The following is a 54,798-nucleotide window of genomic DNA, read 5'->3' as shown; positions in this document are numbered from 1 at the left end:
CACGTCCAGGACGACCACGTCCTCGCCGCGCTCGCGGACAGCGGCGAGGTCGGCGAAGCGGGCGCGGGGGAAGGAGACGAGCCGTTCGCCCTCACGGACCCAGCCGGCCGGGTCGCCGGTGGCGGCGGCGGCCGGGCGGTCGATGCCCACCCGCGCCAGCTCCCGCTGCGCAGCGCTGATCTGCTCCGGGGTGTCGGCGAGCAGGGTGACGGGCCTGCCCCACGGGATCAGCCAGGCCAGGTAGGTGGCGAGCTTGCCCTCGCCCTCGAAGTTGAACGACCCGGCCACGTGCCCCTCGGCGAACGCCACACGGTTGCGCAGGTCCACCACCCACTCGCCCGCGGCCAGCCGGGAGGCGATCTCTTCGGCGTCCGCGCGCTGGGGCGGGGTGAGGTCGACCGGGGCGGGACCGGCGGCGTTGGCCGGGCCCATGTGCGTGTAGTAGGCGGGCACGTCGTCCAGCCCGGCGAGCATCTGCGCGACGAAGGTGTCCACGTCCAGGGTCAGCGCGTCGTTCGTCTTGCGCTCCTGGCCGATCGTGGTCGTATCCCCTTCGGCCTGGGAGGAGGAGCAGAAGCTGCCGAAGCCGTGGGTGGGTAGCACCGGGACTTCGTCGTCCAGCTCGTCGGCGAGCCGGTTGGCGGAGGCGTGCTGGGCCCGGGCGAGCTGCTCGGTCAGCCGCGGCTCGACCAGGTCGGGGCGGCCCACGGTGCCGATCAGCAGCGACCCGCCGGTGAACGCCGCCACGCCGCGTCCGCCCTCGGCGAGAGCGTAGGAGGTGTGGTGCGGGGTGTGCCCGGGGGTGGCGATGGCGCGCAGCACCAGATCCCCGTCGACCGTCACGGCGTCACCGTCGGCGACCGGAGTGTGAGGGAAGGACACGTGCGCCCCGGCCGGTACGAGGTACTGGGCGCCGGTGGTGCGGGCGAGCTCCAGGCCGCCGGTGACGTAGTCGTTGTGCACATGGGTCTCGGCCACGAAAGCGATGCGCACCCCGCGGCGGGCCGCTGCGGCGATGATCTGGTCGATGTCGCGCGGCGGGTCGATGACCACCGCCGTGTCGGGTCCGCCGACCAGGTAGCTGCGGTTGCCCAGACCCTCGAACTCCAGGGTGTCGACGAAGAACACGGCTCTCCACTCCTCTCGAACGGTGTACCCAGGGGGGTATCTGTCACTCACACTAACACCTATACCTGGGGGGGTATTCCATCGATCGGAGCCCACTTCTGGCAGCCGTCGGGCAGGCCGCTTCTCTGCAGCACTCACGGCCTGATGGTCAGCGGGCCTGCCTTTGGGTGGCGGCCGCCTGGTGACTGCCGCGTGCGACGGGAAAGGGCGGGGCATGCCTGACGCACGGCCCGCCGGGGTGAGAGCGCCACGGCCTCGTCCTGGTGCGAGGCACTCTCACCCTGTGCAGCGTGGAGTGCCGTCAGTGAGCGGCCAGACCCTGCGTGGCCGAGGTGACGAGGTCGCTCTTGGGGAGGGGGTTTTCGTCGGTGACGGCCGCTGCCCAGGCGTCGGTGGTGGTGACCGCGGCCCAGTTCGAGTGCAGCAGCGTCATCAGGGTCTCGTGCACCTGTCGCGCGGAGGCGGTGCCTGCCTCGTTGGCGATGTGGATGGCGCCGGTCGCGTCGGAGAGGACCTCGATCGTGAAACCGAGGGGCTCGGCCGCGGCGGAGGTGGACAGGACGCAGTTGTTCGTCATGTAGCCGACCAGGGTCAGCGTGTCGATCTCGTTCTCCCGGAACCATTCGGCAAGTCCGGTGGCGGTGAAGATGTCGGAGTAGTTCTTGACCACTCGCTTGGTCATGGAGCCGATGCGGCGCTCCACCTCCGGGTGGTTCTCCCAGCCGGGCGAACCGGCCGTGAAGACCGGGGTCCCTTCCGGGTACTCGTGCTGGACGGCGACGACGGGCAGGTCCGCCTGAGCGGCGATGTCCAGGGCGCGCAGGATGTTCTTCAGCGATTCGTCACGGGGCGGGTACTGGATGTTCAGCGGTCCGTCGAAGTACTCCTGCTGCACGTCGATGAGGACAAGGGCGCGGCGTGGGGCGGTCAACGTTCTCTCCTGTTTCTGGTGGGCACGGCGCGGACGGCGCCGTGGACTCCATCCTCATCGGGCCGCAGCCGCTACAGTGAGTGGCAGAAAAGCAGATAATCGATGAGATTAGGACAGCATGCGTATCGCCGTTCACGCCTTCGACGGAATCACCGCGTTCCACCTGGCCGCGCCCCTGCTCGTGTTCGGCGAAGTGGCCCGGCAGGGTCTGGCCCCGGGGTGGACCACCACGGTGTGGAGCACGGACGCGCGCCTGATCCGCACCTCGGAGGGGATCGTGATCGACGACCTCGCTGGGCCCGCCGCGGCGGAATCGGCTGATCTGCTCGTCTTCCCCTCCTGGCCCGCCGACTTCCCGGAACCGGACGGCGGGCTCGTCTCCCTGATCCGGGACACGCACGCGCGCGGAGCAGGAATCGTCGGGCTGTGCCTCGGCGCGTTCCCCGTGGCGGGCAGCGGCGTGCTCGACGGACGTACCGTGGCCACCCACTGGGCCTCGGCGGCGGAACTGGCCGAACGGTACCCCGCCGTGGACGTGCACGCGGATGCCCTTTATCTGGACCACGGTGACGTGCTCACCTCGGCCGGCACGGCCTCCGGGCTCGACGCCTGCCTCCATCTCGTCCGCAGTCGGCTGGGATCGGCGGCGGCCGCCACCGTCGCGCGTCATCTCGTCATCGCGCCTCACCGGGAGGGTGACCAGGCCCAGTACATCGACCGGCCCGTGCCCGACGACGCCGCGGGACCCATCGGCGACACGATCACCTGGGCTCTGGCCAACCTCGATCAGCGGTTGTCCGTCACCGAACTCGCCGCCCACGCACACATGAGCGCCCGCAACTTCTCCCGCCGCTTCTACGAGACGACCGGCATGAGCCCGGCCAAGTGGGTCCTCACCCGCAGGCTCGACGAAGCCCGCAGACTGCTGGAGACGACCACCTGGAGCATCACCCGCATCGCTGCGGCATGCGGGTTCGCCAGCGCCGTGACCTTCCGACAGAACTTCACCGCGCACTACGCGACCACACCGACGTCCTACCGCCACCGCTTTACCGACCGCACCCGGATGAACGGCTCTGCCCCAGGAGCTTCCGAGCCCGCCCTGGGTGGATATGCAGAATGCGCCACCTCCGTCGTGGAGGCATAAGACTCGAAGCCGCTTCGCGGCGTCCCCGTGCGCCCCGGTGCTGCGATGGCACGCGCGGCGGTCTTCCGAGACCTGGCGAGGCCGCGTTGGCGGCCAGTAGATCGTGCACGATGTCGGCTCGATACGAGCTCCGTCGTGATCGTTTCCACTGCCCGCACCACGGTTTTCGACATCGACGGCACGCTCTGCTTCGACGGCCGGACGATCGACCGCCGGATTTTGACCGCCCTCGAGACTTGTGAGCGCGCTGGTCATCAGCTGGTCTTCGCCTCCGCCTGACCTGTCCGCGACCTCCTGCCCGTCCTCGGCGGGGCCTTCCCCAGCGCCACGCTGATCGGCGGGAACGGCAGCATCGTCTCCGTCGACGGCCGCGTCCGGGCGCGGGCCGCGTTCGAGGCGGGCGACCTCGCCGACGGCCCGTGGGACTACACCTACACCGGGCCGGCCGAGCATCCGGTCCTCAACCGTGTCGACCAGGGCCGTCTCGCCCGCCAGGTCGCCCTCGCGGACCTCCCCGCCGTCGTGAAGTTCCTCGTGGTCGACGCGACCGACATGGCAGCCCTCGCCGAGGTCGGTCGCATGCTCGGGATGACCGTCAACCACCACCTGGACGAGGCGATCATCGACTTCGCCCCCGGGCGTCACAAACAAGTGGGAGGCACTCACCTCGCTCGGCATCGACCAGTACGACGCCTTCGGCAACGACATCAACGATCTTGACCTGCTGCGTCACGCACGGCACGCAGTCCGCGGCGGTGCCGATTCCGGCCTGGATGATGTCGCCCACGTCAGCGTCGCCGCCGCCCCGGAGGCTGTCGCTGACGAAATATCCAGGCTTGCCCTGGTAGCTCCTGCGGTCTGAAGGCAGCCCCAGTCAGTTCCGGACCCAGATGAGGATGTCTGACAGGCGAAGCACGGCGGGGAAGGCGATGGCGAACCTGCCGGTGCCAACGATGCCCGGCTTGTCGGTGACGTCGCAGACCGGAGCGAGGACCCGGTCGCCTGTTGTCAGTGAGTTCCCTTGCGGCCCTCGCGCGCACAACTTGTCGAACTCCTCGGCGTCGTCGACAGATGCTTCCAGCGCGAAGGGATGGCGCAGGATGTTCACCCTGACGTCTTCGATGCGGCGTCATCATCTGCGGTGAGCGCGCCCTTCATGGCCGTGGCGACCGCCGGAGTCGCCACGGCGTCCATCAGCCGATCGCCCAGGCATTCTCGCTGACGGGCGGAGAGCTGTTCGGTCCGGTCTGCCTCGCCGTCTGCTGGACCGTGCTCGCGGTCCCGCGGGTGTGCGTAGTCCGTTGGTCTGCGGCCCGACTGAGCGAATAACATCGCTGTATGGCGATACAGCAGAACTCGGGTCCCTCCGCCCCGCAGGACATCGAGGCCGACGCGCTGACCGCGGCCGCCTGCCTGTTCCACAGCTTCAGCGACCCGTCCCGCCTGGCGATCCTGCATCACCTGCAGTTCGGCGAGCATCGCGTCGTCGACCTCATCGACCACCTCGGACTGTCGCAGAGCACCGTCTCCAAGCATCTGGCGTGCCTCAAGGACACCGGCCTGCTCGTCTCCCGCCCTGTCGGCCGGGCATCGCTGTACTCGCTGAAGCACCCCGACGCGCTGATCGACCTGCTTGCTGCCGCGGAGAAGCTACTGGCCCTGACCGGCGACGCCGTCACCCTGTGCCCTCTGTACGGCGTCGACGCGGTCAGCAACTGCCACTGAGGCCGCGGCCCTCCCCGCGGCGGCACCCACACTCGCCCGCGCCTTTAACGGGTAGCGATTTGGTGCCATCGCTGCATATCGATAGCATCGCCATTGAGCGATGAAAGCGTCGATCGGTGCTCTCGCGTGTCCGCACCTGGCAGCGCCGGTCTTCCGCCTCCTGCTTACCCCATGCTTGCCCACAGCTGCGGTCCGAGCGAATCAGCTCGACCGCCTCGCTGGTCGGCTGCTGTGGCGAGCCGGTGCTGCCGCACCGCACGATTGGAGCCCCCGTGAGCCAGGAGACGGACGGCCGGGAGTCGACCGCAGTCCCCTTCGACCCCGTACGCCGCGCCATCGCCAACCGGGTCACCGCCAGCTATGCGATCCCGACGTTCACCGCTACGGCCGCCGCCGATGTCGAGGACCTGTTCGCCCTGCGGACGCAGCTCAACCAGCCCCTCTCCTGCTCTGGGCAGAAGCTCTCGGTCAACGACTTCGTCGTACGCGCTGTTGCGCTGGCCCTGCGGCGGCACCCGCAGGTCAATGCCTCCTACTCCGCCGAGCGGCGCGGCGAGACCCTGCTGCACGGCCGCGTCCACGTCGGCTTGGCCATCGCCGCACCCGCCGGCCTCATGGTCCCCGTCCTGCGGGACACGGACCGTTCCTCGCTGGCCCAGATCTCCTCTCAGACCCGCGACCTCGTCGACCGCGCCGGCAAGCGCCAGCTGGAAATGGCGGACATGGCCGACGGCACGTTCACGATCAGCAACCTCGGCATGCACGGTGTCGAGCACTTCACCGCGCTGGTCATCCCGCCACAAGGGGCGATTCTCGCGGTCGGCGCCGCGACGCAGCACCTGCGGCTTACCGAAGATGGTGTTGTGGCACGCAGGCGGATGCAGTACACGATCACCGCCGACCACCGCATCATCGACGGCGCCCTGGCCGCCCAGTTCCTCGCCACCGTCACCCATCTGCTGGAGAACCCCGCCGAACTGACGGCGGAGGACCACGTATGAACCACCCTGCCCGGCCGGCCGGACGCCACCTGCTGAGGATCGAGGCCCGCAACGCTCAGACCCCCATCGGGAAGAAACCGGAATGGATCACCACCCGTGCCCGCATGGGTCCCGAATTCCGTGAATTGGCCGCCCTCGTCAAGAGCGAGGGTCTGCACACCGTCTGCCAGGAAGCCGGCTGCCCCAACATCTACGAGTGCTGGGAGGACCGCGAGGCAACCTTCCTGATCGGCGGCTCCATCCGCACCCGTCGCTGCGACTTCTGCCAGATCACGTCCGGCAAGCCACTCCCACTGGACCGCGACGAGCCCCGGCGCGTGGCGGAGTCGGTCCGCACCATGGGCCTGCGCTACGCCACCATCACCGGCGTCACACGCGACGACCTGCCCGACACGGGCGCCTGGCTCTATGCCGAAACCATCCGTCAGATCCACGCCCTGAACCCCGGCTCGGGAGCCGAAGTCCTCGCCGACGACCTCGGCGGCCGCCCGGACGACCTCGCCACCGTCTTCGAGGCACGTCCCGAGGTCTTCGCCCACAACCTGGAGACCGTCCCCCGCATCTTCCGCGAAATCCGCCCCGGCTTCCGCTTCGAGCGCTCCCTCGACGTCCTGCGCCAGGCCCACCGAGCAGGCATGATCACCAAGTCCAACCTGATCCTCGGCATGGGCGAGACCACCCAGGAAGTCATCGCCACGATGCACGCCCTGCGCGAGACCGGCTGCGACATCCTCACCCTCACCCAGTACCTGCGCCCCTCGCCCCTCTACCGCCCGGTCGACCGCTGGGTGCGCCCGCAAGAGTTCGCCGAACTCAAGGCCGAGGCGGACCAGATGGGGTTCGCGGGCGTGCTGGCCGGCCCGCTGGTGCGCTCGTCCTACCGAGCCGGACGACTGTGGGCCCAGGCCATGACGGCACAGGGACGCGACGTGCCGCCCGCACTGCGACACCTCGCGACCGCCGCGGCCGAAGAAGCGTTCCCTCGGGCGATCTGAAGGCCCAGGAACCACACCGGGCCGCCCGGCCGGCGAAGGACCAGGGTCCGACGCCGACGGTGGCGTGTCCTCGGCGATCCGCGCGACGAGCAACATCGCGGACGATTCACAACGACTACCGCTCAAGGAAGGGCGGAGGCGCAGCAGCGCTCGTAGCAGCCGAGCGCCCATTCCCAGAGCTGCGGCCCCGACGGGCAGCGAGGCGGCCGGCGCCTTCCGCCCAGACCGCATTCACACACGCCTTGGGCGCGGCGGTGCTGCTCGACGACCGGCCTGCCGGCCATCACATCCCATCCCACCCCCGCTCAATACCCCAGGAGAATTTCCATGCCCAAGCCTGCGGCCTATTCGGAGCCAGCCTCGCCGCATACCGGTAACCGCCCGCCGGAGACGGGTCTGCGCCGTTCCGTCCCGGAGACACAGAAGCGCATCCTGACCGTCCTGCTGATCTCCCAGATCCTCAGCGGCGCCGGACTCGCGGCAGGCATCACCGTCGGCGCACTGCTGTACCAGGACATGCTCGGATCGACCACCCTGGCCGGCCTGCCCAGCGCTCTGCTCACCGGCGGGTCCGCGCTCGCCGCTGTCGCCATCGGCCGCATCTCACAGGCGCGCGGTCGGCGCCCCGGACTCGCCGCAGGTTACGTCGTCGGGGCGCTGGGCAGCGCAGGCGTCGTCGCTGCCGCCACACTGGACAGCCCCGTCCTGCTCTTCGTCTCCCTCGTGCTGTACGGCGCCGGAACCGCCGCCAACCTCCAGGCGCGCTATGCCGGAGCCGACCTCGCAGCCCTCGCCTACCGGGCCCGCGCTGTGTCCACCGCGCTGGTCGCCACCACCCTCGGCGGCATCCTCGGCCCGAACCTGGCAACCCCGGCCGGACGTGTCGCCGAAACCCTCGAGCTGCCCAGCCTCACGGGCCTCTTCCTGCTGTCGGGCCTCGCCTACGCCCTGGCCGCCCTCGTCCTGACCGTCTGGCTCCGCCCCGACCCGCTGTTGCTTGCCCGTGCTCTCTCCGAGGTGCGAGAGCCGTCAGACGGAGCGGAACGGCCGGAGGCACACTGCGCACACCGGGGCCCCGGACTTCTGGTGGGCATACTGGTCATGGGCCTCTCCCAGCTGGTGATGGTCGCGGTCATGACGATGACGCCGGTCCACCTGCACGACCACGGTCACGGCACGGCAGCCTCCGGACTCGTCATCGGTCTGCACGTCGGCGCCATGTACCTGCCATCCCCGCTGACCGGTTTCCTGGTCGACCGCTACGGCAGCACGACGGTCGCCACCGCTTCCGCGCTCACCCTCCTCACGTCCGGCATCCTCGCCGCAGGCGCACCCGGCGACTCCGTCGCGCTCTCGGCCGCGGCACTCGTACTCCTCGGGCTGGGCTGGAACTTCGGCCTGGTCAGCGGGACCGCCATCGTCACCCAAGCCGCGCCGACAGCCACTCGCGCCAGGACACAGGGCCTGGCCGATGTGGCTATCGCCATCGCGGGCGCGGCCGGTGGACTCCTTTCCGGCCTGGTCGTCGCCACGGCGGGCTATTCCGTGCTTGCCATCACGGGTGGTGCGCTCGCTCTTGCGATCCTGCCCGCCGTCATGGTGGCGGCCTTGCGAATACGGCAGGGACAGGGCGGCAACGGCATGCAACGTGAGGTGAAGTAGGGGCGACGCTCAGGCCCGGCCCAGGAAAACTTCCTGGGCTCGGGTGCGCCCTGCGTGCCCGTGGGGCCCGAGGACGTCCCGGTCACCGGTTGCCGTCCAGGTCCGCTCAGCAGCCGATCTCATCCGGCCCCTCACGAGTGGTGCGCGGGGTGCCGGGCGGAGCGCTCAGGGTTGATCTCCCGGTGAGGGGTCCCCAGGTATGCCTGGTACGCAGCGGCGATGTCGGCGGCGGGCCCTCGCCGATGTGCGGCCCGGTCTCAAGCGAAGGCTCGGCCTTGCTGTTTGCGAGCGTAGGCGCGGGCTGCTCGGACACGGTCCCCGCAACGGGTGGAACACCACTGTCGGCGCCCATGGGTGCGCAGGAGGAAGCGGTCGCAGGGGGGCGCTTCGCAGCGCGCGATCCGAGAGGCCTCGTCGCCGGTGAGCAGAGCGGCGGCGTCCTCAGCGATCTGAGCCATCGCGTGCTCGACGAGTTGCGTCACGGGGTGCACCGGGGTCCGACGGAACCCTTCGTCCGGTTCGTGATGCAGCAATGGCGCGCTGGGGACCTTGGTGAGGGCCCGGTTGATGCCGTCCAGGGCTCGCGGTGGGGGAGCTTTGCCCTCCACCTGCGCCGCGAAGAGAGCGCGCAGGTCGTCCCGAAGTCCCGTGAGCTGGTTCTGGCAGTACGCCAGCAGTGTCGTCCGGGCGGGTACGAGGCCATGATCGACGAGCCAGCCGGTGGCCTCCTCGGGGGTGCCCAGTTCGTCTGCCCGATGTCCACCGGGAAGGGGCACCGTGCTGTTGACCAGCGCGAGGCTGACGTGCTCGTCAGCTCCGGGGGCGGGCGGGAGCGGGATCTTCGACATCGCCCTCATGGTATCAGCGCCAACCTTCCGTGATACTCCTGCTACCGTGGATATCACGATGAAGAACACCTTTTCCCGTGAGAATCGAGGAGTGGCGTGATCCCCGCACCGTCTTCGGGCACCGCACCGTTCGCCCTGTCGGTGCTCGACAACGCCCACACCGCTGTCGGGCAGACCGTCGAGGAAGCCTTCAGCGAGGTCATCGCACTGGCCCAACTGGCCGAGCGGCGGGGGTACCACCGGTTCTGGATGTCCGAACACCACGCAATGCCGGCCGCGGCGACCTCCTCGCCGCAGCTGATGCTGGCGCGCCTGACCGGCGAGACGAACCGCATCCGGCTCGGCGCGGGCGGGATCATGCTGCCCAACCACGCCCCGCTGGTGATCGCCGAGCAGTTCGGCATGCTGGAAGCCCTCGCCCCGGGACGGATCGACCTCGGACTGGGACGCGCGCCCGGCACAGACCTGCCGACCGCCGCGGCGCTGCGCCGCCACCACGACGCCAACGACGGCTTCCCGCAGCAGGTGCTGGAACTGCTCGGGTTCCTCGGCGACGACTTCCCCGACGGCCACCCCTACCGGAACGTCCACGCGGTCCCGGGCCCGTGGCAGGCGGACGAGAACCGGGTGCCCCGCCCCGAGACTGCGCCGGAAACGTGGGTCCTGGGCTCTTCGCCCTACTCGGCGCGCCTCGCGGCCCAGCTCGGCCGCCCCTACGCCTTCGCGCTGCAGTTCGGCGACGCCGACGTGGCCACGGCCATGCGGCTGTACCGGGACAACTTCCGCCCTTCGGAGATTCTGGCCGAGCCGTACACGCTCGTCAGCGTCGGCGTGGTCGCGCACGACGATCCCGCCGAGGCCCGCCGCCAGGCGGCCTCGTCGGCTATGGCCATGCTGCGGATGTTCCAGCGCAAGCCCTACAGCCTGCTCCCCCCGGAGGAGGTCGAGACCTACCCCGCCAGCCTCCAGGAGCAGCAGATCCTCGAGACCTACACCCACCGGTTCCTCAACGGCACCGGCCCGGAGGTGGCCGCAGCCCTCGAACGACTCCACGCCCGCACCGACGTCGACGAAGTGATGCTCGTGGTCATGGGCCACTCACGCCAGGCCCAGGCACGCACGGTCGAACTCATCGCCGACCACTACGCGCTCCCCACACGGTGAGTTCCGGACTCGAGCGGCACCGGCGGCGTCACCGCTCCCCGACGCGGGGGCTGGAGGAAGGATGACGGAGACGACGACCAGTGCCAGGAAGCAGCTGGCCGGTCTCGTCGGAAAGAGTGGGCGGCGCCCGTGGGGGAGGGCGGAACTCCCGCGGGCCACACCGCGGCACCGGCACACGATGCGCCCGAGCGCCGTGCTGGTAGTGACCAGACCGGTAGCCGACGACGTCGCCTTCCTGCTCGTGCGGCGTTCCTGGGCCCTGCGCCACCACCCGGGCGAGTTCGCGTTCCCCGGTGGCGGCATCGACCCGAACGAGACCCCCGTCACGGCCGCGCTCCGGGAGTGCCACGAGGAGACCGGCGTGACCCTCGGCCGGCGGCACGTACTCGGCACCTTGCCCGCCCTGGCGCTGGAGGCGAGCGCGAACGTGGTCACGCCGGTACTGGCCTGGGCCGGAGACGATGTCCAGGACGGCCCGGCACAGCACTGGCACGCCCGCGAGACCCAGTCGACACACTGGGTACCTCGCAGTCACCTCGTGGATCCGAAGAATCGCACCACCGTGACGTACGGGGAGCACTGGACAGGGCCGGGGTTCCTGCTCGACGGCACCCATGTCTGGGGCTTCACCGCCCATATCCTGGACTGGCTGCTCGACGAACTCGCATGGAGCCGCCCCTGGGACACGTCCTGCCAGTACACCATCACCGAGAACTGATCTGATGCACACCTCGCGCCGCAGGCGTCCGTTCATGTCTCGCCGGAGGTGAGGAGGCCCTCCGCAATCAGCACGGCCTCCTTGGTCTTGTCGGTCGTTCCCGGGCCGGAGCGCGTTCTGCGGGTATTCGGAGGCGACTGGGCGGTCCACTCCTCCTTGGCCGGTCGCCGCAGCGTGAGGTCACGCAGAGCCTGCGGGACCTCATGACCCTGCGCCGTCACGGCCTGCGCCCACAGGCCGTGACGGCACGTCAGGACGAACGCGCCAGCGGGCCGGCCAGGACGCCCGTGCATCCCCTTCGGGCAGCCCTCGTCACCAGGGCGGTTGAGGCGAGGGAATCCGGCAGCAGTGCACCGGGCCGTGGCGGGTGCCTGCGGTCACGCCAGAGGCGGGTCAGACCGGCTCGGCGGCGGGCTGCTGGGCGGCGATCTTGAGGGACTCGCCCATGGTGAGGAAGGGCGACCAGGCACGAGCCAGCCGTGCCACGGTGAAGCCGGCTTCCAGGGCGTAGCCGGCGGCGACGATGATCTCGCCGGCCTCGTCGCCGACGATGTGGACGCCCAGCAGGCGGCCTGTCTCACCGTCGGAGACCAGCTTGACCATGCCGTGCGGACGGCGGCTGACCATCGTCCGTCCGATGTGCGCCAGGGGCAGGACGCGGACCTCGTAGGGCCGGCCGCTCTCGCGCGCCTGCTCCTCGGTCAGGCCGACGCCTGCGGCGGCGGGCGAGGTGAAGGTGACGTGCGGCAGGTACCGGTAGTCCAGGGTGCCGGTCCCGTCGCCGTCGAAGGCGTTGGCGACGGCGAGTTCCGCCTGGGCGACGGCCACGTATTCGAACTGTCGGGCGCGTCCGGTCACGTCGCCGGCGGCCCAGATCCGCGGGTGGGCGGTGCGCTGGTGCTCGTCGACGACGACCTCTCCGGCGGGGCCGGTCTCCAGTCCGGCGGCTTTGAGGTCGAGCGGGGCCGTGACGGGCCGGCGGCCGGTGGCGACGAGGAGGCGCTCGGCGGACAGGGCGCTGGTGCCCGTGCCGTCGTCGACGGTGAGGACGATCTGGTCGCCGGAGGGTGCGACGCGCACCGGCGTGACACCGGTACGGAAGGAGATGCCCTCGTCCGTGAGTGCCTTCTCCAAGGCGGCGGAGACGGCGGCATCCTCACGCGGGGTGATGCGCGGCGCGATGTCGACGACGGTCACCGTGGCGCCGAGCCGCGACAGGATCTGCGCCTGTTCCAGTCCGACGGCGTTGGCGCCGATGACGAGGAGGGTCTCGGGGGCGCGGTCCAGTTCCATGGCGGTGGTGGAGGTCAGATAGTCCACATCCGGCAGGCCGTCGATCGCCGGGATCAACGGTTCGGCGCCGGTCGCGATCAGAACGTGCTCGGCGGTGATCTCGGTGTGAGTGCCGTCCGCGTGCGCCACGGACAGCACGGGCAGTTCGCCGCCGGCGCCGCCGCTGAAGGAGGCGGTTCCCTGGAACATCTCGATGCCCCGGGCCTTGGCGAGGTCCGCGTCGGCGCCCGGCAGTCGGGCGATCATGCTGCGCTTGTCCTCGATCAGGGTGCGCATGTCCACGGGGCCCGCCGTGGTGGTGATGCCGGGAAAGCGCCCGGCTCCGGCGTCCGCGCGGGTCGCGGCGGCGGAGATCAGGAGCTTGGACGGCACGCAGCCGGTGTTGGGGCAGACACCGCCGTACGCGCCGCGCTCGACGAGGGCGACCGACTTGCCGCGTCCCCGGGCGGCCATGGCAGCGGTGACCGCGGCCGGGCCGCTGCCTATGACGGCCAGATCGTAGCGGGGCGCGGAGGCGTGGGGGCTGGTGTCGTGCAGCGTGCTCATGAGGTGGTTCACTCACTCCTGGATCAGTACAGACAGACCTGTCTGTTCGCTTGAGTCTCGAAGGTAGACAGACCCGTCTGCTAACGTCAAATCCATGCCTTCCGCATCGCTCCGCCGCCCCGCCCGTGACCGCATCCTGGACACTGCGGAGCAGCTCTTCTACACACACGGAATCCGGGCCGTCGGCGTCGACAGGGTGATCGCCGAAGCAAAAGTCGCCAAGGCGACGCTGTACACGCACTTCCGCTCCAAGGACGAGCTCGTCGCAGAGTGCCTGCGCCGTGACGCCGCGCGTATCCGTGCCGGTCTGGCCGAGGCCGCCCGCGCGACAGAGTCCGGCCCCGACCGCATCGGCGCACTGTTCGACAGTGCGGCCGCGAGCGCGGCAGAGCCGGGCTACCAGGGGTGCGGCTTCATCAACGCCGCAGCCGAACGCCTGTCTGGCCCCGTCGGCGACATCATCGCCACACACCGTGCCGACCTGCTGGCCTTCCTCACGGAGAACATCGACCGGGAGACCGAGGGCGAGCGCGCCGCGGTCGCCCGCGTCATTCTGGCCCTCCTCGACGGAGCCAAAGTCGCCTCGATGTCCACCGGGCCCGCCGCCTTCACCGACGTCCGGCCGACAGCCGTCGCTCTGGCCTCCCATCCCTTGCCGACCACCCGGACGAAGTGATTTTTCCGGCCCGGCGGAAGGCGAACGCGGCACGTTCTCAGCGGCGCCGCACCGACTGGCTCACCCGCTCAGCGCCAGAAGCGGGTCAGATGGGTGGCACCGGTGAGCGTCGCGCACAGTTCAGGGGAAAGCTGCTGAAAGCGCCTGAGGCGCTGTAGTGGTGATAACGCCGCTCAGCCCTCCGCCCTGGCCACCAGCCCGGAGTCGGTCCCCTGCCGCGCAGCGCGGCTCACGGCCGGCGGTCCGGAAGTGGCTTCATCGACGGGCTCGCGACGGCAGTTGTTCACGACTGGGGGAGGCCTCCGAAGTGCCTCCCGAAGCGCTGCGAAAGCGTTGCTGTTCGACATGCGCAGAGCCACGCGGCGAAGGCGCGAACGCTCCCGGTGGGCAATGGCAGCCCACCGGTCACGGAAATGATGAGGGCGGTAGGGCCACGGGAAGGTGCTCTACGGGTGTCCCCTGGTCGGGGCGGAAGCGCCTCAGGAGAGGGAGAGGAAGAGCTTCTCCATCTTCTGGGTGTCGAGGCTGTCGGCGCCGCCCTCCTGGGTCAGGCACTGCTTGAGGCCGCTGGCGACGATGGCGAAGCCGGCCCGGTCCAGTGCGCGGTTGACCGCGGCGAGCTGGGTGACGACGTCCTCGCAGTCGCGTCCTTCTTCCAGCATGCGCACGACGCCGGCGAGCTGGCCCTGCGCGCGCTTGAGCCGGTTGGCGGCCGACCGCACCTGGTCGGCGGGGAGCTGGACCATGGGTTCTTCCTTTCACAGGGCCGGTCCGGGGCCGACCGCGGTCACTGGCCGGGGCTCTGGGTGGCGAGGGAGGCGCGGACCTCGTTCATGTCGAGCTCGCGGACGGCGGTGATCAACTGGTCCAGCGCCTGCGGCGGCAGGGCACCGGGCTGGGAGAAGACCAGGATGCCTTCGCGGAAGGCCATCAGGGTGGGGATCGAGGTGATGTCCGCGGCGGCGGCGAGAGCCTGCTCGGCCTCAGTGTCAACCTTGCCGAAGACGATGTCGGAGTGGGCCTCGGAGGCCTTCTCGTAGACGGGGGCGAACATCCGGCACGGCCCGCACCAGGAAGCCCAGAAGTCGACGAGGACGATGTCGTTGCCGGTAACGGTGTTCTCGAAGTCCGCGGCGGTCAGTGCGACAGTGCTCATGGGACGGTTCCTTCCGTTTCTCCGGAGTAGTAGTTTTTGATACCCCCTGGGGTAATGAACATCAGAGTGGGACGGGCCATTCCCCGGACGGCACGACATGCCGCTGCCCCGGCACGCCGAAGGGCGTGCGCCGGGGCGGCGGGGGTCCGGTGACCGCCAAGTCTGGTGGACGACGCGTCGCAGCGAACAGCGGGCGACGAAGCCGTAGCAGACGCCCGCTCCGACGCCCAGCGAGGCGACGGCCGCGAGGACCAGGACCACGATGCGGGCAGGGGCCTGCCGGATCAAGACGAAGGTGCCCATGGCCAGCACGAACCAGGCGAAAAGCCGGGAGAGGACATGGGCGGGGACGCGCTCGGCCAGCCGGGCCCCGCCGAGGCTGCCGACGACCGCGAAGCTGGTGACAGCCAGGGTCAGGAACCAGTCGATCCGGACGCTCGACAGTAGCCAGCGAAGTCCGCAACCGACTTCATCACGATGACCAGCAGGGAAGTGCCGACAGCCACCGGCATGGGCAGACCGCCCGGCAGGGCCAGGGCGGGGACGACGAGGAAGCCGCCGCCCGCGCCGACCAGACCGGTGGCCAAACCGACGGCCGCGCCGTCCAGCAGGACCCGCCCCACCGGAAGCTGCTGGTGGGCCCGGCCGGCACCAGCGTTCCGGCGGCCGCGGAGCATGGCGGCGGCGGTGACGATCACCATGACAGCTCGGCCGGATCCGCCACAGACGGCGCGGACAGGTCCGGCTTACCGGGCTTGCCGGAGTTGGCCACGCCCATGCGGGAGTAGTAGGCCGGGTAGGTGTCCAGGCCCGCCAGGAGCTGCTCGACGTACGCCTCCTCGTCGGCGGTCAGCACGGTGTTGGTCCGCTTCTCCTGGCCGAGGCGCTGGCCAAGCCGGTGGCCTGGGTCGCGGAGCAGAACGAGCCGAACCCGTGGGTGGGGTAGACGGCCGCCTCGTTCGGCAGCTCCTCGGCCAGCCGGTGCACCGAGTGCCACTGGGCCCGAGCCAGGGCGTCGGTGTAGTCCGGTTCCAGCAGGTCGGGACGCCTGGTGGTGCGGTACAGCAGGGAGCCGCCGGTGAACACCGCGACCTGCTCCCCGCCGACCTCCAGCGCGAAGGCAACCGCTGGCGTGACCTCCGCAACGTCCCAGCCGCCCGGCTGGACCCGAGTCGCGCCGACGTGCAGCACAGTTCGGGGTGGTCCCGGCGGCCTCGCCATCGATCCCGCGGCCTTGTCGGGAGGTCGAGGCGGAGCGCGGCCGGGGCGCGGCTCGGCATCCGCCGGGCGCCGCCTCGGAGCACCACCATTCCCCTCATGGGTGGCACCCGTGACGGCCTGGGCGCGGTGCGAGTGACGTCTTCGCAACCCGTGGGTGTATACCCTCACCGGTATGCCCTGTCGAGGCTCCCGCATGCGGTATCGCCTTATGGAGCCCTCACGATGACAGCGTCTTTTTCGCACCACGGAGCGGGTTCTGTGCTGCGTCGCGTTGCGTTCTGGTATTGGTCGCCGTGCTGATCTCGTCCCTGTACGCGGCCGGGCAGTCCGCGGCGGAATCTGGCCTTCAGGCCTCGGTGACCTCGAAACGAGGTCATAGACGTCCTGTTGGGGGATCGCCGCGTCGGCGCCGAGCCAGCACAGTAGTGGCCGGAGCGTATGGGTCGTCGCATGTTGGGTGTTCGCGCTCCGGTGCTGTTGGTCACGCCACCGGCTGAAGAACTTCTTCATCGCCTGTCGCGACGGCGGGATCCGCAGACCGAAGTCGCCGCGGTGACGCGGGCAGTTGAACGGGTCGATCGGCGACTCCACCGTCGCGTCGAACCGGCGCATGATCTCGCCGACATAGCGCTGTTCCAAGAAACTCAGCGGCCGTAGCCGCGGATGTCCGGCAGGACGGTGAAGCAGGCGGCGAGATGGCGGGCCAGAGGCGGCAGGCTGTAGCGATCCGGGCCACCGCCGTGCAGCAAGACCAGCCCCGGCCCTTGCCCCGGGGTCGTGCCGTGCAGCCGGCAGCCGTCGCTGCTGCGGTGGACGAAGTCGCGCATGCGGCCTCCCTCGTGTGCCATGAACGGTGCCCTCCCCGGAGACGGGAGGAGTAACAGAAAAACGGGGGGCGGGCCTGTTGGCCCGCCCTCCGTCCGTGCGGCGGGGTCGAGGTGTCAGTCGGCGGCCTTGAAGCCGCGCAGGCGCAGGCTGTTGCCGACGACGAAGACCGAGGAGAACGCCATCGCGGCTCCTGCGATCATCGGGTTGAGGAGTCCGGTGGCGGCGAGCGGCAGGGCGGCGACGTTGTAGGCGAAGGCCCAGAACAGGTTGGACTTGATGGTGCCGAGCGTCCTTCGGGCGAGGCGGATGGCGTCGGCGGCGGCGCGCAGGTCGCCGCGGACCAGGGTGAGGTCGCCGGCCTCGATGGCGGCGTCGGTGCCGGTGCCCATGGCCAGTCCGAGGTCGGCCTGGGCGAGGGCTGCGGCGTCGTTGACGCCGTCGCCGACCATCGCCACGCTGCGGCCCTCGTCCTGGAGGCGCTTGACGACGTCGACCTTGTCCTCAGGCATGACCTCAGCGATCACCTCGTCGATGCCGACCTCCGCGGCCACCGCCTCGGCGACGGCCTTGTTGTCCCCGGTCAGCAGGATGGGGGGTGAGGCCGAGGGCGCGCAGCCGGGTGATGGCTTCGGCGCTGGTGTCCTTGACCGCGTCGGCGACCTCGAGGACCGCCCTGGCCTCGCCGTCCCAGGCGACCGCGATCGCGGTGCGGCCCGCCGCCTCGGCCTCGGTCCTGGCGCGCGCCAGGCCGGCGGGCAGGCCCATGGCCCACTCGGCGAGCAGCTTGGTCCGGCCCACCAGGACCGCGTGGCCCTCGACGACGCCCTGGACGCCCAGCCCGGGCACGTTGGCGAAGTCCTCCGGCACGGGCAGTGTGCCGACCCGTTCTGCGGCGCCTGCGGCGACGGCTTGGGCGATGGGGTGTTCGGAGGCGTGCTCCAGGGCTCCCGCCAGGCGCAGCACCTCGTCCTCGTCGGTGCCCTCGGCGGTGTGGACGGCGAGCAGGGTCATGCGGCCGGTGGTCACCGTGCCGGTCTTGTCCAGGACGATGGTGTCGACCTTGCGGGTGGACTCCAGGACCTCGGGGCCCTTGATGAGGATGCCGAGCTGGGCGCCGCGTCCGGTGCCGACCATCAGCGCGGTGGGGGTGGCGAGCCCGAGGGCGCAGGGGCAGGCGATGATCAGGACGGCAACGGCGGCGGTGAACGCGGCTGTCAGTCCGGCGCCGTTGCCGAGCCAGAAGCCGAGGGTGCCCAGCGCCAGGGCGATGACGACGGGGACGAAGACGCCGGAGATCCTGTCGGCGAGCCGCTGGGCGGCGGCCTTGCCGTTCTGCGCGTCCTCCACCAGCCTGGCCATCCGGGCGAGCTGGGTGTCGGCACCCACCCGGGTGGCCTTGACGACCAGGCGGCCGCCGGCGTTCACGGTCGCTCCCGTGACCGCATCCCCGGCGCCGACCTCGACGGGCACGGACTCGCCGGTGAGCATCGAGGCGTCGACGGCGGAGGTGCCCTCGACGACCGTGCCGTCGGTGGCGATCTTCTCGCCCGGCCGAACCAGGAACAGGTCCCCGACCTTCAGGTCGCCGACCGGGATCTGTTCCTCCCGGTCGCCGCGCAGGGCGGTGACGTCTTTCGCGCCCAGCTGCAGCAGGGCCCGCAGGGCAGCGCCGGCCTTGCGCTTGGAGCGGGCCTCGAAGTAGCGGCCGGCCAGGATGAAGGCGGTGACGCCGGCGGCGGCCTCGAGGTAGATGTTGCCCGCCCCGTCCGTGCGGGCGATGGTCAGCTCGAAGGGGTGGGTCATGCCGGGGGTGCCGGCGGTGCCGAGGAACAGCGCCCACAGTGACCACAGGAATGCCGCCGACGTGCCGACCGAGATCAGCGTGTCCATGGTGGCCGCGCCGTGCCGGGCGTTGGTGAACGCGGCCTTATGGAAGGGCCAGGCGGCATAGGTGACGACCGGGGCGGCCAGGGTGAGCGAGAGCCACTGCCAGTACTCGAACTGCAGCGCCGGCACCATCGCCATCGCGATCACCGGGACGGCGAGCACCACGGCCGTGACCAGCCGCTGCCTGAGTGGAAGCAGTTCATCGCCTTCCGTCTCCCGCTCCGGCCCGACGTCCCCGGAATCGGCCATACCGGGCTCCGGCTCCGGCTTGCGGGCGGTGTAGCCGGTAGCTTCCACCGTGGCGATCAGGTCCGCGACGTCGAGGTCCTGGCGGAAGGTGACCTTGGCCTTCTCGGTGGCGTAGTTGACGGTGGCCTCGACTCCGTCCATCCGGTTCAGTTTCTTCTCGATCCGGGCGGCGCACGAGGCGCAGGTCATGCCGCCGATCGCGAGTTCGACCTCGGCTGTGTCGGGGACCGTGGTAGCCACCATTGCTCCTCGGACTGGGTGGGTGGAAGAGGGAAGAAAGGACCGGGCCCGCCCGCGGGCCCGGCAGACGGGCGAAGCTTTCAGGCCGCGCGGCCGGTGAGCTCGTAGCCGGCGTCGTCGACGACCTTCGCCAGCAGCGCCTCGTCCGGTTCGCCGGAGCTGGTGACGGCGACCTGTCCGGTCTCCAGGTCGACGTCGACGGCCAGGACGCCGTCCAAGGCGCCTATCTCCTTGGTGAGCGTGGCCTTGCAGTGCCCGCACGTCATCCCGGAGACGTTGTAGACGGTGGTGGTGCCCTCGGCAGCCTCAGCCGCGGCGGTGTTGGTGGAGCAGCTGCCGTCAGGGGTGCAGCAGGACATGGTTCCTCCCGGAGGATGCGATCATTGGAGTACCCCAGGGGGGTACCGCTGACGTCGTCAGGTATACCCCCTCCCCGTATGTTTAGCAAACTACTCCGGATCTCTTATGTATACCCCCAGGGAGTATATGGTCAGGGTGTTCGCCGGGGAAGGCGGTTACACCGCAGAGAAAGGGCCCGCCATGAACACTGGCGCAAAGATCACTGCTTTCACCGCCGCCATCGCGGCGACCTTCGCGGCCGCCTACGGGATCGGCGCGGCCATCGGACCCCTCACCTCCGACCCGGAGCCGGCAGCCCACGCCGAGCACAGCAGGCTGGCATCCCCCGACCACAGCGCCGGCGGACACAGCGTGTAGGACTCGTAAAGTCGTCGCTGCCGGTGGGGGCTCGCGTGCAAGTTCTCTCAACGGTGGCTGGAATGCCGAACCAGTGATCATCCCATTGCTGTACCGGGCCACCCGGCGTTGCTGTCTGTGCCTGCGGTCCTGCTGCGTCGAGACACGGCCAAGGACGCCGAACTTCTGGTGTCACGGCACGAGAACGCGGTGCTGCGACGGCAACTCGCCGGCTCGGTCCGCTACGAGCTGGCGGACCGGTTCTGGCTGGTCGCGCTGTTGTCGCTGATACCGCGCCGGCGCTGGAGCCATATCCTCCCGGTCGCGCCGTGAACGCTGCCGACCCGGCACCGCAGGCTGATCGCCAGGAAATGGGACCACGCCGGCCGACGCCGCACGGGCCGCCCTCCTACGGCCGCCACGCTCAAGAAGCTGGTTCTGCGCCTGGCAAGGGAGAACCCGCGGTGTGAAGTTCCCCCCTCTGAGGTGGACAGCCTGATAGTGGGACGACAGGTCCCGGAGGAAGGCGGAGCGACCAGGCATCACCCGGCTGGACGTTCCCGCAACAGGCGTGCCATGACGCTGGAAGCGAGTGCGAACGCCGTCACGCCGGTGCCGGCCTGGGCGGGGACGACATGCAGGACGGCCCGACCTGGAACATTTTCCGCCGACACACGATCACAGAAGCCTGACCCACGCCATCACTTCCGCAACAGCGGCACCCAACGTCGGCCACAGGCCAGACGACCGCCTCGCCTTTCTGCTGCCAGGCCAAATCTGCTCCTGAGGCCGCCTCCGACCAAGAGGCCAGCATCGCCGCTCACGAAGAGGGCCGGCGGGCCGACCTGTCACGGAATGATCGTGATCTTGCCTACATGCGTACCGTCCCGAAACACCTCCTGAGCGGCGTGGATGTCACTCAGGGGGAAACTGGCCGCGATGCGGGGGCGCACGCTTCCGGCGCGGGCCAGCTCGGCCAGGGCCGCGAAGTGGGCGCGGGTGTGCATGGAGGAGCCGATGAGGCGGAGATTGTGCAGGTAGAGGCGCCGCAGGTCGAAGGTGATGACGGGGCCCGCGACGGCACCGGCGACGACCCAGCGCCCGTTCTCCCGCAGGGCAGGCAGGAGCCGCTCGAGCCACGGTCCTCCCGCCACGTCCGCGACGGCGTCCAGGCCCCCGGGCGCCACCGCGGCCAGCCGACGTTCCAGCTCGGCCAGGTCCGCGTCTCTGGGCAGCGTCGCCGCCGCGCCGGCCTCCTCCAGCGCGGCGGCCTTGGACCCACTGGTCAGCGCCACCACCCGCGCCCCGCAAGCCGCCACGAGCTGCACCAGGGCCAAGCCCACCCCGCCGGACGCTCCGGTGACGAGCACCGTCTCACCGCTGCGGATCTCCGCACGCTCCAGCATGCCCATCGCCGTGCCGTAGGCGACCGGAAGGGCGGCCAGCTCCTGATCGGAGAGCGGGGAGACGCTCATGTCGTGCAGGCGGTCGGCGTCCACCACGACGTACTCGGCGAAACCGCCGTCCCTCTCACTGCCCAGCAGACCGACGGGCGGAGCGTCCTCACGGCCGTCGGCGTAGAAGGCGGGATCGACCAGCACTCGGCGGCCCACCCACTTCGCCGGTACACCGGCACCGACCTCACTGACGGTCCCCGCGATGTCGCCACCCTGGACCAGCGGGAACTCCAGCGGCCCACGCCATCCCGCCTTCGCCTCCGGATTCCCGGGCAGCCCGTACGCCCCTTCGCGCGTCCACACATCCGTGTTGTTCACCGCCGCCGCGGACACCCGGACCAGCACCTGGCCCGGGCCGGGCTCGGGCAGCGGCCAGTCGGTCCGCAGCCCCAATGCTTCCAGGCCCCCATGGCCGTAGAGGACAGCGGCGCTCATGACACGTTTCACCACAGCTTGACCATCCCTCACAGTGTCTGGCTGAGGCGGCTACCCACCTCGTCTACACCGACGCCTTCCTCTGCGCATCCCGCCCTCCCGGACCGCTCCAGAAACAGCGGACCCGCTCCTGCCGACCCGCCGGTGCGGAAAGCGCAGGTATACGGCCGGATTCCGCTCTTCACCGTGTCCCGCGTACTGGGCGACACCACCTGCCGGGCGATGGCCGGGACATGAACTGAGGGGGACTGTGCTCCCTGGACTGGACGGTCTCCGAGCGGTGGGCCGATCAGCACAGGCAACTGCCTGTGGGGCAGATGAAGGACCCTGCCTTCATCCAGCGGTACCGGCCCGTCGCGGAGCTCTGTACATGGCGCTGGACGCCCGCCCCGCCGGCAGGAACTGACCGCGAGGGCTGGCTCGCTCCGCGACCCGCGGGCCGGCCCTCCGATGTGCACGGTCCTCTTGACCGGCCTTCCGTGCTGCGGGACGGTCGTGGCGCGCAACTATGCGCAACCATGTCGCAGGGGAGAGTGTCATGACGTTACGGTTCGTCGGGATCGACCCGAACACCGGAGGCGAGGGATCGCCCATGGTGTGGGTGGAAGAGGAGAGCGCGGACCTGGTCCTCCAGGACGAGGAAGCCGATGAACTTCTCAAGGCCCAGGTCGGCTCCACCGAGTGGGTGGCCGGCCACAGGGCCGGGATTCCCTCGCATGAGCGGGTGATCCGGATTCCGGCCCACATGGTGTCGATCGTGAGGGAGGCATGCGATGCGGCGGAACGAGCTGCTGGACAGCGCGACGTTCGCTGACCTCCTCGCTGACACCCACCGCACAGCGGTCCATCTGGAGATGCGCGACGTCTACGCGGTGGGCGACGAACGGGACGACTTCGAGTCCTTCCTGCGCACCGGCGTTCCGAACCTCGATCCGGCCCGCTCGTTCTGGCCGCAGTGGATGCCGCTCGTTCAGGACGCGGTGGCCCGCGGTGTGGTGATGCGCCGGGCGCGGATTGTCTCCGAGCCGGTCACCGACTACATCCGCTACGAGCATGCCATCACTCCGCTCAACCTCCAGGCCGGCGAGGACGTGCGCTGGCTGCCCCGCCGCCGCGCCTCCGACATCGCGCTGCCCGGCAACGACTTCTGGCTCCTGGACGGCCGCGTCGTGCAGTTCCACCACTTCACCGGCACCGGTGACTGGGCGAGTGACGGCAAGGAACGCACCACCGATCCGGCCGCCGTCGCGCTGTGTTCCGCCGCGTTCGAGGCGGTGTGGGAGCGTGGCATCCCGCACGAGAAGTACACCGTCCAGGCTCCCTGAGCAGACCTGTGCCCGCCTCCCCATCGTCCAGCGCCCAAGCGGCCCGCGAGGCGCTCGCCGTGCGCCTCACGCACCTGCGCAAGGACGCGGGCCTCACCGGGAAGGAACTCTCCGCCCGGTGCGGCTGGCACCCTGCGAAGACCACCCGTATTCAGAAGGGCGACGCCCCGCCCTCGGACGCCGACATCCGTATCTGGTGTTCGGCGTGCGGCGCCGACGACCAGGCCGACGACCTCATCGCCACCGCCCGCGCCGTCGACTCCATGTACCTGGAGTGGCGCCGCCTGCACCGCACCGGCATGCGCAAGGTCCAGCAGGACTTCAACACCCTGCACGAGCGGACCCGCGTCTGCCGGGTCTACGTCTCCAACGTGCCGCCGGGCTTCTTCCAGACGCCGGCCTTCGCGACCGCCCTCATGGAGCAGATCACCGCCTTCCAGGGCACTCCCAACGACGTCGCCGACGCGGTCGCCGCCCGCATCGCCCGCTCCCGCTTCCTTTACGAGGGCGGCCACCGCTACGTCGTCCTCATGGAGGAGTCCGTCCTGCGCTACCGCACCGCTGGCCCCGACGCGATGCGCGGGCAGTTGCGTCACCTCCTGGCGGTGATGCCGCTGGCGTCGGTCTCGCTGGGGATCATCCCGTTCACCGCGCAGCGCACCGTCTGGCCGCTGGAGGCGTTCTACCTCCACGATGACACCACGGCCGTGGTGGAGACCCTGACGGCGGAAATCAAGGTGACGCAGCCACGCGAGCTCGCCGACTACGCCAAGGCGTTCACCGGCCTCGCTCAGATGGCCGTGTACGGCGACGCCGCCCGCGCCCTCATCCATGCCGCGATCGACGCCCTGGAGTGAACTTCCGCAATTTCCCGCAATCTCGTTGAGGACGAAGCGGACCCCTCCCTAGCGTCGAACGAGACCGACGCGACGCACTCAGCACACGGAGGCGGTGCCCCATGAGCGCACCCACACCCACCGGCCCCGAGCCGGAAGAGCACGGTCTCCAGGCGCCCGCATTCGGCCGGCCCTCCCCGGCACTGATGGCCCGCGCCGGCCGCGGCTACGCCCGCTTCCTCGCCAGCCAGGCCCCGGCCGCCGACACCGGCGATCACGACCAGGACGACGCGGCGGCGGGCGCCCGATGAGCGACACCCACGCCGTGCTCCACGACCCCGACAGCCTGATCGAGGCCGAACTCCCCCTGGACCGCGCCCCGCACGAGGCACTCACCACCGCCGTCCTCGCGTGGAAGGACCCGGACCTCGCACCCCGCGACTACGAGCAGATCGCCCTCCAGCTCACCGGGCACGCCCGCGCGGTCGCCGCCGACGTCCGGCGTCTCGCCGCCGCCCTGCCCAAGAGCGACGGCCGCGGCGCCCTCGCCGAAGTCGTCCTCCGCGAAGCCGACGGACGCCTGTCCGCCCCACTCAAGGGCACCTCCCGCACAGCGGGGGAAGCTCATACGGGCCCTCTACACGCGGCTGGACCGCCTCACCGAACCTCTCCCAGCCACCCCGTAACCCATAGGGAAGCAACTTTGGAGACGACGCCGCCAATTCCGGACTGCGGAAGCCCCGGGCTGCCCAATGCGCCAGGGAGGATCGTAGGCGGCGGGCAGCCTGAGTGTGTGGAACCGCATCTACTGCGGAGCAGCGCGATGCGTGCCGAGCAGCCTGGCAAAGAAGTCCGCGACGATCGGACGAGCGGTCTCAAGATCCTTTAGTTCTTCATGGCCGAAGCGGTAGACGTGGTAGCCGAGGAACTTTAGGTCGCGGTCCGCGGCCATTGTGGCGGCGTACCTGCGAGGGCTGGGCGTTCTTCCTCGGTTGTCGGTGTAGTGCTGTGATCCGTCGACTTCGATGACGATGCGCTGCCGTCCGGGAAGGAGCATGAGGAAGTCCATGCGTATGCTGTGCTGGGCACGGCCGCGGCGTTGGCTGATGGTCTGGTGATCCCAGTGGAGCCACACTTCGGGCAGCAGAGCGGACCGGTCGCCCAGGCCGTGCCCGTAGAGGTCGTAGTACAGGTTCCCGAGGTTGTCTTGTCCAGTCGCCTCTCCGGGCACGCTGGCGCTCATGCGCTGCAGCAGGGCCTGCTTGGCCAGGACGGCGTCGTTGATGCCGCGTTTGGCTTGCCACCAGTCCATGAGATCGCGCCAGCGCAACCCCTCATTGCCTACGACATGGTCGTAGACCAGAACGTCATCGTCGCGTTCCGCCTGGTCCAGCACCTCCAAGTCGCCATCCAGAACGCTGCTGATGCGGATATCCGGCTTCCTTCGGGTCGCAAAGACCACCTGCCGTGGCCGACGGGAACCCGCCTGACCTGCCGCCACCAGCTCGAACAGCGGATATCCCTCTTCCTCGCCCACTTCTTCGAGCTGCGCTCCGATAAGCCGCAGGTGCTCGTTGGCCATAGCCACAAAGCGCCGTTGGGCCGGCTCGTCGGGAAGAGTGGTGGGCGATGCCAGCCCCTCAAGGAACCGGCCGAAACGGTAGTGCGGTGCGGTGAAGCAACCGAGCTCGTCGAAGAGGCGCTCCGCGTCCCAATCTTGGAATCTGATCACATGGCGAGCTATCTCCGCTGCAAGGATGCGATCGGGCCCGTCCAGCCTCCCTCAGGCCCGTGATCGTCCAGGACCCACAGGGAGGCGAGCAGACTCAGGAAGGAGTCGGGATGGCGCGCATGATCCTCCAGAGAGTATGCGGCCGCTAGCTCCCGTCGGGTACGACCGGGTATTACCGCGCACGCAGCGTTCTGCTACAAGATGTCCTGCAGGCGATTCCGCTGGCTCGCACTGAGGGACTGAGTCGCCAGGACGGTTCGTCCCACTGACGGTAACTCCTCGTCGCACAGGGCCTGCAGACTAACCTCGATCTTTCGTGACGGTCTGCCGACGGAGTTGGCAGACCGCTTCGCGTTCTGTGTCTGATGTTGGGCAGGGCAAGTGCCCGTCTGTCGCGTCGGGTGTGCGCCGGGTTCCACGGCTCCGGTCGGGTTGGTGCTGTTCGCAGGGACGGGAAAGGTGCTGTCAGCCGGGGTTCGAAAGAGCGTGGAGCCGGTCCAGGGCGTCGGTGATGATGTCGGTCCAGGGCCAGTGCTCGGCAAGGCGGAGGTAGCGGCGGCGGCCGGTGGTGACGAGTTGAGCGGCGGTGGAGAACAGCCGCAGCCGCAGGCGGCGGGGCTCCCAGAGCCGGGCTTTGCCGGTCAGCGCGAGCATCGGCATCCAGGCGAGCAGGTCCAGGGCGATCTCCCGCCAGACCCGATTCTGCGCGGTGTGGTGGAGGGGGAGGTTGCGCAGGCCGGTGGCGCGGGCGGCGCGGATGCGGTCCTCGGCCCGGGCCCGCTGCCGATGGCGCAGTTCCAGGGCTGCGATCGCCTCGCCGGCGGTGTTGGTGGCGAAGCAGGTCAACCGCATGCCGTCGGCGTCGGTGAAACGCAACTGGGCACCGGGGTGCGGCCGCTCCTTCCGCACGATCAGCCGCATCCCTTCCGGCCAGCCGTCCAGCACGTCGCCGGCGAGTTCGGCGACCCAGGCGCCGTCACGGACGTCACCACGGGGTTCGACGGCCGGCGTCCAGGCCGATGCCGGGACCTTGAGCGCGGCCTGGTGGACGACATCGGTGATGGTCATGCCGACCGAGTACGACAGCCACCGTCCGCGCTGGGCGAGCCAGGCGACGAAGGCGTGGGTGCCGCCGCCGGAGTCGGTGCGAATCAGCGTCTGCCGTCCCCGCCGGTACCGTTTTGGCAGTTGGGCCAGCGCCAGCCGGGTGGCCTCGATGTGGTCCACGGCGGTGTTGGAGCCCGCGTTGCCGGGCCGCAGCAGGCCCGCGACCGGCTCGCCGGACCCGCCGTGGCCGTGGTCGACGAAGCCCATCAGCGGATGGTGCCCGAACGTCTTCTTCCAGGTCGCCGCCGCATCCTGCTTTTCGGAATGGGCGAGGACGAGGACACCGTCCAGGTCCACGACCACCTGGCCGTCGGCATCCGGCGCCGTGTCACCGGCCAGCGTCCAGACCCGTTCACGCACGTCGGCCCGGGCGGCGCGAATGGCGGTCAGGGCCCGCTGTCCGCCAGCGGCGAGGGTGTCGATGAGCCGGGAGACGGTGGGGTCGGAAGCGACCGGCCCGAACACGGCTGGCTCGGCCCGCAGCATGCCCACATCGGCCAGGCAGTCCCCGCCCAGTGCCACCACGAGCGCCACATCCAGCAGCACCTTGCCCGAATCATGCACCGCCCGGGCCTTGCGCCACGGCCTCAGGGCCGCGGATATCGCCTGGTCCAGGCCGGTTCTGCGGACCGTCTCCAGCAGCAGTACGGTCCCGGCCTGGGAGACCACGACCGGCCGCCGCCCTCGACGCGGACAGGCGGGTAGGACCCGATACGCTTCTTCACCTGGGAAGTGCATCCGGCGGTGGCGGGAACAAGGACCTCAACAATCCTCATTCTCGCTGGTCAGAGGCGCTTTCCGCTTTTCTGATCACCAGCCGGACAGTCCACTTCGTGAAGGCGCGAGGCTAGACAAGCCCTGTCGCCCCAGTTCAGAGGCACTCTCCGTTTGGTTGATCAAGACCCGGACAAGCCCACGCGGGACCATCTGACCGTCCGAAACGGCCGCGCATGCCAGTGTCGCGCTCGAGGACGGCCAGGCCGCTCAGGCGTGAGGTGGCGTGGTCACAGCGCGATGCGGACGGTCTTGACCTGGGTGTAGGTGTCGAGTCCTTCCAGGCCGCCTTCGCGGCCCAGGCCGGACTGCTTGTAACCGCCGAAGGGGAGGTTGCCGGTGCTCATCTCGGCCCAGGTGTTGATCCAGACGGTGCCGGCCTCGATGGCTGCGGCCATGCGGTGTGCGGTGGTGAGGTCGGTGGTCCACACGGAGGCGGCCAGTCCGTAGTCGGTGTCGTTGGCCTGGGCGATGGCGTCATCGATGTCGGTGAAGGTGGTGATCACGCCGACGGGACCGAAGATCTCCTCGCGGACGACGCGCATGTCGGGGCGGACGTCGTCGAGGAGGGTGGGGGCGAAGAAGTATCCGTGGTCCCCGACGCGCCCGCCGCCGGTCACCACATTCGCGCCCTCCTCGCGGGCGATGTCGAGGTAGGAGCTGACGCGGTCGAACTGCGCCTTGGTGGAGAGCGGTCCCACCAGCGTGCCCTGGGCCAGCGGGTCTCCCGGGGTGAATGCCTCCATCGTCTTCAGCAACTTCTCGACGAACTCCTCGCGGATGCTCTCCTCGACGAACACCCGTGATGCGGCGACGCAGACCTGTCCCGCGTTACCCAGGAAGCCGGCCGCCACGCCGCGGACCGCGACGTCAAGGTCGGCGTCGGCGAAGACGACGGACGGCGACTTGCCGCCCAGTTCGAGCGTTATGCGCTTGAGCGTGTCGGTGGCCTGGCGCTGGACCAGCTTGCCGGTCGCGGTCGATCCGGTGAAGGCGATCTTCGCGACACCGGGGTGCGCGACCAGCGCCTGGCCCGCCTCGGCGCCCAGGCCGGTGACGACGTTCACGACACCGGCCGGCAGGTCGGTGCCGGCCAGCAGCTCGGCCAGGCGCAGCGTGCTCAGCGAGGCGGTCTCGGCCGGCTTGAGCACGACGGTGTTACCGGCGGCCAGGGCCGGGGCGAGCTTGCCGGGCAGTTGGCCCATCGGACCGTTCCAGCCCCAGATGATGCCGACGACACCGAGGGGCTCCTTGCGGGTGTAGGCCATGCGGTCCTTGCCTGCGGGAACACTCACGCCGGACAGCTTGGTAGGCCAGCCCGCGTAGTAGCGGAAGACCTCACTGGCCTCGGCCAGCATGTGTGCGGTCAGCATGCGGGGTGCGCCCATGTTGACCGAGTCGATGGTGGCCAGTTCGTCGGCGTGCTCCTCGATGACGTCGGCGATCTGGTTCAGGATCCGGCCGCGCCGGTCGGGGCTCATTTCCGTCCAGGCGGGATCGGTGAACGCCGCGCGCGCGGCGTTCACCGCGGCGTCGATGTCGGCTGCCTCGCCGCGCGGCACACCGGCCAGCGCCTCCTCGGTGGCCGGGTCGGTGTGCGGCAGCGTTCGTCCGGAGACTGCGGCGACCTGTCGGCCTCCGATCCACATCATCCGCTCCCCGGCCCGTACGAACGCGGGGATGTCACGGCGGGCGGTGTCGGCGACGGGCGGGACGCTCACGGTTGCAGTCATGGTTGTTCCTCTCCTGGTGTCCTGATCAGCAGATCCGTCCTAAACGGATTGCCTGTCCATTTAACGTAGTGGACAGGCTATCCGTTTACAAGAGGAAGTGAGAAGGCTATCCGGTACGCTTGGGTTCCGGACGCAAGAGGAAGGAAGCATCCGCCGTGAGCGCTGAGCCCGCCCCTGCCCGACGCGCTGACGCCGAGCGCAACCGGTCGAAGATCATCGCGGTCGCCCGCGAGGCATTCGCCGAACCCGGTGCCGCACCGTCGATGGCCGAGATCGCCCGACGTGCCGGCGTCGGCATGGCCACGCTCTACCGCAACTTCCCCGGCAGACTCGAACTGGTCGAGGAACTCTTCCGTCACACCGTCGACGACATGTGCCAGGCCGCTGAATCCGTCAGTGGCGACACGCCTGGCGAGGCCTTCTTCGCCTGGCTCATGCGTTTCCACGCCCTCGGCACCCGCAAAGGACCTCTCGCCTCCGTCCTCCTCTCCGAATCCGCCAATGGCACCCCCATCCTCCGCGCCAGCCGCTCCCGCACGATCGCGGCCGGCGAACCCCTTTTCCGCGCCGCGCAACGCAGCGGAGAAGTACGCGACGACGTCTCTCTCGGACAGATCCTCGACGGCCTCGTCGCGCTCGCCGGCATCGACAACGGCCCGGACTTCCCCGGCGCCCTGATCCGCATCCTGCTCGACGGTCTGCATCCGAATCCGCACACCACGGGCGGATCGCCGACTGCCGGTGAAGGCACGGACATCCCCACGACCACAAGAAGGAGCGAGTGATCGGCGTCCGTCTCCCCGTAAGACCCCGCGCCTACCTGCGCCGCCGCAGGATCCGCTGCACCATTCCGGACAAGGCCGACCAAGCGCTGCCGTCGGAAGCTCGGGCGTCGAGGCATGGGCCCGGGATCCCTGACAGCCCGCACCCGCGACCAGCGCTTTCACAACGGGTGGAGGGGCATGCCCGACTGCGCTTCCACACCTGGGGAGTGCTTCCTTCCTGACAGCGGACAGAACCCAGGCAAGGGCATTGTCACGTTGTTGGACGTGTGGTGGTTTTATGGTGTGTCGCGGCATGTGGGCCCGCGACCTGGGACTGTGGTCAGGTTGTGGTGGGCTGGTCGACAGTGCCGGTGATCTGGTCCCAGATCGCGAAGCGGATGACCATCTCGGCTCGGTAGTCGTGCGCGGTCGTCAGGTGGCGGCGGGGGAGGAAGTGGGGCGAGATGCCGCTGAACGCGGACAGGAATCGTTGGGCTCCGCCGACGGAGCGGAAGCCTTTCATCGCGCGTTCGCGCTGCCTCGTTGGCTGGTGGCTGTTCTCCGCCCGGTTGTTGAGGTACTTCGACTGCCGGTGCTCGACGCAGGGCATGACCTCGCGGTGGGCCGCGCCGTAGGAGCGGAGCTTGTCGGTGACGATCACCCGCGGCACCGTGTGAGTCCTCTTCATCAGGCGGCGGAAGAAGCGCCTGGCCGCGGCCTTGTCCCGGCGGTCCTGCACCAGGATGTCCAGCACATTGCCGTCCTGGTCGACAGCCCGCCACAGGTACTTCCGTTCCCCGCTGATCTTGAGGAAGACCTCGTCCAGGTGCCATGTGCCACCAGGCCGGGGCTGCCGGCGGCGCAGCGCGCTCGCGTACTGCTGACCGAACTTGGCGCACCAGCGGCGCACCGTCTCGTAGGAGCCGGCGATCCCGCGCTCGAGCATGAGCTCCTCGATCTCGCGGAACGACAGCGGGAAGCGGTGGTACAGCCACACGCAGTGGGGGATGACCTCGACCGGATACCGGTGGCCCTTGTACGACGGCGACACGGCCCCCACGGACGACCCTTCCCAGGCTGATCAACCAGGAGATCATCCTCACCGATCAGCCAACGTGACAACGCCGGTCAAAGCCCTGACAGCGAGCCCCCGGCCCCATCCTTGACCGCGCCGCCACACCACCGACGCGCCGACCGCCTCACGGCAGGGGCATTTCCTGCTCGATCCAGTGCGTGATCGAGGGGCGCGAGGGGCGCCAGCCGAGGTCGTGAGCCCGGGTGGCACGTACGCGGCTGTTGGCGCCGAGGGCGTACCGGGAGAAACCCTCCCCCCACGCGGCCGCGGCGGAATCCAGGTCCCACGGCTCCACCGGTCCCAGGCCCAGCCGACGGGCGATCGCCTCCCCGATTTCGGCGAACGAGGCGTCCTCGCCGCCCTCCACGAAGTAGAAGCCCGTGGCCGCGGGGTCGGTGAGCGCCAGGTGATACAGGTCGGCCATGTCATCGAGGTGCACCGTCGACCAGCGGTTCAGGCCGCGTCCGACGACGCGGACGGTCTTGCCGGCCTGGGCCTGTGTGACCAGCGGCGGGATCAGCACGGTCTGCGGGCGCGGTCCCGTGCCGTTGCCGTAGATCAGTGAGTTGCACAGCACCACCGAACGCACTCCCGCCGCAGCGGCATCGACGACGGAGCGGTCGATGGCGTACCGGGCCCGCCGGATCTCGTGGTCCCCCGGGCCGAAGGGCTTCGCGTCGTCGAAGACCACCTCGGATGCGTACCGGCCCTGGGCGTCGTCACCGATGACGCTGGTCCCGCTGGTGTGGATCAACACCTTGCCCGAACCCCGCAGGGCGTCGACAAAGGCGGCCACAGCGCCGCGGTGGTCACTGTGAGCGGCATTGACGACCGCGTCGGCGCGGTCGGCCTCCCGTTTGAGCAGCGCCGCGTCGTCGAGGTCCCCGACGACCGGTGTGATGCCGGCGGCGGCGAGAGCACCGACCACGCCGGGCGTGCGCGTCAAGCCGCGCACCGTGTGCCCCTCGCGGATCAGACGGCGGGCCACGGCTCCGCCGATATAGCCGCCGGCACCTGTGAGAAAGACGTCCATGATGACTCCTGACGATGATTGGGGTGGTGGGGGTGTCAGTTGCGGAAACGGCCTGCGGCGCGCAGGGCTTCATCCAGCGGCAGGCGCTGCTGCTGGTCGCCGAACTCGCAGATGCGAGTGATGCGCCCCTCGTGGACCGTCACCTGGAGGCAGCGTGAAATGCGCACCGGGGTGCCGTTCTCCAGTTCGCCCGAAGCGGTGGCGGCCAGAGCGAAGCCGTGGTGGTCGACGTGGAGGGACCAGATGCGGTCAACGTGGTTTCTCACGAGGTCGGCGGTCGCACGGAGCATCCGCAGCATCGCACCCGCGAACTTCTCGCCGGGAAGTGACACGGTCTCGTGATCGAAGCTGTGCCAGACCTCCACGGTCTCGGCGAAGAGCAGACCGAACTCGGGGTCGACCCGCGTCAGGCCGTACGTCCCGGTGAACCGACTGGCGACCTGGCGCACAGCGGCCAAGCAGGCGGACGGCTCGGAGTCCTGCTCGTCGGGCCGGCCCGCAGCGGCTGCGGCTATGTCACTGCTGATCATCGATTGCCCTCTCGTGCCTGCCCCTATGCGGTCAGGGGCGCTCGAGAACCAGCGTCCGCGCAACCGTGCCGATTCGCGAAGGCGCCTTGCTGCTATGGCAAAAATTGCCGATCGGGTGGTCTCAGGTGGCGCGGCGGCACATGTCCCTGGGCCGAACATCGAGCCCCTGACCTGCCCATACCCGACGGTCTATTCCCACAAGGCCAGAGGAAGCACACTCGACACCGCCCTCAACGTGGCTCTCCTGGGCTCGCCCGCCCACTGCCACGACCGCACCTGCCGCCTCCCGTGACCTGCGCCACTCAAACTACGATGGCACGCGCTCAAATTTCGATGGCACAGGACACTCGTCCACCCTGTGCCGCTCGAGAAGTCATCGGCGCAGGTGGGAGTGATGCAGTTCGGTCCTGGGATCATGTCCGCGTGATCGTGTCTCTGCTGTGCAGGGTGGCCCGGAGACTGTTGTCCGTCCCGTCGGTGCTGCTGCGCCGTGACACCCGTGAATAACGCCGAGTTGCTCATGCCGCGGCATGAGAACGCAGTCCTGCGCCAGCAGATTGCCGGCCCGGTCCGCTACGAACCAGCCGACCGGTTCTGGTTCGCTGCCCTCTTTGGGCTGATACCCCGGCGACGCTGGCACGAGGTCTTCCCGGTCACCCCGGGCACCTTGCTCGCCTGGCACCGCAGGTTCGTCGCTGCCCAGTGGGATGACACCGCACGCCGACGCACCGGACGCCCGCCAACCCGAGGGGCGGTCAAGACGCTTGTTCTACGGCCGGCCCAGGAGAACCCGCGGTGGGGGCACAGGCGGGTCCAGGGGGAGTTGGCCCGGCTCGGGCATCGGGTCGCTGCCTCGAGGGTCCGGGAGATCCTCGACGCCGCGCTCGGCACGAGGCCGTACGCACTGGTGTTCCTCGAGCACGGCACGAGGCGCCTGCACATCACCAAAGTCACCGCCCGGCCCACCCGGGAGTGGGGCGTGCAACAGGCGCGGAATCTAGCCGCCGGCCTGGGCATGCGCAGGGAGTCTGTGCGGTTCCTGCTGCGTGAGCGCGCTGGCGAGTACGGTGCGGCGTTCGACACGGTCTTCGGGGCCGGGGAGCTGGAGGTGGTCTTGAGTGCCCCGCGGGTTCCTCGGATGAACGCTCACTGCGAGAGGATCATTGGCAGCATCCGGCGCGAGATGCCCGGCCACGTCCTGATCGTGAACGAGGCCCATGCCCGCCAGGTCCTGGCCGCCTACCGATGGCACTACAACGCCCACCGACCGCACCAGGCCCGACAGCAACTACCGCCTGATGACGAGGAACGGCCCGATGCCCCAGTGCACGACCTCAACGCCCGTCGAGTGCTGCGGACCCAGATCCTCGGCGGCGTGATCAGCGAGTACCGCTCTATCGCTTGACCGGCAACGATGACTTTTCGAGCGGCACAGCCTCCAGGGCGAAGGTGCCCTCGCACGGCTTGCCGACCTCCGGACCGGGCAGCCGCGGTGACCGGAACGACGATGCGTTCGGCGACGTCGACGAGCAGCTCGGACATTCGCAGTTCGGCGTCGGCAAAATCACGGGCGGCGCGTCGTCAGGCCGCCTCACCGAGATCCCCGCCGAGTCGTGCGAGGCCCTCCGCGTCCGCCGGCCGGTTCTTGGTGAGCTGGGCCAAGTGCGCTTCGAGGGCGTCGAGCTGCTCGGCTCCGATCTGCGCCGCCCAGCGGTCGCGCACCTCGGTGAAGAGCGTCGCGCCGAGGGTCATCATGTCGTGGCCGCGGGCCGTGACGCGAAGTCGCTTGACGCGTGCGTCGCTCGGGTCGGTCTCCCGCTCGACGTATCCGAGTCGCTCGAGGGCGGCGATCGTCTTGGCGGCGGCCTGCTTGGACACCGACAACCGGCGGCCGAGCTCCGTGGCCGTGTCCGCTCCCTCCCCGATGGCGCGCAGGGCGAACTCGTGGGATGCGCGCACGCCTTCGTGTCCGCGGCTCGCCAGCTCGCCGACTACCTCGTCCACCATCGACTGGAAGCCGCCGAGCAGCAGCAGCGCAAGCTCGGCGCCTGGTGACCGTGTCATGAGACGCATGGTACGAGAATCCCGCCAGAGTCGACAACCCGGTTGCCTATCCATAGGCTGGCAACCAAGTTGTCGATCAAGCGGAGGAAACCAATGGCCCCCACGACCCCCGGCGCCACCCTTCCGGCCCTCGAACACCACCGCGCCGGCCTCAACGGCACGGAGCTCCACTACGTCTCGGCGGGAACCGCCGGATCCCCCGTCATGCTGGTCCACGGCTTCCCGGAGACCTGGTGGGTCTTCCACAAGCTGATCCCCCTGCTCAGCGCGCACCACCGCGTGTTCGCTCCCGACCTGCGCGGTTTCGGCGACTCCGCCACCGCCACCGAAGAGCACGACAGCGCGACCGCGGCCCGGGACCTGAGCGAACTGATCGCCCTGCTCGACCTCGGCCCCGTTCACCTGACGGGCCAGGACATCAGCGGTCCCACCACATTCCGTGTCGCGGCCGCACACCCCGACCTGGTGCGCAGCTATACGGCGATCGAGACCGGCCTGCCCGGGTTCGGCCTGGAAATGCTCGCGGACGTCACCCACGGCGGCGCCTGGCACATCGGCGCCCTCGCCGCCCCCGGCATCCCGGAGATGCTGCTCGCCGGACGAGAGCGCGCATTCCTCTCCGAATACGCCCTGCCCTCCCTCAGCGCCACCCCTGACGCGTTCACCGACCAGGACATCGACGAGCTCACCCGCTCCTATTGATCCGAAACGGTTTGGGTTCTGGGTCGTTGGTGGTGTGTGAGCGATCTGGTGGGGGACGCGCGGCATCTGTCGCCGTCGGCGCAGGAGGCCCTGCGGCTGCGGGCGGTGGCCGCGTTGGTGGCGGGGCGGGACCGTGAGGACGTGGCGGCGGTCTTCGGGGTGTCGCTGAAGGCGGTCGACAAGTGGTGGGCGAAGTGGCAGGCCGGCGGCCGGGAGGCGCTGGTCATGCGGCCGCGGGGCAAGCCGGTCGGGGTGCACCAGGTCCTCGGCGAGACCGAGCAGGAAGCGGTGCGGCAGGCGGTCCCCGATCACCGCCCCTGTGACGTGGGGCTGAGCGGGCAGCTGTGGACGCGGCGGCTGGTGGGCGAGCTGATCGTGAAGCTATACCGGGTGCGGCTGACCGAACCGGGGGTGGGCAAGTACCTGAGGCGGTGGGGGCTGTCCTTCCAGCGCCCGGGCAAACGGGCCGTCGAGCAGGACCCGGAGTCCGTGCGCCGCTGGCACCAGGAGACCTGGCCGAAAATCCGCGCGAAGGCCGAAGGCGGTGAGATCCTCTTCGCCGACCAGGTCGGCATCCGATCCGACCAGGTCACCGGCCGCACCTGGGGCGAGAAGGGCAGGACGCCCGTGGTGCGGCGGAGCGGGAACCGGTTCTCGGTGAACGCGATGTCGGCGATCAGCACCAAGGCCGGATGCACTTCATGGTCTTCACCGAGTCCTTCACCGCCGAGGTGATGTGCCGCTTCCTGGACCGGCTGGCCGGTCACTTCGACCACAAGGTCCATCTCGTGGTCGACGGGCACTCCGCGCACCGCTCGAAGAAGGTCCGGGACTGGCTCGCTGCCCACCCCGAGGCTGTCGAGCTGCACTTTCTGCCCCCGTACTCGCCCGAGCTGAACCCCGACGAGCTGGTCAACGCCGACCTCAAACACAGCCTGCCCAAGCAGCACCGAGCTCGGGACCAGGCCGAACTCGCCGCAGAGACTCGCCGCTTCTTCCGCAGACGCCAACGCCAGCCACACATCGTCCGCGGCTACTTCGGCGGCCCACACGTCCGCTACGTCCTGGACGAGAACCCCATGAGTTTCTGATCAATACACGCGACCCGACGCGTTCAAGGGTGCGGCCGGGCTCTACCGGTCGATGCTCCGCGAAGGCGAGGAAATCCGAGAACTGGCCTCCAAACAGCTCACCATGCCCGTGCTCGCCATCGGCGGCGGATCGGGAGACTTCACGCCGGCGACGCTACGCCAGGTCGCCAAGGACGTAAGTTCCGCATCGCTCGACGGCATCGGCCACTACGCGGCGATGGAAGCACCCGAACGGCTCACGAACGCCCTCCTCGCTTTCTACCGGAAAATCGACAACCCGGAATGACCCCCGGACCCAGCCCCTGAGCACGGAACAGCGCGCCCGCGGAGGCGGAGCGCCCTTCATCGTGTGAGCAACGCGGTCACACGGTGAAGTTCAGGCGGGCGGCGCCGATTCGACAGCGCCGCGAGACCGTTGGGTCCTTCTCGGGAACATGATGGTCGCGGTGCGTGACCGTGGGCGGTCGCTGGGGCCCAGAGTGGTGACCTGGCGTCGGATGCACGTGAAGCCCCTGGCCGGAACGGATCTGCGAAGATCAAGTTCCGTAAGGCCAAAGGCTTCACGTGCCCTCCGGTGTCACCTGCACCGCCGTCCTCGACGTCGGCAGGACCACCGCCGAGTTCCTCGCCCGGCTCCTCCAACAGCACCGCGGGCGGCTCGGCACCCGCAACAACACCCGCCCCCTGGGCCCTTTCAAGCAGGCGGTGCTCATCCTGCGCTGGTTTGTCGACGGAACCCGCGTCACTCAACTCGCCCGCGACAACGGCGTCTCCACACCGACCTCCTACCGCTACCTCCACGAAGGGCTGACCGTGCTCGCTGACCACGCGCCCGACCTGGCCACCGCCCTGGAGCGAGCCGTCGTGGCTGGCTACACCCACCTCAACCTCGACGGCACCGCGATCCGCACCGACCGCGTTGCCGCCCCCGGCCCCAACGGCACCGACCTGTGGTGGTCCGGCAGACACAAGCACCACGGCGGGAACGTACAGGTCATCTCCGCCCCGGACGGCTGGCCGATCTGGATCTCTCCGGTCCGCCCGGGCCGCGAGCACGACACCACCTGCGCCCGCGCCCACGGCCTGGTCGATGCCCTGAACCGGCTCGCCGCCACCCTGGGCATCCCCACCCTGACCGACCTCGGCTACGAGAACACCGGAGGCAACTTCCGGCACCCGGTCAAGAAGCCCAGGGGCAGTGAACTCGCCGAGCATGGAAAGGCGTTCAACGCCGTGATCCGAAGCGTCCACGCCGTCGCCGAACGCGCCAACGCCCTGCTGAAGGTCACCTCCAAGGCCCTACGCCGGGTCAGCCTCGAACCCGCGGCCATCACCCGGATCGCCCGCGCCGCCCTCGTCCTGCTCCAGCTCGAACACGGCCGCACCACCTGAACGAAAATCACAACGCGTCACGAAGCGTTACCGAGAAGAATTTAGTGGCCAGGTATGTCTCGCATGTCAGTTTTTGAGCGTGCCGCCGAACTTCTCCGGGAGCAAGTCGGCCTGCGCGGCACCACTCTTGAGCAGACCAATGATGGCATCGGCGACGTCCTTGGGTGAGTGTGGCACCAACCCGCTGGCGGTTTCCATCCGACGTGCCCCTTCGACGTCACCGCGGACCGTTCCGACGAACTCGGTCTCGGTGATCGAGGGGAACATCATTGACACGGTGATGCCTTCGCCTGCGAGCTCCGCGCGGGCGATGGCCGTGAGCTTTTGCAGGGCGGCCTTGGAAGCGGAGTACGCGCCGGACCCGGGCAGCGTGGACCAGACAATGCCAGAGCCCACGTTTACGATGGCTCCGGCTGCCTGCTTACGCATATGCGGAAGGACCGCCTGCGTCATCATCAAGGGTGCGACGAGATTGAGCTCGAGGATACTTCGGAAGTCGTCGAGATCGATAGCGTCGATGCCGGCCTGGAGCCCTTGACCTGCGCTGTTCACGAGGGCGTCGATTTGTCCAAACTTCTGGACCGTTGCCTGCACGGCTTTCTGGACTTGCGTCCGGTCGGTCACGTCGCAGGGAACAGCTATGGCTACGGACTGGCCAAGTTCCAGGGCAAGCCGCCGGATGTGCTCCTCGCGGCGGGCGATGAGCGCTACCCGCGCGCCGGCCTCAGAAGCGGCCCGTGCAGTAGCAGCTCCGATGCCCGATGACGCTCCAGTCACGAGCACTACGGATCCGTTGATGTCCATGGGAAGTATCCTCATGTGCGAGTAGGGAATGGCTGCATGCAGCGCGGTCGCGATCTGCAGCCGAGCGACCGCCATCCCTTGTATCCTATCAGGTGATAGCTGTTACTTGATAGGAGACCCTCGCGTCATGAGAGATGATGTCCACGCATCGAGCTTGCATGAGCTGGCCGACCTGATCTTCGCTGTGAGTCGGCAGCTGCGACCCCCGACTGACCCTGCCTTCGAGCCGTGCACGCCGATTGAGATCAGTGTCATGCGGTTCATCAATCGCAACCCTGGCGCCTCTGCCCGGGCGGCGGCGGAAGCAGCGCTACTTCCATCGAGCAACTTCAGTCGTGTACTGCGCGGCTTGGAGAAGCGAGGCCTTGTGAACCGCGTCATAGACGACCGCAACGCTCGAGGTGTGCGCCTGTACCCCACCGAGAAGGCCAACCAGAATCTCCAGTTCCTACGCGACCATTGGGACCGAACTCTTCGCGGCATCGTCGATGACCCCGCTACGATCAAGATCGTCAACGCCACGCTGCGGCGAATCGAGGACGAACTCGTAGCTCGGCACAGCAAAGACGGCTCCCAACCCGCTTTCTGACTGGGCGTTTGGTCCTGTACCGTCGCATCTTTTTCAGGCATGGCTGGCCTTATGGTCCAAAGCCTCCGGCCCGGCTGGCCCTACTTGTTCGTCACTACTGAACTTGAACTCGTGATGTCGGCTCAAGGGCTTGCTGTGCCGCAGGACGGCTGCTCTACGATCCCGTGCTTGCCAACCGTGAGGCGATGATCGCCACGAAGTGCTGCAAGACGGCGAACGGCAGTGTCTGCGTCTCGTCGAAGAAGACCTCTGCCGGCTTCTCCTCCTCGGGGGCGTAGGCAACCACTGTCACGGCTGCCGGTCCGGGAGCTGGTGAAGCAGGCATGGCAGGGGCTCTGCCCGGAACCATGCGGGCCTCGCTGAGCTCGAAATGGGTGGTCCGGCCCTCACCCGCACCAGTCTCGGTGGTGAGAGCGCAGTACGGATCACCGTCGTAGTCCCAGGTCAGCAAAGACATGGCGGTGATGCTGCCACACCTGCCGCCGCCAGCGACGGGCATAAAGACCACCGCATCCGTCAGCGGGCCGGATCGAAGCTCAGGCCGGTGCCGGCGAGGCAACCGTCGACCAGCTGCGGGCGGTACTGGATCTGCTTGAGTCGGTGTTTCACCGCCCGGGTGATCTGGCCGAGGTCGGCGGCGGCGAGGTTACCGATGTCGCGCTTGACCAGCGACCAGATGCCTTCCTGCGGATTCAGATCGGGAGCGTAGGCCGGCAGCTGGAACACAGTCAGCCACTCGGCGTTTGCGTCGATGAACTCCTTCATGCCTGCGGTCAGGTGGAGGCGGACGTTGTCCCAGACCAGCACGATTGGGCCGCCGAGCTGGATGCGGGCGCGGACGACCAGGTCGCGGAAGTCCCGCCAACCGAAGCCCTTCGGCTCATCCTTGCGGCCCTGGTACTCGCGGATCGCGTAAATGAGCCGGGACCGCTGACCCGGCTTGTAGCAGGCCATGCCTGCCATCGACACCCGTCCCGAGCCCCGCCTCCTGACCCGAACGACGGGCGTCCGGCCGATCCGGCCCCAGGTCCTGGCGCGCGGCGGAGTCATCGACTGGCCGGCTTCGTCCTCGAAAACGATCCAGGCCCCGCGCTCCGCCGCGATGCTCTTACCCGCGGCCAGGTCTCCTTCTTCCACACCTCGACCGCTGAGTCGTCCCGTTCAATTGCCCGCCGGGCGGGCTGCTGCCAGCTCCAGCCGTGCCGCTTCATCAGCCGCCAGGTGCCCTCAACCGTGTAGGAAACGTGGAACAGCCGGCTGATCAGCGTCTTGATCCGCGCGAGCGTCCACCGTTGGTCTGCCCAGCCATGGGCCAGCGGACCACGCTCCAACTCACTTTCCAGCCGCGCGATTTGTGCATCATTGAGCCGGGACCGCCCCGGGGAGCCCTTTGACAGGACCCCGGCCTCCCCAAGTTCGCGCCATGCCCGGCGCCACCGCTCCACTGACCGCTCGCTCACCCGCAGCGCGTCAGCAACCTCCGCGTTCTTCTGTCCCACCTGAAAACGCTCCACGGCCTGCTGCCGTACCCGTTCCCTTGCGGCCCTCCCCGCGTCGGTCAGACCACCGCCTTGCGCATATCTCACACCCCAGGGCTACCGGTACTGACGGCCGGCTGTCAGGCGAACAGCACCGACATCACCCAATCAAGTTCAGTACTCTGGAGTCGGGGCGGACCTCGCGGCGTCAGATTCTGGATGCCAGGAGGCTGGGGCCGGCCGACGACGTCGCCGAGGTCTCTGAGGCCCAGGTCCGCCATGTGCCGACGACGCCAAACTGGCCGTCCTCGCCGTGGAGCCGTACCGACACACTGCGGAGCACGTTCGAGCCGGCGTCCAGTGAGTCCACCACCCGGGTGCTGGCGTCATCGCGGTCAGCCGAGTCCGGTGACCCTGGCAAGGATCGCCTCGGCCCGCAGGAGTACAGGCCGGTCGATCATCTCCCCAGCATGTGATGTCGCGGATCCGTCCTGGCCGGCCTGGAGAACGGACTGGGCCCAGGTGGCCAAGTAGGGCGACGGGGTGAACGCGTCGTTGACGGTGGTGACCTGGCGGGGATGGACGCAGAGTTTGCCGGTGAAGCCGAGCGTCACCGCATGCCGCAGGTCGGTGTCGAGGGTGTCCGCGCAGTTGAGCGTGGTGGTGACCCCGCCCACGGGGCGCCACACCCCGCAGCCGCGGCGGCGATCACCAGTTCCGAGCACGCGTGACGCAGGACTTCTCTGGAGTGGTGGTCCACGTGGAGCTGCGCCGTCGGGTCCACGCTGCCGAACGCAGGGCCTACGACGCTCGATACCCGGCAGAGACGCACTCCGAGGGCCGTCTCGACGAGTGGAATCAGCGGCATGTCACCGCCCAGGGCGGCGCCTGCCTCCCACAACAGGCCCGCATCCTCGACCTTGGACGCCATCACGGCCAGTGCTCGCCCGGCCGCGGCGGCGAAGTCGCTGCAGTGCCAGGGGAGGCTGAAGCGTTGACACGCCCGGTCAGGCGCCTTGGTGGAGCTGCAGCCGTCGAATGCGACCGTTCGCCAGCATCGATAGCGGCACCTGGCTGGATTCTCTCGTCGGGGCATTGTCACGTTGGTTGACCGGCCTGAGATGATCTTGAAGTTGATCGTGCCGGGGAGGGGATCGCTCGTGTCGTCCGCGCCGCCGTTGCACAAGGGTCACCGGTACCCGGTGGAGATCATCGCGTACTGCGTGTGGCTGTACCACCGTTTCCCGCTCGGCTTCCGCGAGGTCGAGGAGTTGATGCCGAAGCGCGATGTGCTCGTCTTCCACGAGACCATCCGGCGGTGGTGCCTGAAGTTCGGGCAGTCCTACGCCAACGCACTGCGCCGCCGACGTTTTCGCCCGGGGGGCAAATGGCACCTGGACGAGGTCTTCGTGAGAATCAACGGAGAGCACAAGTACCTGTGGCGGGCGGTGGACGCCGACGGGACCGTGCTGGACTGGCTTCGTTGATGTCTAGGAACAGCGTTTGTCGGTGGGTTGCGGAGGCAGTTGCTGACCAAGCGGCTCGCGAATGTTGAGGAGAAACGACGGCGCATGTCCTGTTCGCTCGTTGCGTGAGGCGATCTGGTTCGCCGCCAGTCGTGGACACAGATCATGCGCCCGGCAGACTTGCCCCATGACCGCATCAGATCCCAAGGCTGATCTTCACTTTTATCTGCAGTCCGCCCGTGATGCCCTGCTATGGAAGCTCGAAGGGCTCTCGGAGTACGACCTCCGTCGTCCGTCGACGCCGACCGGCACCAACCTTCTCGGCCTGGTGAAGCACGCGGCGAGCGTGGAGCTGGGCTATCTCGGCGACACCTTCGGACGGCCGTCCGGTGAACCGCTGCTCTGGCTAGAAGACGGTGCCGAGCCCAACGCGGATATGTGGGTTACCGCCGACGAGCCACGCGAGTACATCGTTGAGCTCTACCGCCGAGCGTGGGCCCACGCGGACGCGACGCTCGACGCGCTGGCGCTGGACACGATCGGCAAGGTGCCGTGGTGGCCCAGCGGTAAGGACGAGGTGACGTTGCACCACGCCGTGGTGCGCGTGATCGCTGACACGCACCGGCACGCCGGTCACGCCGACATCATTCGGGAGCTCATGGATGGTGCCGTGGGGATGAACAAGGGCAACGACAGCATGGCGCCCGGCGACTCGGCGTGGTGGGAGAACCATCGGAACCGGCTGGAGCATGCAGCTCAGGAAGCCGACCGACGCGCAGCTTCGGATCAGATCAGCTGAGACAGTTTGAGACGAGATGTGCAGCCGCCTGCCAGGGCGGCTGCACATCGAGGTAGGTAGCGGCAGCGGTCAGCCGGCCTTGGCGGGCTCCTCGGTTCGTGCTCGGGTGCTGGCGAGGCGGTAGGAGTCGGTGCCGGTTTCGATGATGGTGCCGTTGAAGGTGAGGCGGTCGACGATGGCCGCGCAGAGGCGGGGGTCGGTGAAGGTCTTGGTCCAGCCGCCGAAGGACTCGTTGGAGGCGATGGCGACGCTGTTCTTTTCCTCGCGTTCGGTCAAAACTTGGAAGAGGAGTTCGGCTCCGTGCCGGTCGAGTTCCATGTAGCCGAGCTCGTCGATGCAGAGGAGGTCGACGCGTCCGTAGCGGGCAATGGTCTTGTTCAGCTGCTTCTCGTCGGCAGCTTCGACCAGCTCGTTCACGAGCTTGGTGGCCAGCGTGTAGCGGACGCGGTAGCCCTTCATCGCGGCCTCGGTGCCCAGGGCGATGAGCATGTGGGACTTGCCGGTGCCGGAGTCGCCAATCAAGCAGAGAGGCTGGCTCTTCTTGATCCACTCGCAGCTGGCGAGCGTGTGGATGGTGGCCGGGTCGATGTTGGGGTTGGCGTCGAAGTCGAATGCCCGCAGGGACTTCTCCCGCGGAAAGCCGGCCGCCTTGATCCGTCGTTCCGAACGGCGCCGGGCCCGGTCGTCGCACTCGGCCATCAGCAGCTCGGCGAGGAAGCCGCGGTAGGTCATCTGGTCCTTCATCGCCCGGTCGGCGATCTCGGTGAACTCGTTGCGGATCGACGGCAGCCGCAGCATGCGGCAGGCGGTGTCGATGGCGGCGTCGGCGGCCTGCTCGGTCAAACCACGCTGGCGGGGCAGAGTCACTGCGCTTCTCCCTCTGGGTGGTCACCGCCGCTGGCGCGACGACGTCGGAGCAACTGGTCATAGGGGGTCACCGACGGCAGGGGCCTGGTGTCCGGCGGGAGGTGGGACAGCTTCCACTCGTGCAGGGACGTCACGTTCGTCGGCGATGTGCCGGGCAGCGGCCGGCTTGCCAGGTCGGGTTCGGCCTCGGCCTGGGCGGCCTTGCGGGCCTCCAGGGCGACTGCGTCGGCGGTCATCGCCCCGGCGCGCAGAGCTGCGGCCAGACCGGCGACGATGTGCTCGTGCGGCAGGTGCCGTCCCAGCAGCAGGACCTCGATCAGGGCTCGGGTGCCGTCCCGCTCGCCGTGGACCTCCTGAGCCTGAGCCCACCAGGCATCGTGGACGGGGGTGAACTTGCCCGCTGAGCGGGCTTGCTCCAGGGCGGTGGAGCCGGGGAACGCGCCGGGCTTGCGGACCAGGACCTCCAGGTAGTGATCCAGCTTCAGGCGGACGGCGCCCTTGGCGATCAGCCTCTCGTGCCGGGCCACTTCCACGTTCTGGTCGTAAACCACCAGGTGAGAGGCGTGCAGGACGACCCGCACCCGTTTGCCGATCAGCCGGATCGGCACCGAATAGCGGTTGGTGCGGACCGGGATCTGGCCGTAGCGGTCGACCCGCGGGGTGAACAGCCGCCCTGTCTCGAACGGCTCCTCGGGCAACGGCATCAGCAGCGGCTGCTCGAGTGCGAAGCACTCGGCGACGGTCTTGGACCGGGCGCCGATGCGGCGTGCGTCGTCCTGCCGGTCCCACTGTTCGACCATCTCGTTCAGCTCCGCGAGCGAAGAGACCTCGGGGACGGGAACGAAGTGGTTGCGGCGGAAGAATCCGATCTGTCCCTCGACGCCGCCCTTCTCGTGGGCGCCTTCGATGCCCGGACGGCAGTAGAAGCTCTCGATGCCGAAGTGCGACTTGAAGGCGATCCGCCGGTCGGCCTCCACCCTGGCCCGGCTGAGGCCCAGTACCCGTGCGACGGCGGCCTTGAGGTTGTCGTAGCGGACCTTGCTCCGCGGGACCCCGCCCAGCGTCCGCAGCGCGTGGACGTGGCCTTCGAAGAAGGCTTCCTGGCCGCAGGAGGCGAACACCCGGTGGACGGCCTTGCCCGAATACGACAAGTGGAACGAGAACAAGTAGCAGGTCACCAGCTCGCCGGCGAGACGGATCGTCACGTCGCCGAAGTCGACTTCCGCCTCGTGCCCGGGCTGGTGGGTCTGCGGGACGAACGCCTCCAGCGGGGCCTTGCCGGACTCGACCAGGATTTCCGGCTTCCGGGCGGCAACGTAGTAGCGGACCATCCCGTAGGAGACGTCCGCCCCGTGCTCGTCGACCAGGCGGTGAAAGATGCGGGTGACGGTGTGCCGCTGCTTGCGCGGCGCATCCAGATCTCCGCGGAGGATGCCGTCAATCACCGGCTTGTACGGGTCCAGAGCGGTCGCCCGGGGCGGCAGCTTCTTCCGAGGCTCAGGCCAGGCCGAATCCAATGCCCTGCGAACCGTCCGCCACGTCACGCCGTGCTTGCGCTCGAGCTCCCGCATCGACATGCCGCCGCGGTGGTCACGCCGGATCGCCGCGTACAGCTCGACCTTCGACAACTGCGGCATGACCAGCACCTTTCACCAGGAGCATCCCGATGCTGCCCTGGCAAGAGACCCGGTGCCTCCCAAACTCATCAACACCACCCGCCCGTGGAACGGGGCGCCTCCCAAACTCATCGACAAGCGACGTCACTACTGCTCGATAAAGCCAAGGCGCCACTGCTGAAGACATCGCCGCCCGCGAGGGCCTGGACCTGGCGGCCGACCTGGCCGCAGCCGCCGGCGCACCATCCGCGCCGCCGCGTCCCGGCGGCGCTCGGAGGGGGACACCGACGCGAGAACCAGCGCGCGCCGGAGGACTACGCCTTCGAGGTGCTCAGCCGCCGTGCAGGACACCTGCGGCGGTCCGAACGGCGGGACCTGGCGCGGGCCTGGACCCGACTGGGACTGTGGCCCGCGGAGCTGGAGGCATGGGTCGGTGCCGTCGGCGTCAACGGCGCCGCGATCGCCCAGGGCTGCCTCACGGCGGGCATCCCAGTGTCCCCGATGGACATCACCCTGGACGGCATGCGCGTCAAGCAGCGCCTGCGGGGCGGAGAGCCGGTCTTCTCCGTCCTGGCCCGCGCCACAGCCTGCGGGCGCTCACTGTCCGACTGACCCGCAAGGGGTCGCGCGGGGTACCGCCCCGGGAACGGCGCTGAGAGACGGGTGCCGGTGACCGGCGCGGTACACGGTCGACAACATCGAGGCCGAGTGCTCCCCACACGCGTGGGGGTGTGGCTCACCTCCTGGTTCTCCGCTGCCGCGTTCAACGTTCTCGGGCGCGGGTGACTCGATTCCGCTCGGCCTTGGAGTCCGCCGTGCGGTGCCGGTGCACCCTCAGCCCGGTGAGCGCATCCCACGGTTGATCGCCTCTCGTGACCGGAGCCGCCTCAGCCTCGCTGACCGGACGTTGCAGCGCGCAGCAGGGGCGGGTTGAGCAGCCATGCGTGTCCACGGCGGTAGAGGGCGGCCGGACGCCCGGTAGGGGGCAGCCACTGATCTCCCGTCGGCTGCACGAATCCTGTGGTGTTGAGTACCTTGCGGCGGAAGTTGCTCGGATCCAATGGCTGGCCCCAGATCACTTCGTACACCGTGCGGAGATCTCTGAGTGTGAACGTCTCCCTGCAGAAGGCCGTGGCGACAGCGGTGTACTCGAGCTTCCTGCGGACCTCTTCCAGCGCCTCGCTCAGAATCGCCTGATGGTCGAATGCCAGGCGGAGCGTGCCGTCCTCCAGGTGCGCGGCGGGGGCCCAGAAGGCGCGTGCGGCATCAGTCCCGCCGACGGGTGTCGGCAGGTCCGGTCCCAGTGCGAGGTAGGCGACGGTCACGACTCTGCCTCTCGGGTCACGCCCGGGATCCGCGTAGGTGCCGAGCTGCTCCAGGTGCAGTCGGCTGCCGTCGATACCGGCCTCTTCGGCCAGCTCGCGCAGGGCTCCATCATGGAGGGTCTCGTTCTTCTGGACGTAGCCTCCGGGCATCGCGGACATGCCGTTGAAGGGGTCCAGGCCGCGCTCGATCAGGAGCACCATCAGCTGGTGGTCTCTGAGGGTGAAGATCGCAAGGTCCACGGTCAGCCACGAGGGTCCGACCTCGTCTGAATCTTTCAGCCAGTCGTCCACCCGCACCCCTAAAGGTCTCATTGACTTAAACTCCGCCGACACTTATGGTCACAGCAACCATAACTGTAGAAGCCGAGGGCAGGACATGACCACTTCCCACGCGCCACCAGCACAGGAGACAGCGCTCGAACCCACGGCCGCCACCCGCCATCTGTGCGCCGGCGTGTATGTGGACGAACGCTTCCGCGACCTTGTGATCGACGAAGTCTGCACCGCGCCGCACCGCAGGGTCGCCCCGTCCTACGGCTTCGACATCGTCCCCGTCATGCATCACGCGTGGCGCGCCGCCGCGCTCAGCGCGCTCCCTCGTACCACGGTCCTCGCTGCAGTAGTCGGACCCGTCCTCACCGGAGCCGTTCCCGCGGCCATCCTCATCGCCTGCGGCTTGGGCCTGTTGTTGCTGCTCCGTCTCGCCACACTGCTTCAAGGAATCGACCGCCAGCCGATGCCAGCCCACAAGTCCAGGCGCCGTGGCTTAGGCGGCCCGTTACGGGCCCACCGCTACCTCCTCAGGTTCCTCCTTCCGCGCGTCACGACGGGCAAAGCAGTCGCCTTCCGGCGGGTCACCACGGCCGCGCTGTGGCTGGCCCTGACCGTCCTGGTCATCGCCCTGGTCTATCCGCGGCAGGCGCTGACGGCACTCCTCCTGGCCGCGGCGATCACACTCGTCTACCTGGCCGTGGGAGCCACACGCCAGCTGATCCTCAACCGCATCCTGCGTACCCCTGCGCTGCGTCCCGCCCGCCTGTCGGGCCGACAGCGTGCAGCGGACCGCCAGCAGCATCACATGTGCGCCGTGTACCGCCGCCCCCGGCACAGCGACGACGAGGATGACGACCTCACCAGGTTCACGCTCTTCGGTGACCGGTCACCGTTCATCGGAGCCGGTGAGCTCGTCTACCAGTGGAATCCGCCGATGAGTATTCAGTTGCTGCGGCCCGACACCGACGATGAGCCGCTGCACGAGCGTGAGCACTCGGTGCCACCTTTCCAGGCACACGAACTCGTCGAGCACCTACGCGAAGCCGTCCTGCCACTGAACATCGACAGCCGCGACGTCCGGCTGCCGGCAGAGGTCCGGGACCGCGTCTACGTCGCCGAGACGGATGTCGCGGTGGACCGATCGCTGCTTCCGCACCACTTCACCCGAAGTGAACTGCGTTCCATCATCAACACTCCGGAATCGAAGCAGCACCACTTCCTTGAGGTCACGACCGCCGCCGACGGGGCCGAATTCGTTGCGACCGTCCTGCTACACGTCAGCTTGCAGGGACGAACCCTGAACCTGTCCACTGCGGCATGCGTGCTCGCGCACACACCACGCTCCTTCCAGCGAGCTGAAGAGTTCGGCCACCATGGCGGCGCAGCCGTCATATGGGCGGCCTTCAACGAACTGGCCTCGCTTCCCTCCGACATCCAGCACTCATGGCGGATCTTCCGTTACCTCTACGCGCTGGCAAAGGCCGCCGTCCTGCCCTGCGACCTCACCACGACGCCGATCCGCAACATCCTCATTGGCAGCCGCGTCAGCATACGAGAGGAATCGTCGCAGGCCTGGACCAAGGTACAGCTCGAGAAGAGCGACATCCTCGGACGGATGAAAACCATAGAGCAGCGGCTTTTGAGCGCCGCCAGTGACTTCCTGCAGGGCAAGGACGTCGACACATCCGTCTTCAAGGACCGAGCACTCAAAATCATCAACAGCGGCATCTTCAACTTCGGCGACAACAACAGCTTCACCAACAACGCAGTAGGCGAGGCGGCTCATGTCAGCGTCGCTGCGAACCAGCCCGCACAGCCCGACAACGGAGCAGCCCCATGACCAACAACCGAGGCATCATCAGCCACGGCAGCAACAACCACTTCAGCAACATCGCGATCGGAGCGAACGCTCAAGCCTCCGGCCCGGCGCCCCAGCGCTCCGCCGAGCCGGCCGTCGAGGAGGACGCCGGGTGGGACCTCGGGATCGTCACCATCCTCAGTGAGGAACTCCGCTCCGTTATCGACGAGTTAAAGCTTCACCGGCACAAGATGCCAAACGGCCTGTATTTCTACCAGGGCGAACACAATGTCCCCGGTGCCACCTTACGCGTCGTGGCCACACAGACACAAAGCCAGGGACAGCGGTCCACCATGGCCGCCCTGGAAAACCTCCGACGCCACTACAACCCCCGGCTGTGGGCCCTCGTCGGCATCGGAGGCGGTATCCATGATGACCACGCCCGTATCGGCAACGTCATCGTCTCCACCGACGTCGTCTACTACGAAAGCCGCAAGATCAACCCGCTGGGAGACACTCGCCGCCGCGGTGAACACCGGCAAGCACCCGCGCAGGTCGTTCACGCCGTGAACGCCTACTTCACCGACCACGGGACGCCAGCGCGCATCGACGGCCAGATGACCGAACACGCCAGCGACCAGTACGAGGTATACCCCGGAGTCATCGGGTCCGGCGAAGCCGTTATCGCCGACCGAGCCAGTGACGTTCGAACCTACCTCACCACTTACCACGAAAAGGTCCTGGCCGTGGATATGGAAGCCGGCGGTCTCAGCCAGTACTGGCAGGAGAACTCAGTCCACGGCACAGAGAACCCTGGCTGGGTCGTCATCCGCGGGGTCTCCGACAACGCCGACGAAGAGAAGGGCCACCGTCACCACGAACTTGCCGCCAGAAACGCCGCCCACGTCCTGAGCCAATTACTGCCCTACCTCTGCTGACCCAGCTCCGCGCACCGCGAGCACCGCCTAAGGAGACAACTCCCACCACCGGAGTCTCAGCATGAACGCCTTCTTGCTCGGCATACTCAGCTCCCTCGTCACGAGCGCCCTCCTGCTCGCCCTCAGCTTCCTGCGCGCCTCACGCCCGCTGTGGTGGCTCACCGCCGTCTGCTCCCGGTTCACCGGCACCGGACTGCGCCGCGTCTACCGCCGCCAAGCCGCCGCAGAACAGAACATGAGCCAGGACCTCGTCCGGGCCCGCTGGGTCAAAGTCATGGCGGGACGCGGCAACATCCTCACGCGCGAAGCCTTCGCCCCACTGTGGTCTGGCGACCTCGCGCCCGCATCCATCCAGATCCTGCTCCCCGACCCGGACACACCACACGACTCCTGGCTCGACCGCCGCTCCCACGACGTCGCCCGCTTCGACCCAGGCTTCACCCCTGACCTGCTCAGGAACCAGGTCCGAGCCAACATCAACTACCTCGCCCGGGCTGCTCGCACACAACGCAACATCCAACTGCACAGCTACAACCTCCCCCACACATGCCGCGTCATTGCCACCGACAAGGTCGCCTACCTCACCTTCTACAGCGACAACGCGCACGGCAGGAACTCGCCCTGCCTGTACGCACGAGCCCCCGGCCTCCTCTACACCATCGCCCTCCAACAATTCGACACAGCGTGGGCGAACAGCGATCAGACCCTCACCACACCGCATAACTGACTGCCCCACCCCGGCACGGGGCCCGTGCCTGGTTGTTTCCCCACGTGGGTGGGGGTCCGCCTCAGCGAACGCGGTCAACCGGCTGTTGAGCAGCGAGCGGGCGCGGGTCGAACACGGCTTCGTGGACTTGGACGGGGCTCCGGGGCAACCGGCATGATGAGGTTGATCCCCGGGAGTGGCCACCGGGTTTCATGCGACGAGTGACAGCGTACGTGACGTGATCAGTTGCTGTTCGAACTCGGCTGGTGTGAGGTAGCCGAGCGCGGAGTGTCGACGGCGCCGGTTGTAGTACGACAGCCAGCGGAACAGCTCCAGCCGGGTCTGGGCCTTCGAGGTCCAGCGGCGGCCATGGAGCAATTCGCTTTTGAGGCCCTGGAAGAACGACTCGGCGAGGGCATTGTCATAGCTCGAGCCGACCCGGTCCATGCTGCGGCGGATGCCGTGCCGGCGGCAGACCTCGGCGAAGGCGGCCGCGCTGTACTGGGCGTCTCTGTCGGTGTGGAAAACGACGCCGTGGACCCGGCCGCCGCGGGCGGCCACAGCCATTTCGATCGCGTCGGTGACCAGGGAGGTGCGCATGTGGTCGGCGATCGACCAGCCCACCACCTTCCTCGAGCAGCTGTCGATCACCGTGGCGAGGTAGAGCCACTTCGCGCCGACGGCTATGTAAGTGATGTCGCCGCACCACCTGATGTCCAGCGTGTCCGCGGTGAAGTCGCGCATCACCAGGTCCGGCGCGGGCGGCGCGGTCCTGTCCGCAATCGTCGTCCGCTTCTTCTTCCGCAGGTGCCGCCCGACGATGTGGTTGACCCGCACCAACCGGGTGTGTCGACGTTCAAGTTTTTCCCCAGGTTGGGCGGTTTGAGCGTCACGTAATTACCCATCCCGAATTCTCCTAATTGGCCATGGGTAGCGCGGAGGTCGGGATCGAGGGACCTGGTCGTCGCGGAGCTGCTCATGTTCCTCGTCCCGTGGTTCGGATGGCCGATGGGCAGCCCGGATGGCGAGGAGAACGTTCGTCGTGGTCGACATCACCGAGATCTACGTCCACTGGTACGCGGGCCGCTCGAAGAGCGAGCTGGCCGCGTCGCTGGGGGTGGACCGCAAGACGGTCAGGAAGTATCTGGCCCCGGCGGAAGCGGCCGGGATCAGCCCGGGCGGTCCGCCGATGAGCGAGGCCGACTGGTCGAAGCTGATCAAGGAGTGGTTCCCCGGGCTCATCGACAGACGGCTCAGGCAGGTGACCTGGCCGGACATCGACCAGCACCGCGACTACATCAAGAGCCTGCTCGGGACGGTGACCGTCTCGACGATCCACCAGCGGCTGCGTGACGAGCACAAGCTGCAGGTGTCGATCTCCTCGTTCCGTCGCTGGGTGCACGCGACGCTTCCGGACGAGGTGGCGAAGTCGCAGGTCACCGTGTTGCGCGAGGACATCGAGCCCGGTTCGGAGGCCCAGATCGACTACGGCTTCCTCGGGCCGTGGATCGATCCGCGGACCGGGAAACGCCACCGGGTCTGGGCGTTCGTGATGGTGCTGCCGTGCTCGCGGCACATGTTCGTCCGGCCGGTGCTGCACCTGGACCAGCACTCATGGACGGAAGCGCACGTCGCGGCCTTCCGCTACTTCGGCGGCGTCCCGCGCCGGCTCGTCCCGGACAACCTGAAGACCGGCGTCGACAAGCCTGACCTCTACGACCCGAAGATCAATAAGACGCTGTTTCTGATGGCGTGATCGTTCGTTGAGCAGTGCATGGCGGATCTGGTGGAGCGGTTGGTGCCGGACGAGTTGTGGACGCTGTTTCGGCGGGTGGTCCCGCCGACGGAGGTCATACGTCCGCAGGGCGGCGGGCGACGGCGGGCCGGTGACCGCGAATGCCTGGCAGCGATCATCTTCGTGGCCACCTCGGGCTGCACCTGGCGGCGGCTGCCGCCGGTGTTCGGGCCGGCCTGGCCCACCGTCTACCGGCGCTTCGCCCAGTGGAGCCAGGCCAGGGTGTGGGCCAGGCTCCACCGGGTCGTCCTCGACGAACTCGGTGCGCGGGGCGAGCTGGACTGGTCGCGGTGCGCGATCGATTCGGTCAGCGTCCGGGCGGCAAAAGGGGGCCTCCAACCGGACCGAATCCGACCGACCGTGGCAAGAGCGGATCTAAAATCCACCTCATCACCGACCGGAACGGCGTGCCGCTGTCGCTGGGCATCTCCGGCGCGAACATGCACGACAGCCTTGGCCTGCAGCCGCTCGTGCGCGGGATTCCGCCCATCCGCTCCCGCCGCGGACCGCGCCGCCGGCGTCCTGCCAAGCTCCACGCCGACAAGGGCTACGACTACGACCACCTGCGGAAATGGCTTCGCGAGCGTCGCATCCGCCACCGCATCGCCCGCAAGGGCATCGAGTCTTCCACCCGGCTGGGCCGACACCGCTGGGTCGTCGAAAGAACGGTCTCCTGGCTGGCCGGCTGCCGCTGCCTGCACCGCCGCTACGAACGCAAGGCCGAACACTTCCTCGCCTTCGTCGGCATAGCCGCAGCCCTCATCGCCCACCGCCGACTCACCAAGTGAAACAACGTCTAAGAGGGTGTCTCACGTGGTGTGAGGTTGATGCGGCATGATGTTTTGCCATGGGTGTTGGTTTGTCGCAGCGGTTGGTTCCTGACGAACTCTGGTCGCTCGTCGCACCGTTGCTGCCTTCGTTCGCTTCCCGTCCGCAGGGAGGCGGTACGGCTCCGGTTGATGAGCGGGCCGTGTTCACGGCTGTGGTGTACGTGCTGACCAGCGGCTGTGCCTGGCGGCATCTGCCGGAGACGTTCGGCGTCTCGCCGGCCCCCGCGCACCGCCGGTTTTCCGCATGGACCAGGGACGGGCTGTGGCGGCGGCTGCACCAGGCTGTTCTGGACGAGCTCGGCGTCCGCGGCGAGGTGGACTGGACCTCGGCCATCGTGGACGCGGCCTCCGTCCGCGCGAAAAGGGGGGATCGCTGACCGGGCGCAATCCGGTCGACCGGGGCAAGAGGGGCAGCAAGCTCCACGTCCTGTCCGACGCCCAGGGCCTCCCTCTCGCTCTTGGCGTCTCCGGCGCGAACGTCCATGGCAGCCAGGCGCTGCTGCCGCTGGTCCTGGGCATCCCCGCCATCCGCTCCCGGCGCGGTCCGCGAAGGCGCCGCCCCGGCAGACTCCGCGCGGACAAGGCGTACCACTCCGCCGACAGGCTGAAGTGGCTGCGCGAGCGGGGCATCGTCCCGCGCATCGCCAGGCCCGGCATCGAGTCCAGCGAACGGCTCGGCCGGCACCGCTGGAAGATCGAACGGTCGATCTCGTGGCTTTTCGGCTACCGCCGCCTGACCGTCCGATACGAGCGAAAGGGCAGCCACTTCCTGGCCTTCCTCGGACTCGCGGCGACCCTGACCTGCTACAAGAAGCTCGCAAAACTCACCACGTGAGACACCCTCTAAGTGGTGGGCCGGATGCCGATGTTAGGTGCTGTATGTGGAGTGCTCAGGAGGTGGCCCGGGACCAGGTCCGGCGCCAGGCAGACGGCCTCGGTATCGCTGCCGTGGCGTTTCCTTTTCCCGCGTCCGTGATCATTCCCCAGCCAAAGAGGGTTGGGGCTGTCACCTATTCCTACCAACTGTACATGCTGCATCAATCTGATGTAGCGCTGACCGGAACCCAGCCCGAACGAGCGACCCCCATCCTCGCAGCCAGCCTGGCCCGCGAAAGCGGGCCCAACGGTCCTAGAGGCGCAGCCGGAAGGACCGTCAGGCGGGGGAGCGCAGCGGACCCGTCGACCCCTGGTCGGAGCGAAGCGCAGGCCAGAAGTGGGACGAAGTCCCGCCGGGCCGGGAGCGCAGCGGACGGCCCGTCAACTCGCTGGCGCGCCAGCGCTCACGCGGAGCGTGAGCGCAACCCCCATGCGCAGCACGGGGGTTCGCTTCTTCGGGCGCAGCCCGAAGGAGAC

Annotated in this window: 55 protein-coding genes and 6 pseudogenes (1 of these 61 only partly in view); 32 read left to right on the top strand and 29 right to left on the bottom strand. The window is 68.7% G+C overall.

Annotated elements, in window-relative coordinates:
- Both ACZ8ZB_RS00305 and ACZ8ZB_RS00300 read right to left on the bottom strand, forming a co-directional pair.
- Positions 1–1,128: the 5' portion of a rhodanese-like domain-containing protein gene (locus ACZ8ZB_RS00305; RefSeq protein ID WP_470735701.1), read on the bottom strand. The gene continues 237 nt to the left of window position 1, outside the view; 1,128 of the gene's 1,365 nt are visible here — the first part of the coding sequence; its start codon is at positions 1,126–1,128; the stop codon falls past the left edge of the window.
- 301 nt (positions 1,129–1,429) lie between these two features.
- Positions 1,430–2,059 carry an isochorismatase family protein gene (locus ACZ8ZB_RS00300; RefSeq protein ID WP_470735700.1) on the bottom strand — a complete coding sequence of 210 codons (630 nt, stop codon included), beginning with the start codon at positions 2,057–2,059 and terminating at the stop codon, positions 1,430–1,432.
- Positions 2,060–2,177: 118 nt separating this feature from the next.
- Between ACZ8ZB_RS00300 and ACZ8ZB_RS00295 the strand changes: the two genes are divergently transcribed.
- Both ACZ8ZB_RS00295 and ACZ8ZB_RS00290 read left to right on the top strand, forming a co-directional pair.
- A complete protein-coding gene (locus ACZ8ZB_RS00295) occupies positions 2,178–3,206 on the top strand; it encodes a GlxA family transcriptional regulator (RefSeq protein WP_470735699.1) in 1,029 nt (342 codons plus the stop codon).
- 135 nt (positions 3,207–3,341) lie between these two features.
- A complete protein-coding gene (locus ACZ8ZB_RS00290) occupies positions 3,342–3,485 on the top strand; it encodes an HAD hydrolase family protein (protein WP_470735698.1) in 144 nt (47 codons plus the stop codon).
- A gap of 595 nt (positions 3,486–4,080) precedes the next feature.
- Here the strand turns inward: ACZ8ZB_RS00290 and ACZ8ZB_RS00285 are convergent.
- Positions 4,081–4,314 carry a hypothetical protein gene (locus ACZ8ZB_RS00285; protein WP_470735697.1) on the bottom strand — a complete coding sequence of 78 codons (234 nt, stop codon included), beginning with the start codon at positions 4,312–4,314 and terminating at the stop codon, positions 4,081–4,083.
- 230 nt (positions 4,315–4,544) lie between these two features.
- Between ACZ8ZB_RS00285 and ACZ8ZB_RS00280 the strand changes: the two genes are divergently transcribed.
- The 4 genes from ACZ8ZB_RS00280 to ACZ8ZB_RS00265 all read left to right on the top strand — a co-directional run bounded on the left by ACZ8ZB_RS00280 (position 4,545) and on the right by ACZ8ZB_RS00265 (position 8,589).
- Entirely contained in the window at positions 4,545–4,931 is a 387-nt protein-coding gene (locus ACZ8ZB_RS00280) for an ArsR/SmtB family transcription factor (RefSeq protein WP_470735696.1), read from the top strand.
- Between the two features lie 272 nt (positions 4,932–5,203).
- Positions 5,204–5,932, top strand: coding sequence for a 2-oxo acid dehydrogenase subunit E2 (locus ACZ8ZB_RS00275; protein ID WP_470735695.1), 729 nt, complete (start codon positions 5,204–5,206; stop codon positions 5,930–5,932).
- Positions 5,929–6,927 carry a lipoyl synthase gene (locus tag ACZ8ZB_RS00270; RefSeq protein WP_470735694.1) on the top strand — a complete coding sequence of 333 codons (999 nt, stop codon included), beginning with the start codon at positions 5,929–5,931 and terminating at the stop codon, positions 6,925–6,927. Before ACZ8ZB_RS00275 ends, ACZ8ZB_RS00270 begins: the two co-directional genes overlap by 4 nt.
- 327 nt (positions 6,928–7,254) lie before the next feature.
- The gene (locus tag ACZ8ZB_RS00265; RefSeq protein WP_470735693.1) at positions 7,255–8,589 is read left to right on the top strand and encodes an MFS transporter; all 1,335 of its coding nucleotides are present in this window, start codon (positions 7,255–7,257) and stop codon (positions 8,587–8,589) included.
- A 257-nt stretch (positions 8,590–8,846) separates the two neighbouring features.
- On the opposite strand, the gene ACZ8ZB_RS00260 is transcribed toward ACZ8ZB_RS00265, so the two are convergent.
- On the bottom strand, positions 8,847–9,437 hold the full coding sequence (locus ACZ8ZB_RS00260) for a CGNR zinc finger domain-containing protein (protein ID WP_470735692.1): 591 nt from the start codon (positions 9,435–9,437) through the stop codon (positions 8,847–8,849).
- 96 nt (positions 9,438–9,533) lie between these two features.
- Between ACZ8ZB_RS00260 and ACZ8ZB_RS00255 the strand changes: the two genes are divergently transcribed.
- Positions 9,534–10,601: an LLM class flavin-dependent oxidoreductase gene (locus ACZ8ZB_RS00255; protein WP_470735691.1), complete on the top strand. Its 1,068-nt coding sequence runs from the start codon at positions 9,534–9,536 to the stop codon at positions 10,599–10,601.
- A 61-nt stretch (positions 10,602–10,662) separates the two neighbouring features.
- On the top strand, positions 10,663–11,319 hold the full coding sequence (locus ACZ8ZB_RS00250) for an NUDIX hydrolase (RefSeq protein WP_470735690.1): 657 nt from the start codon (positions 10,663–10,665) through the stop codon (positions 11,317–11,319).
- 393 nt (positions 11,320–11,712) lie between these two features.
- Here the strand turns inward: ACZ8ZB_RS00250 and ACZ8ZB_RS00245 are convergent, their stop codons facing one another.
- The gene (locus ACZ8ZB_RS00245; RefSeq protein ID WP_470735689.1) at positions 11,713–13,158 is read right to left on the bottom strand and encodes a dihydrolipoyl dehydrogenase family protein; all 1,446 of its coding nucleotides are present in this window, start codon (positions 13,156–13,158) and stop codon (positions 11,713–11,715) included.
- A gap of 94 nt (positions 13,159–13,252) precedes the next feature.
- Between ACZ8ZB_RS00245 and ACZ8ZB_RS00240 the strand changes: the two genes are divergently transcribed.
- Positions 13,253–13,834: a TetR/AcrR family transcriptional regulator gene (locus ACZ8ZB_RS00240; protein ID WP_470735688.1), complete on the top strand. Its 582-nt coding sequence runs from the start codon at positions 13,253–13,255 to the stop codon at positions 13,832–13,834.
- Positions 13,835–14,313: 479 nt separating this feature from the next.
- Here the strand turns inward: ACZ8ZB_RS00240 and ACZ8ZB_RS00235 are convergent, their stop codons facing one another.
- The 8 genes and pseudogenes from ACZ8ZB_RS00235 to ACZ8ZB_RS00200 form a co-directional block, all read right to left on the bottom strand.
- Positions 14,314–14,580, bottom strand: a complete 267-nt coding sequence (locus ACZ8ZB_RS00235; protein WP_210921691.1) for a metal-sensitive transcriptional regulator — start codon at positions 14,578–14,580, stop codon at positions 14,314–14,316.
- A gap of 41 nt (positions 14,581–14,621) precedes the next feature.
- Positions 14,622–14,990: a thioredoxin gene (gene trxA / locus ACZ8ZB_RS00230; protein WP_470735687.1), complete on the bottom strand. Its 369-nt coding sequence runs from the start codon at positions 14,988–14,990 to the stop codon at positions 14,622–14,624.
- A gap of 413 nt (positions 14,991–15,403) precedes the next feature.
- Complete coding sequence (locus ACZ8ZB_RS00225) at positions 15,404–15,691, bottom strand: TSUP family transporter (protein WP_470735686.1); 288 nt, start codon at positions 15,689–15,691, stop codon at positions 15,404–15,406.
- Positions 15,685–15,846 (bottom strand): hypothetical protein, encoded by a 162-nt coding sequence (locus tag ACZ8ZB_RS00220; protein WP_470735685.1) that lies wholly within the window; start codon positions 15,844–15,846, stop codon positions 15,685–15,687. Before ACZ8ZB_RS00220 ends, ACZ8ZB_RS00225 begins: the two co-directional genes overlap by 7 nt.
- Positions 15,840–16,181 (bottom strand): MBL fold metallo-hydrolase, encoded by a 342-nt coding sequence (locus tag ACZ8ZB_RS00215; RefSeq protein WP_470735684.1) that lies wholly within the window; start codon positions 16,179–16,181, stop codon positions 15,840–15,842. Before ACZ8ZB_RS00215 ends, ACZ8ZB_RS00220 begins: the two co-directional genes overlap by 7 nt.
- Before the next feature lie 674 nt (positions 16,182–16,855).
- Positions 16,856–17,059 carry an alpha/beta fold hydrolase gene (locus ACZ8ZB_RS00210; RefSeq protein ID WP_470735683.1) on the bottom strand — a complete coding sequence of 68 codons (204 nt, stop codon included), beginning with the start codon at positions 17,057–17,059 and terminating at the stop codon, positions 16,856–16,858.
- A gap of 93 nt (positions 17,060–17,152) precedes the next feature.
- Positions 17,153–19,418: pseudogene (locus tag ACZ8ZB_RS00205) on the bottom strand (heavy metal translocating P-type ATPase).
- Positions 19,419–19,495: 77 nt separating this feature from the next.
- The gene (locus ACZ8ZB_RS00200; RefSeq protein WP_470735682.1) at positions 19,496–19,774 is read right to left on the bottom strand and encodes a heavy-metal-associated domain-containing protein; all 279 of its coding nucleotides are present in this window, start codon (positions 19,772–19,774) and stop codon (positions 19,496–19,498) included.
- Positions 19,775–19,955: 181 nt separating this feature from the next.
- Here ACZ8ZB_RS00200 and ACZ8ZB_RS00195 point away from each other — a divergent pair, with 181 nt between their 5' ends.
- Positions 19,956–20,132, top strand: a complete 177-nt coding sequence (locus ACZ8ZB_RS00195; RefSeq protein ID WP_470735681.1) for a hypothetical protein — start codon at positions 19,956–19,958, stop codon at positions 20,130–20,132.
- A gap of 108 nt (positions 20,133–20,240) precedes the next feature.
- Positions 20,241–20,444 (top strand): hypothetical protein, encoded by a 204-nt coding sequence (locus ACZ8ZB_RS00190; protein ID WP_470735680.1) that lies wholly within the window; start codon positions 20,241–20,243, stop codon positions 20,442–20,444.
- Between the two features lie 515 nt (positions 20,445–20,959).
- Here the strand turns inward: ACZ8ZB_RS00190 and ACZ8ZB_RS00185 are convergent.
- A complete protein-coding gene (locus ACZ8ZB_RS00185; protein WP_470735679.1) occupies positions 20,960–22,003 on the bottom strand; it encodes an alcohol dehydrogenase catalytic domain-containing protein in 1,044 nt (347 codons plus the stop codon).
- Between the two features lie 538 nt (positions 22,004–22,541).
- On the opposite strand from ACZ8ZB_RS00185, the gene ACZ8ZB_RS00180 reads away from it, so the two are divergent.
- From ACZ8ZB_RS00180 to ACZ8ZB_RS00160, 5 genes and pseudogenes are all read left to right on the top strand, one after another.
- Positions 22,542–22,817: a hypothetical protein gene (locus tag ACZ8ZB_RS00180; RefSeq protein ID WP_470735678.1), complete on the top strand. Its 276-nt coding sequence runs from the start codon at positions 22,542–22,544 to the stop codon at positions 22,815–22,817.
- A complete protein-coding gene (locus ACZ8ZB_RS00175; RefSeq protein WP_470735677.1) occupies positions 22,777–23,328 on the top strand; it encodes a DUF6879 family protein in 552 nt (183 codons plus the stop codon). The genes ACZ8ZB_RS00180 and ACZ8ZB_RS00175 overlap by 41 nt, the downstream gene beginning before the upstream one ends.
- An 8-nt stretch (positions 23,329–23,336) precedes the next feature.
- Positions 23,337–24,185: a helix-turn-helix domain-containing protein gene (locus tag ACZ8ZB_RS00170; RefSeq protein WP_470735676.1), complete on the top strand. Its 849-nt coding sequence runs from the start codon at positions 23,337–23,339 to the stop codon at positions 24,183–24,185.
- A 101-nt stretch (positions 24,186–24,286) separates the two neighbouring features.
- Positions 24,287–24,475, top strand: a complete 189-nt coding sequence (locus ACZ8ZB_RS00165) for a hypothetical protein (RefSeq protein WP_470735675.1) — start codon at positions 24,287–24,289, stop codon at positions 24,473–24,475.
- Positions 24,472–24,850 (top strand): annotated as a pseudogene (locus ACZ8ZB_RS00160) (DUF6415 family natural product biosynthesis protein). Before ACZ8ZB_RS00165 ends, ACZ8ZB_RS00160 begins: the two are co-directional and overlap by 4 nt.
- Before the next feature lie 119 nt (positions 24,851–24,969).
- Here the strand turns inward: ACZ8ZB_RS00160 and ACZ8ZB_RS00155 are convergent.
- The 3 genes and pseudogenes from ACZ8ZB_RS00155 to ACZ8ZB_RS00145 form a co-directional block, all read right to left on the bottom strand.
- Entirely contained in the window at positions 24,970–25,908 is a 939-nt protein-coding gene (locus tag ACZ8ZB_RS00155; protein WP_470741385.1) for an AbiJ-related protein, read from the bottom strand.
- A gap of 453 nt (positions 25,909–26,361) precedes the next feature.
- Positions 26,362–27,728, bottom strand: a pseudogene (locus tag ACZ8ZB_RS00150) (IS1380 family transposase).
- A 279-nt stretch (positions 27,729–28,007) separates the two neighbouring features.
- Positions 28,008–29,510 carry an aldehyde dehydrogenase family protein gene (locus tag ACZ8ZB_RS00145; protein WP_470735674.1) on the bottom strand — a complete coding sequence of 501 codons (1,503 nt, stop codon included), beginning with the start codon at positions 29,508–29,510 and terminating at the stop codon, positions 28,008–28,010.
- Positions 29,511–29,665: 155 nt separating this feature from the next.
- Here ACZ8ZB_RS00145 and ACZ8ZB_RS00140 point away from each other — a divergent pair, with 155 nt between their 5' ends.
- The gene (locus tag ACZ8ZB_RS00140; RefSeq protein WP_470735673.1) at positions 29,666–30,295 is read left to right on the top strand and encodes a TetR/AcrR family transcriptional regulator; all 630 of its coding nucleotides are present in this window, start codon (positions 29,666–29,668) and stop codon (positions 30,293–30,295) included.
- A 319-nt stretch (positions 30,296–30,614) separates the two neighbouring features.
- Here ACZ8ZB_RS00140 and ACZ8ZB_RS00135 read toward each other — a convergent pair whose 3' ends face one another.
- The 3 genes from ACZ8ZB_RS00135 to ACZ8ZB_RS00125 form a co-directional block, all read right to left on the bottom strand.
- Positions 30,615–31,334, bottom strand: coding sequence for an IS6 family transposase (locus ACZ8ZB_RS00135; RefSeq protein WP_470735672.1), 720 nt, complete (start codon positions 31,332–31,334; stop codon positions 30,615–30,617).
- A 139-nt stretch (positions 31,335–31,473) separates the two neighbouring features.
- The gene (locus tag ACZ8ZB_RS00130; protein WP_470735671.1) at positions 31,474–32,382 is read right to left on the bottom strand and encodes an NAD-dependent epimerase/dehydratase family protein; all 909 of its coding nucleotides are present in this window, start codon (positions 32,380–32,382) and stop codon (positions 31,474–31,476) included.
- A 35-nt stretch (positions 32,383–32,417) separates the two neighbouring features.
- Positions 32,418–32,912: a nuclear transport factor 2-like protein gene (locus ACZ8ZB_RS00125; protein WP_470735670.1), complete on the bottom strand. Its 495-nt coding sequence runs from the start codon at positions 32,910–32,912 to the stop codon at positions 32,418–32,420.
- A gap of 499 nt (positions 32,913–33,411) precedes the next feature.
- Here ACZ8ZB_RS00125 and ACZ8ZB_RS00120 point away from each other — a divergent pair, with 499 nt between their 5' ends.
- Positions 33,412–34,317: an integrase core domain-containing protein gene (locus tag ACZ8ZB_RS00120; RefSeq protein ID WP_470735669.1), complete on the top strand. Its 906-nt coding sequence runs from the start codon at positions 33,412–33,414 to the stop codon at positions 34,315–34,317.
- 176 nt (positions 34,318–34,493) lie between these two features.
- Here the strand turns inward: ACZ8ZB_RS00120 and ACZ8ZB_RS00115 are convergent, their stop codons facing one another.
- Positions 34,494–34,976, bottom strand: a complete 483-nt coding sequence (locus ACZ8ZB_RS00115) for a MarR family winged helix-turn-helix transcriptional regulator (RefSeq protein ID WP_470735668.1) — start codon at positions 34,974–34,976, stop codon at positions 34,494–34,496.
- Between the two features lie 93 nt (positions 34,977–35,069).
- On the opposite strand from ACZ8ZB_RS00115, the gene ACZ8ZB_RS00110 reads away from it, so the two are divergent.
- From ACZ8ZB_RS00110 to ACZ8ZB_RS00095, 4 genes and pseudogenes are all read left to right on the top strand, one after another.
- Positions 35,070–35,678 carry an alpha/beta fold hydrolase gene (locus tag ACZ8ZB_RS00110; RefSeq protein ID WP_470735667.1) on the top strand — a complete coding sequence of 203 codons (609 nt, stop codon included), beginning with the start codon at positions 35,070–35,072 and terminating at the stop codon, positions 35,676–35,678.
- A gap of 36 nt (positions 35,679–35,714) precedes the next feature.
- A pseudogene (locus ACZ8ZB_RS00105) lies at positions 35,715–36,769 on the top strand (IS630 family transposase).
- Between the two features lie 52 nt (positions 36,770–36,821).
- Positions 36,822–37,055, top strand: coding sequence for an alpha/beta fold hydrolase (locus ACZ8ZB_RS00100; protein WP_470735666.1), 234 nt, complete (start codon positions 36,822–36,824; stop codon positions 37,053–37,055).
- Between the two features lie 278 nt (positions 37,056–37,333).
- Positions 37,334–38,161 carry an HARBI1 family protein gene (locus ACZ8ZB_RS00095; protein ID WP_470735665.1) on the top strand — a complete coding sequence of 276 codons (828 nt, stop codon included), beginning with the start codon at positions 37,334–37,336 and terminating at the stop codon, positions 38,159–38,161.
- Between the two features lie 66 nt (positions 38,162–38,227).
- Here the strand turns inward: ACZ8ZB_RS00095 and ACZ8ZB_RS00090 are convergent, their stop codons facing one another.
- Positions 38,228–39,040, bottom strand: a complete 813-nt coding sequence (locus tag ACZ8ZB_RS00090; protein ID WP_470735664.1) for an SDR family oxidoreductase — start codon at positions 39,038–39,040, stop codon at positions 38,228–38,230.
- 52 nt (positions 39,041–39,092) lie between these two features.
- Here ACZ8ZB_RS00090 and ACZ8ZB_RS00085 point away from each other — a divergent pair, with 52 nt between their 5' ends.
- Positions 39,093–39,554, top strand: coding sequence for a MarR family winged helix-turn-helix transcriptional regulator (locus ACZ8ZB_RS00085; protein WP_470735663.1), 462 nt, complete (start codon positions 39,093–39,095; stop codon positions 39,552–39,554).
- A 154-nt stretch (positions 39,555–39,708) separates the two neighbouring features.
- Here the strand turns inward: ACZ8ZB_RS00085 and ACZ8ZB_RS00080 are convergent, their stop codons facing one another.
- The 3 genes from ACZ8ZB_RS00080 to ACZ8ZB_RS00070 form a co-directional block, all read right to left on the bottom strand.
- Positions 39,709–40,011 (bottom strand): hypothetical protein, encoded by a 303-nt coding sequence (locus ACZ8ZB_RS00080; protein WP_470735662.1) that lies wholly within the window; start codon positions 40,009–40,011, stop codon positions 39,709–39,711.
- A 59-nt stretch (positions 40,012–40,070) separates the two neighbouring features.
- A protein-coding gene (locus ACZ8ZB_RS00075) for an IS630 family transposase (RefSeq protein ID WP_470735661.1) occupies positions 40,071–41,140 on the bottom strand; the annotation gives its coding sequence in 2 pieces (ribosomal slippage) (positions 40,071–40,691 and positions 40,694–41,140; 1,068 coding nt in all).
- Positions 41,141–41,427: 287 nt separating this feature from the next.
- Positions 41,428–41,709 (bottom strand): hypothetical protein, encoded by a 282-nt coding sequence (locus ACZ8ZB_RS00070; protein ID WP_470735660.1) that lies wholly within the window; start codon positions 41,707–41,709, stop codon positions 41,428–41,430.
- A gap of 444 nt (positions 41,710–42,153) precedes the next feature.
- On the opposite strand from ACZ8ZB_RS00070, the pseudogene ACZ8ZB_RS00065 reads away from it, so the two are divergent.
- A pseudogene (locus ACZ8ZB_RS00065) lies at positions 42,154–42,513 on the top strand (IS6 family transposase); the annotation flags it as partial.
- Positions 42,514–42,685: 172 nt separating this feature from the next.
- Positions 42,686–43,297, top strand: coding sequence for a DinB family protein (locus tag ACZ8ZB_RS00060; protein ID WP_470735659.1), 612 nt, complete (start codon positions 42,686–42,688; stop codon positions 43,295–43,297).
- A 69-nt stretch (positions 43,298–43,366) separates the two neighbouring features.
- Here ACZ8ZB_RS00060 and istB read toward each other — a convergent pair whose 3' ends face one another.
- Positions 43,367–44,164, bottom strand: a complete 798-nt coding sequence (gene istB / locus ACZ8ZB_RS00055) for an IS21-like element helper ATPase IstB (protein ID WP_470735658.1) — start codon at positions 44,162–44,164, stop codon at positions 43,367–43,369.
- Entirely contained in the window at positions 44,161–45,801 is a 1,641-nt protein-coding gene (istA, locus tag ACZ8ZB_RS00050) for an IS21 family transposase (protein ID WP_470735657.1), read from the bottom strand. Before istA ends, istB begins: the two co-directional genes overlap by 4 nt.
- A gap of 84 nt (positions 45,802–45,885) precedes the next feature.
- Between istA and ACZ8ZB_RS00045 the strand changes: the two genes are divergently transcribed.
- The gene (locus tag ACZ8ZB_RS00045; protein ID WP_470735656.1) at positions 45,886–46,392 is read left to right on the top strand and encodes a hypothetical protein; all 507 of its coding nucleotides are present in this window, start codon (positions 45,886–45,888) and stop codon (positions 46,390–46,392) included.
- 275 nt (positions 46,393–46,667) lie between these two features.
- On the opposite strand, the gene ACZ8ZB_RS00040 is transcribed toward ACZ8ZB_RS00045, so the two are convergent.
- Positions 46,668–47,396, bottom strand: coding sequence for an NUDIX hydrolase (locus tag ACZ8ZB_RS00040; RefSeq protein ID WP_470735655.1), 729 nt, complete (start codon positions 47,394–47,396; stop codon positions 46,668–46,670).
- 85 nt (positions 47,397–47,481) lie between these two features.
- On the opposite strand from ACZ8ZB_RS00040, the gene ACZ8ZB_RS00035 reads away from it, so the two are divergent.
- The 3 genes from ACZ8ZB_RS00035 (at position 47,482) to ACZ8ZB_RS00025 (ending at position 50,841) form a co-directional block, all read left to right on the top strand.
- The gene (locus tag ACZ8ZB_RS00035) at positions 47,482–49,218 is read left to right on the top strand and encodes a hypothetical protein (protein ID WP_470735654.1); all 1,737 of its coding nucleotides are present in this window, start codon (positions 47,482–47,484) and stop codon (positions 49,216–49,218) included.
- The gene (locus ACZ8ZB_RS00030) at positions 49,215–50,114 is read left to right on the top strand and encodes a 5'-methylthioadenosine/S-adenosylhomocysteine nucleosidase family protein (RefSeq protein ID WP_470735653.1); all 900 of its coding nucleotides are present in this window, start codon (positions 49,215–49,217) and stop codon (positions 50,112–50,114) included. The genes ACZ8ZB_RS00035 and ACZ8ZB_RS00030 overlap by 4 nt, the downstream gene beginning before the upstream one ends.
- A gap of 61 nt (positions 50,115–50,175) precedes the next feature.
- Positions 50,176–50,841 carry a hypothetical protein gene (locus ACZ8ZB_RS00025; protein WP_470735652.1) on the top strand — a complete coding sequence of 222 codons (666 nt, stop codon included), beginning with the start codon at positions 50,176–50,178 and terminating at the stop codon, positions 50,839–50,841.
- A 189-nt stretch (positions 50,842–51,030) separates the two neighbouring features.
- Here the strand turns inward: ACZ8ZB_RS00025 and ACZ8ZB_RS00020 are convergent.
- Positions 51,031–51,684, bottom strand: a pseudogene (locus ACZ8ZB_RS00020) (IS3 family transposase); the annotation flags it as partial.
- Positions 51,685–51,862: 178 nt separating this feature from the next.
- Between ACZ8ZB_RS00020 and ACZ8ZB_RS00015 the strand changes: the two are divergent.
- From ACZ8ZB_RS00015 to ACZ8ZB_RS00005, 3 genes are all read left to right on the top strand, one after another.
- Entirely contained in the window at positions 51,863–52,576 is a 714-nt protein-coding gene (locus ACZ8ZB_RS00015) for a transposase (RefSeq protein ID WP_470735651.1), read from the top strand.
- Positions 52,577–52,594: 18 nt separating this feature from the next.
- Positions 52,595–53,403 (top strand): IS5 family transposase gene (locus ACZ8ZB_RS00010; RefSeq protein ID WP_470735650.1). Its coding sequence is split into 2 segments (ribosomal slippage): positions 52,595–52,951 and positions 52,954–53,403, totalling 807 coding nucleotides; the frame shifts between segments, so codons are not numbered across the junction.
- A gap of 59 nt (positions 53,404–53,462) precedes the next feature.
- Positions 53,463–54,280, top strand: a protein-coding gene (locus ACZ8ZB_RS00005) for an IS5 family transposase (RefSeq protein ID WP_470735649.1) whose coding sequence is annotated in 2 segments (ribosomal slippage) — positions 53,463–53,810 and positions 53,813–54,280 — 816 coding nt in all. Because the reading frame shifts where the segments join, the coding sequence is not laid out codon by codon here.
- Positions 54,281–54,798: the final 518 nt, after the last annotated feature.

The sequence above is a fragment of the Streptomyces sp. 12E genome, assembly GCF_055633275.1.
This window is presented reverse-complemented; position numbering and strand designations above follow the sequence as displayed.

Bases quoted from the DNA above. Each gene is read 5' to 3' on its own strand.
- ACZ8ZB_RS00270 (WP_470735694.1), top strand. From the start codon at position 5,929: ATGAACCACCCTGCCCGGCCGGCCGGACGCCACCTGCTGAGGATCGAG.
- ACZ8ZB_RS00060 (WP_470735659.1), top strand. From the start codon at position 42,686: ATGACCGCATCAGATCCCAAGGCTGATCTTCACTTTTATCTGCAGTCC.
- ACZ8ZB_RS00235 (WP_210921691.1), bottom strand. From the start codon at position 14,580: ATGGTCCAGCTCCCCGCCGACCAGGTGCGGTCGGCCGCCAACCGGCTC.
- ACZ8ZB_RS00030 (WP_470735653.1), top strand. From the start codon at position 49,215: ATGACCAACAACCGAGGCATCATCAGCCACGGCAGCAACAACCACTTC.
- trxA (WP_470735687.1), bottom strand. From the start codon at position 14,990: ATGAGCACTGTCGCACTGACCGCCGCGGACTTCGAGAACACCGTTACC.
- ACZ8ZB_RS00115 (WP_470735668.1), bottom strand. From the start codon at position 34,976: ATGACACGGTCACCAGGCGCCGAGCTTGCGCTGCTGCTGCTCGGCGGC.
- ACZ8ZB_RS00245 (WP_470735689.1), bottom strand. From the start codon at position 13,158: ATGAGCACGCTGCACGACACCAGCCCCCACGCCTCCGCGCCCCGCTAC.
- ACZ8ZB_RS00145 (WP_470735674.1), bottom strand. From the start codon at position 29,510: ATGACTGCAACCGTGAGCGTCCCGCCCGTCGCCGACACCGCCCGCCGT.
- ACZ8ZB_RS00165 (WP_470735675.1), top strand. From the start codon at position 24,287: ATGAGCGCACCCACACCCACCGGCCCCGAGCCGGAAGAGCACGGTCTC.
- ACZ8ZB_RS00240 (WP_470735688.1), top strand. From the start codon at position 13,253: ATGCCTTCCGCATCGCTCCGCCGCCCCGCCCGTGACCGCATCCTGGAC.
- ACZ8ZB_RS00195 (WP_470735681.1), top strand. From the start codon at position 19,956: ATGAACACTGGCGCAAAGATCACTGCTTTCACCGCCGCCATCGCGGCG.
- ACZ8ZB_RS00110 (WP_470735667.1), top strand. From the start codon at position 35,070: ATGGCCCCCACGACCCCCGGCGCCACCCTTCCGGCCCTCGAACACCAC.
- ACZ8ZB_RS00225 (WP_470735686.1), bottom strand. From the start codon at position 15,691: ATGGTGATCGTCACCGCCGCCGCCATGCTCCGCGGCCGCCGGAACGCT.
- ACZ8ZB_RS00185 (WP_470735679.1), bottom strand. From the start codon at position 22,003: ATGAGCGCCGCTGTCCTCTACGGCCATGGGGGCCTGGAAGCATTGGGG.
- ACZ8ZB_RS00250 (WP_470735690.1), top strand. From the start codon at position 10,663: ATGACGGAGACGACGACCAGTGCCAGGAAGCAGCTGGCCGGTCTCGTC.
- ACZ8ZB_RS00175 (WP_470735677.1), top strand. From the start codon at position 22,777: ATGCGGCGGAACGAGCTGCTGGACAGCGCGACGTTCGCTGACCTCCTC.
- ACZ8ZB_RS00080 (WP_470735662.1), bottom strand. From the start codon at position 40,011: ATGTCTTTGCTGACCTGGGACTACGACGGTGATCCGTACTGCGCTCTC.
- ACZ8ZB_RS00025 (WP_470735652.1), top strand. From the start codon at position 50,176: ATGAACGCCTTCTTGCTCGGCATACTCAGCTCCCTCGTCACGAGCGCC.
- ACZ8ZB_RS00265 (WP_470735693.1), top strand. From the start codon at position 7,255: ATGCCCAAGCCTGCGGCCTATTCGGAGCCAGCCTCGCCGCATACCGGT.
- ACZ8ZB_RS00180 (WP_470735678.1), top strand. From the start codon at position 22,542: ATGACGTTACGGTTCGTCGGGATCGACCCGAACACCGGAGGCGAGGGA.
- ACZ8ZB_RS00200 (WP_470735682.1), bottom strand. From the start codon at position 19,774: ATGTCCTGCTGCACCCCTGACGGCAGCTGCTCCACCAACACCGCCGCG.
- ACZ8ZB_RS00090 (WP_470735664.1), bottom strand. From the start codon at position 39,040: ATGGCGGTCGCTCGGCTGCAGATCGCGACCGCGCTGCATGCAGCCATT.
- ACZ8ZB_RS00130 (WP_470735671.1), bottom strand. From the start codon at position 32,382: ATGGACGTCTTTCTCACAGGTGCCGGCGGCTATATCGGCGGAGCCGTG.
- ACZ8ZB_RS00085 (WP_470735663.1), top strand. From the start codon at position 39,093: ATGAGAGATGATGTCCACGCATCGAGCTTGCATGAGCTGGCCGACCTG.
- ACZ8ZB_RS00295 (WP_470735699.1), top strand. From the start codon at position 2,178: ATGCGTATCGCCGTTCACGCCTTCGACGGAATCACCGCGTTCCACCTG.
- ACZ8ZB_RS00125 (WP_470735670.1), bottom strand. From the start codon at position 32,912: ATGATCAGCAGTGACATAGCCGCAGCCGCTGCGGGCCGGCCCGACGAG.
- istA (WP_470735657.1), bottom strand. From the start codon at position 45,801: ATGCCGCAGTTGTCGAAGGTCGAGCTGTACGCGGCGATCCGGCGTGAC.
- ACZ8ZB_RS00260 (WP_470735692.1), bottom strand. From the start codon at position 9,437: ATGTCGAAGATCCCGCTCCCGCCCGCCCCCGGAGCTGACGAGCACGTC.
- ACZ8ZB_RS00210 (WP_470735683.1), bottom strand. From the start codon at position 17,059: ATGGCACACGAGGGAGGCCGCATGCGCGACTTCGTCCACCGCAGCAGC.
- ACZ8ZB_RS00280 (WP_470735696.1), top strand. From the start codon at position 4,545: ATGGCGATACAGCAGAACTCGGGTCCCTCCGCCCCGCAGGACATCGAG.
- ACZ8ZB_RS00100 (WP_470735666.1), top strand. From the start codon at position 36,822: ATGCTCCGCGAAGGCGAGGAAATCCGAGAACTGGCCTCCAAACAGCTC.
- ACZ8ZB_RS00035 (WP_470735654.1), top strand. From the start codon at position 47,482: ATGACCACTTCCCACGCGCCACCAGCACAGGAGACAGCGCTCGAACCC.